The 55228-nt window shown below is 72.5% G+C and carries 54 protein-coding genes and 1 pseudogene (1 of these 55 cut by a window edge); 33 read left to right on the top strand and 22 right to left on the bottom strand.

Going from position 1 to position 55228, the window contains the following annotated elements:
* Nucleotides 1-26: the 3' portion of a hypothetical protein gene (locus ACFVST_RS10425; protein ID WP_390148862.1), read on the top strand. It extends 382 nt beyond the left edge of the window; the window shows 26 of its 408 coding nt (coding positions 383-408); its start codon lies off the left edge, out of view; its stop codon occupies nt 24-26.
* 77 nt (nt 27-103) lie between these two features.
* On the opposite strand, the gene ACFVST_RS10420 is transcribed toward ACFVST_RS10425, so the two are convergent.
* The gene (locus tag ACFVST_RS10420) at nt 104-1951 is read right to left on the bottom strand and encodes a phosphoenolpyruvate carboxykinase (GTP) (RefSeq protein WP_390149043.1); all 1848 of its coding nucleotides are present in this window, start codon (nt 1949-1951) and stop codon (nt 104-106) included.
* Nucleotides 1952-2304: 353 nt separating this feature from the next.
* Between ACFVST_RS10420 and ACFVST_RS10415 the strand changes: the two genes are divergently transcribed.
* The 3 genes from ACFVST_RS10415 (at nt 2305) to ACFVST_RS10405 (ending at nt 4543) form a co-directional block, all read left to right on the top strand.
* Complete coding sequence (locus tag ACFVST_RS10415) at nt 2305-3069, top strand: hemolysin III family protein (protein WP_390148860.1); 765 nt, start codon at nt 2305-2307, stop codon at nt 3067-3069.
* A gap of 79 nt (nt 3070-3148) precedes the next feature.
* The gene (locus ACFVST_RS10410) at nt 3149-3775 is read left to right on the top strand and encodes a TetR/AcrR family transcriptional regulator (protein ID WP_390148858.1); all 627 of its coding nucleotides are present in this window, start codon (nt 3149-3151) and stop codon (nt 3773-3775) included.
* Between the two features lie 36 nt (nt 3776-3811).
* A complete protein-coding gene (locus ACFVST_RS10405) occupies nt 3812-4543 on the top strand; it encodes a Mut7-C RNAse domain-containing protein (protein ID WP_390148856.1) in 732 nt (243 codons plus the stop codon).
* An 18-nt stretch (nt 4544-4561) separates the two neighbouring features.
* Here ACFVST_RS10405 and ACFVST_RS10400 read toward each other — a convergent pair whose 3' ends face one another.
* Nucleotides 4562-6601, bottom strand: coding sequence for a thioredoxin domain-containing protein (locus ACFVST_RS10400; protein WP_390148854.1), 2040 nt, complete (start codon nt 6599-6601; stop codon nt 4562-4564).
* A gap of 38 nt (nt 6602-6639) precedes the next feature.
* Nucleotides 6640-7905 (bottom strand): nucleotide sugar dehydrogenase, encoded by a 1266-nt coding sequence (locus ACFVST_RS10395; RefSeq protein ID WP_390148852.1) that lies wholly within the window; start codon nt 7903-7905, stop codon nt 6640-6642.
* Nucleotides 7906-8209: 304 nt separating this feature from the next.
* On the opposite strand from ACFVST_RS10395, the gene ACFVST_RS10390 reads away from it, so the two are divergent.
* Genes ACFVST_RS10390 through ACFVST_RS10370 form a run of 5 tightly spaced genes read left to right on the top strand, consistent with a single transcriptional unit; the run spans nt 8210 to nt 13646 of the window.
* A complete protein-coding gene (locus tag ACFVST_RS10390; RefSeq protein WP_390148850.1) occupies nt 8210-9349 on the top strand; it encodes a Gfo/Idh/MocA family protein in 1140 nt (379 codons plus the stop codon).
* Nucleotides 9339-10205, top strand: coding sequence for a sugar phosphate isomerase/epimerase family protein (locus ACFVST_RS10385; RefSeq protein ID WP_390148848.1), 867 nt, complete (start codon nt 9339-9341; stop codon nt 10203-10205). Before ACFVST_RS10390 ends, ACFVST_RS10385 begins: the two co-directional genes overlap by 11 nt.
* The gene (locus ACFVST_RS10380) at nt 10202-11530 is read left to right on the top strand and encodes a M20/M25/M40 family metallo-hydrolase (protein WP_390148846.1); all 1329 of its coding nucleotides are present in this window, start codon (nt 10202-10204) and stop codon (nt 11528-11530) included. The genes ACFVST_RS10385 and ACFVST_RS10380 overlap by 4 nt, the downstream gene beginning before the upstream one ends.
* A complete protein-coding gene (locus ACFVST_RS10375; protein ID WP_390148844.1) occupies nt 11527-12666 on the top strand; it encodes an Ldh family oxidoreductase in 1140 nt (379 codons plus the stop codon). Before ACFVST_RS10380 ends, ACFVST_RS10375 begins: the two co-directional genes overlap by 4 nt.
* A gap of 11 nt (nt 12667-12677) precedes the next feature.
* Nucleotides 12678-13646, top strand: a complete 969-nt coding sequence (locus ACFVST_RS10370; RefSeq protein ID WP_390148842.1) for a Gfo/Idh/MocA family protein — start codon at nt 12678-12680, stop codon at nt 13644-13646.
* A 37-nt stretch (nt 13647-13683) separates the two neighbouring features.
* Here ACFVST_RS10370 and ACFVST_RS10365 read toward each other — a convergent pair whose 3' ends face one another.
* Complete coding sequence (locus tag ACFVST_RS10365; RefSeq protein ID WP_390149041.1) at nt 13684-14568, bottom strand: peptidoglycan-binding protein; 885 nt, start codon at nt 14566-14568, stop codon at nt 13684-13686.
* Between the two features lie 185 nt (nt 14569-14753).
* A complete protein-coding gene (locus ACFVST_RS10360) occupies nt 14754-15710 on the bottom strand; it encodes a peptidoglycan-binding protein (protein ID WP_390149039.1) in 957 nt (318 codons plus the stop codon).
* A 342-nt stretch (nt 15711-16052) separates the two neighbouring features.
* Between ACFVST_RS10360 and ACFVST_RS10355 the strand changes: the two genes are divergently transcribed.
* The 4 genes from ACFVST_RS10355 (at nt 16053) to ACFVST_RS10340 (ending at nt 22300) form a co-directional block, all read left to right on the top strand.
* On the top strand, nt 16053-17111 hold the full coding sequence (locus tag ACFVST_RS10355; RefSeq protein WP_390148840.1) for a sensor histidine kinase: 1059 nt from the start codon (nt 16053-16055) through the stop codon (nt 17109-17111).
* Nucleotides 17104-18201, top strand: a complete 1098-nt coding sequence (locus tag ACFVST_RS10350; RefSeq protein ID WP_390148838.1) for a hypothetical protein — start codon at nt 17104-17106, stop codon at nt 18199-18201. The genes ACFVST_RS10355 and ACFVST_RS10350 overlap by 8 nt, the downstream gene beginning before the upstream one ends.
* The gene (locus ACFVST_RS10345; protein WP_390148836.1) at nt 18180-18836 is read left to right on the top strand and encodes a response regulator; all 657 of its coding nucleotides are present in this window, start codon (nt 18180-18182) and stop codon (nt 18834-18836) included. Before ACFVST_RS10350 ends, ACFVST_RS10345 begins: the two co-directional genes overlap by 22 nt.
* A gap of 233 nt (nt 18837-19069) precedes the next feature.
* Nucleotides 19070-22300 (top strand): tetratricopeptide repeat protein, encoded by a 3231-nt coding sequence (locus tag ACFVST_RS10340; RefSeq protein ID WP_390148835.1) that lies wholly within the window; start codon nt 19070-19072, stop codon nt 22298-22300.
* 73 nt (nt 22301-22373) lie between these two features.
* Here the strand turns inward: ACFVST_RS10340 and ACFVST_RS10335 are convergent, their stop codons facing one another.
* Together ACFVST_RS10335 and mca are read right to left on the bottom strand one after the other, a co-directional pair.
* Nucleotides 22374-22631 carry a hypothetical protein gene (locus tag ACFVST_RS10335; RefSeq protein WP_390148833.1) on the bottom strand — a complete coding sequence of 86 codons (258 nt, stop codon included), beginning with the start codon at nt 22629-22631 and terminating at the stop codon, nt 22374-22376.
* A complete protein-coding gene (gene mca / locus ACFVST_RS10330; RefSeq protein ID WP_390148831.1) occupies nt 22624-23505 on the bottom strand; it encodes a mycothiol conjugate amidase Mca in 882 nt (293 codons plus the stop codon). Before mca ends, ACFVST_RS10335 begins: the two co-directional genes overlap by 8 nt.
* A gap of 169 nt (nt 23506-23674) precedes the next feature.
* Between mca and ACFVST_RS10325 the strand changes: the two genes are divergently transcribed.
* Nucleotides 23675-24100 (top strand): DUF4307 domain-containing protein, encoded by a 426-nt coding sequence (locus ACFVST_RS10325; protein ID WP_390148829.1) that lies wholly within the window; start codon nt 23675-23677, stop codon nt 24098-24100.
* 211 nt (nt 24101-24311) lie between these two features.
* Entirely contained in the window at nt 24312-24809 is a 498-nt protein-coding gene (gene greA / locus ACFVST_RS10320) for a transcription elongation factor GreA (protein ID WP_390148827.1), read from the top strand.
* Between the two features lie 101 nt (nt 24810-24910).
* Here greA and ACFVST_RS10315 read toward each other — a convergent pair whose 3' ends face one another.
* The 3 genes from ACFVST_RS10315 to ilvA all read right to left on the bottom strand — a co-directional run bounded on the left by ACFVST_RS10315 (nt 24911) and on the right by ilvA (nt 28223).
* Nucleotides 24911-25762, bottom strand: coding sequence for an ABC transporter permease (locus ACFVST_RS10315; protein ID WP_390148825.1), 852 nt, complete (start codon nt 25760-25762; stop codon nt 24911-24913).
* Nucleotides 25759-26802, bottom strand: coding sequence for an ATP-binding cassette domain-containing protein (locus ACFVST_RS10310; RefSeq protein ID WP_390148824.1), 1044 nt, complete (start codon nt 26800-26802; stop codon nt 25759-25761). Before ACFVST_RS10310 ends, ACFVST_RS10315 begins: the two co-directional genes overlap by 4 nt.
* A 191-nt stretch (nt 26803-26993) precedes the next feature.
* Nucleotides 26994-28223 (bottom strand): threonine ammonia-lyase, encoded by a 1230-nt coding sequence (gene ilvA / locus ACFVST_RS10305; RefSeq protein ID WP_390148822.1) that lies wholly within the window; start codon nt 28221-28223, stop codon nt 26994-26996.
* Between the two features lie 163 nt (nt 28224-28386).
* Between ilvA and ACFVST_RS10300 the strand changes: the two genes are divergently transcribed.
* From ACFVST_RS10300 to ACFVST_RS10290, 3 genes are all read left to right on the top strand, one after another.
* A complete protein-coding gene (locus ACFVST_RS10300; RefSeq protein WP_390149038.1) occupies nt 28387-28896 on the top strand; it encodes a MarR family winged helix-turn-helix transcriptional regulator in 510 nt (169 codons plus the stop codon).
* Nucleotides 28897-29012: 116 nt separating this feature from the next.
* Nucleotides 29013-29612 carry a sigma factor-like helix-turn-helix DNA-binding protein gene (locus ACFVST_RS10295; protein ID WP_390148821.1) on the top strand — a complete coding sequence of 200 codons (600 nt, stop codon included), beginning with the start codon at nt 29013-29015 and terminating at the stop codon, nt 29610-29612.
* Nucleotides 29609-29860 (top strand): hypothetical protein, encoded by a 252-nt coding sequence (locus ACFVST_RS10290; RefSeq protein WP_390148819.1) that lies wholly within the window; start codon nt 29609-29611, stop codon nt 29858-29860. The genes ACFVST_RS10295 and ACFVST_RS10290 overlap by 4 nt, the downstream gene beginning before the upstream one ends.
* Before the next feature lie 236 nt (nt 29861-30096).
* Here the strand turns inward: ACFVST_RS10290 and ACFVST_RS10285 are convergent, their stop codons facing one another.
* Nucleotides 30097-31251 (bottom strand): cystathionine gamma-synthase, encoded by a 1155-nt coding sequence (locus ACFVST_RS10285; protein ID WP_390148817.1) that lies wholly within the window; start codon nt 31249-31251, stop codon nt 30097-30099.
* A gap of 99 nt (nt 31252-31350) precedes the next feature.
* On the opposite strand from ACFVST_RS10285, the gene ACFVST_RS10280 reads away from it, so the two are divergent.
* The 6 genes from ACFVST_RS10280 (at nt 31351) to ACFVST_RS10255 (ending at nt 35834) form a co-directional block, all read left to right on the top strand.
* On the top strand, nt 31351-32469 hold the full coding sequence (locus ACFVST_RS10280) for a hypothetical protein (RefSeq protein ID WP_390148815.1): 1119 nt from the start codon (nt 31351-31353) through the stop codon (nt 32467-32469).
* A gap of 187 nt (nt 32470-32656) precedes the next feature.
* Nucleotides 32657-33319 carry a peptide-methionine (S)-S-oxide reductase MsrA gene (msrA, locus tag ACFVST_RS10275; protein WP_390148813.1) on the top strand — a complete coding sequence of 221 codons (663 nt, stop codon included), beginning with the start codon at nt 32657-32659 and terminating at the stop codon, nt 33317-33319.
* A 60-nt stretch (nt 33320-33379) separates the two neighbouring features.
* Entirely contained in the window at nt 33380-33988 is a 609-nt protein-coding gene (locus tag ACFVST_RS10270) for a hypothetical protein (RefSeq protein ID WP_390148812.1), read from the top strand.
* A gap of 144 nt (nt 33989-34132) precedes the next feature.
* A complete protein-coding gene (locus tag ACFVST_RS10265) occupies nt 34133-34366 on the top strand; it encodes a DUF397 domain-containing protein (RefSeq protein ID WP_390148810.1) in 234 nt (77 codons plus the stop codon).
* A 178-nt stretch (nt 34367-34544) separates the two neighbouring features.
* The gene (locus tag ACFVST_RS10260; protein WP_390148808.1) at nt 34545-35219 is read left to right on the top strand and encodes an ATP-dependent Clp protease proteolytic subunit; all 675 of its coding nucleotides are present in this window, start codon (nt 34545-34547) and stop codon (nt 35217-35219) included.
* 3 nt (nt 35220-35222) lie between these two features.
* The gene (locus tag ACFVST_RS10255) at nt 35223-35834 is read left to right on the top strand and encodes a ClpP family protease (protein ID WP_390148806.1); all 612 of its coding nucleotides are present in this window, start codon (nt 35223-35225) and stop codon (nt 35832-35834) included.
* 43 nt (nt 35835-35877) lie between these two features.
* Here the strand turns inward: ACFVST_RS10255 and ACFVST_RS10250 are convergent, their stop codons facing one another.
* The 4 genes and pseudogenes from ACFVST_RS10250 to ACFVST_RS10235 form a co-directional block, all read right to left on the bottom strand.
* Entirely contained in the window at nt 35878-36486 is a 609-nt protein-coding gene (locus ACFVST_RS10250) for a maleylpyruvate isomerase N-terminal domain-containing protein (RefSeq protein WP_390148804.1), read from the bottom strand.
* A gap of 386 nt (nt 36487-36872) precedes the next feature.
* Nucleotides 36873-37184 (bottom strand): annotated as a pseudogene (locus tag ACFVST_RS10245) (helix-turn-helix domain-containing protein); the annotation flags it as partial.
* A 309-nt stretch (nt 37185-37493) separates the two neighbouring features.
* The gene (locus tag ACFVST_RS10240; protein ID WP_390148802.1) at nt 37494-38759 is read right to left on the bottom strand and encodes an Ig-like domain-containing protein; all 1266 of its coding nucleotides are present in this window, start codon (nt 38757-38759) and stop codon (nt 37494-37496) included.
* A gap of 205 nt (nt 38760-38964) precedes the next feature.
* On the bottom strand, nt 38965-39330 hold the full coding sequence (locus ACFVST_RS10235) for a hypothetical protein (RefSeq protein WP_390148800.1): 366 nt from the start codon (nt 39328-39330) through the stop codon (nt 38965-38967).
* 109 nt (nt 39331-39439) lie between these two features.
* Here ACFVST_RS10235 and ACFVST_RS10230 point away from each other — a divergent pair, with 109 nt between their 5' ends.
* Nucleotides 39440-39715: a hypothetical protein gene (locus tag ACFVST_RS10230; protein WP_390148798.1), complete on the top strand. Its 276-nt coding sequence runs from the start codon at nt 39440-39442 to the stop codon at nt 39713-39715.
* Nucleotides 39716-39737: 22 nt separating this feature from the next.
* On the opposite strand, the gene ACFVST_RS10225 is transcribed toward ACFVST_RS10230, so the two are convergent.
* The 4 genes from ACFVST_RS10225 to ACFVST_RS10210 form a co-directional block, all read right to left on the bottom strand.
* A complete protein-coding gene (locus ACFVST_RS10225; protein ID WP_390148796.1) occupies nt 39738-40886 on the bottom strand; it encodes a diguanylate cyclase domain-containing protein in 1149 nt (382 codons plus the stop codon).
* A 203-nt stretch (nt 40887-41089) separates the two neighbouring features.
* A complete protein-coding gene (locus ACFVST_RS10220; RefSeq protein WP_390148794.1) occupies nt 41090-41884 on the bottom strand; it encodes an enoyl-CoA hydratase/isomerase family protein in 795 nt (264 codons plus the stop codon).
* Between the two features lie 111 nt (nt 41885-41995).
* Nucleotides 41996-43210 carry an adenylate/guanylate cyclase domain-containing protein gene (locus tag ACFVST_RS10215; protein ID WP_390148793.1) on the bottom strand — a complete coding sequence of 405 codons (1215 nt, stop codon included), beginning with the start codon at nt 43208-43210 and terminating at the stop codon, nt 41996-41998.
* Nucleotides 43211-43338: 128 nt separating this feature from the next.
* Nucleotides 43339-44223, bottom strand: a complete 885-nt coding sequence (locus ACFVST_RS10210; RefSeq protein ID WP_390148792.1) for a biotin--[acetyl-CoA-carboxylase] ligase — start codon at nt 44221-44223, stop codon at nt 43339-43341.
* Nucleotides 44224-44445: 222 nt separating this feature from the next.
* Between ACFVST_RS10210 and ACFVST_RS10205 the strand changes: the two genes are divergently transcribed.
* From ACFVST_RS10205 to ACFVST_RS10190, 4 genes are all read left to right on the top strand, one after another.
* Complete coding sequence (locus ACFVST_RS10205; RefSeq protein ID WP_390148791.1) at nt 44446-46059, top strand: acyl-CoA carboxylase subunit beta; 1614 nt, start codon at nt 44446-44448, stop codon at nt 46057-46059.
* 8 nt (nt 46060-46067) lie between these two features.
* Entirely contained in the window at nt 46068-46277 is a 210-nt protein-coding gene (locus ACFVST_RS10200; RefSeq protein WP_390148790.1) for an acyl-CoA carboxylase epsilon subunit, read from the top strand.
* A 295-nt stretch (nt 46278-46572) separates the two neighbouring features.
* Nucleotides 46573-46701 (top strand): morphogenic membrane protein MmpB, encoded by a 129-nt coding sequence (gene mmpB, locus ACFVST_RS10195; protein WP_390148789.1) that lies wholly within the window; start codon nt 46573-46575, stop codon nt 46699-46701.
* 86 nt (nt 46702-46787) lie between these two features.
* Nucleotides 46788-47399 (top strand): Maf family protein, encoded by a 612-nt coding sequence (locus ACFVST_RS10190; protein ID WP_390148788.1) that lies wholly within the window; start codon nt 46788-46790, stop codon nt 47397-47399.
* 28 nt (nt 47400-47427) lie between these two features.
* On the opposite strand, the gene ACFVST_RS10185 is transcribed toward ACFVST_RS10190, so the two are convergent.
* A complete protein-coding gene (locus ACFVST_RS10185) occupies nt 47428-47892 on the bottom strand; it encodes a hypothetical protein (protein WP_390148787.1) in 465 nt (154 codons plus the stop codon).
* A 486-nt stretch (nt 47893-48378) separates the two neighbouring features.
* On the opposite strand from ACFVST_RS10185, the gene ACFVST_RS10180 reads away from it, so the two are divergent.
* Both ACFVST_RS10180 and ACFVST_RS10175 read left to right on the top strand, forming a co-directional pair.
* Complete coding sequence (locus tag ACFVST_RS10180) at nt 48379-50151, top strand: acetyl/propionyl/methylcrotonyl-CoA carboxylase subunit alpha (RefSeq protein ID WP_390148785.1); 1773 nt, start codon at nt 48379-48381, stop codon at nt 50149-50151.
* A gap of 279 nt (nt 50152-50430) precedes the next feature.
* Nucleotides 50431-51015 carry a TetR/AcrR family transcriptional regulator gene (locus ACFVST_RS10175; protein ID WP_390148783.1) on the top strand — a complete coding sequence of 195 codons (585 nt, stop codon included), beginning with the start codon at nt 50431-50433 and terminating at the stop codon, nt 51013-51015.
* Nucleotides 51016-51092: 77 nt separating this feature from the next.
* On the opposite strand, the gene ACFVST_RS10170 is transcribed toward ACFVST_RS10175, so the two are convergent.
* Complete coding sequence (locus tag ACFVST_RS10170) at nt 51093-52037, bottom strand: DeoR/GlpR family DNA-binding transcription regulator (RefSeq protein ID WP_390148782.1); 945 nt, start codon at nt 52035-52037, stop codon at nt 51093-51095.
* A 96-nt stretch (nt 52038-52133) separates the two neighbouring features.
* The gene (locus ACFVST_RS10165; protein ID WP_390148780.1) at nt 52134-53582 is read right to left on the bottom strand and encodes an NAD(P)H-quinone dehydrogenase; all 1449 of its coding nucleotides are present in this window, start codon (nt 53580-53582) and stop codon (nt 52134-52136) included.
* Between the two features lie 64 nt (nt 53583-53646).
* Here ACFVST_RS10165 and ACFVST_RS10160 point away from each other — a divergent pair, with 64 nt between their 5' ends.
* Both ACFVST_RS10160 and ACFVST_RS10155 read left to right on the top strand, forming a co-directional pair.
* The gene (locus ACFVST_RS10160) at nt 53647-54084 is read left to right on the top strand and encodes a gamma-glutamylcyclotransferase (protein WP_390148778.1); all 438 of its coding nucleotides are present in this window, start codon (nt 53647-53649) and stop codon (nt 54082-54084) included.
* Between the two features lie 86 nt (nt 54085-54170).
* Nucleotides 54171-54992, top strand: coding sequence for a purine-nucleoside phosphorylase (locus tag ACFVST_RS10155; protein ID WP_390148776.1), 822 nt, complete (start codon nt 54171-54173; stop codon nt 54990-54992).
* Nucleotides 54993-55228 lie beyond the last annotated feature (236 nt).

The following is a 55228-nucleotide window of genomic DNA, read 5'->3' as shown; positions in this document are numbered from 1 at the left end:
CCGCCGGACGCCCGGTAGCCGCCTGACCGGCCCGGCAGAGCCCCCGGCACCACACATGAATCGAGCCCCGCACGCCGTTGTGCGGGGCTCGATCCGGTCCCGGTCAGCCGAGGCGCCGCACCAGCTTGCGGTACTCGTCCCACAGCTCCGTCGGGGTGTGCTCGCCGAAGGTGTTGAAGTGCTCCGGCACCAGCGCGGCCTCCTCGCGCCAGACCTCCTTGTCGACGGTCAGCAGGAAGTCCAGGTCGGCGTCGGCCAGTTCGAGGCCCTCGGTGTCCAGGGACTCCTTGGCCGGAAGGATGCCGATCGGGGTCTCGACCCCGTCCGCCCGTCCGTCGAGCCGGTCCACGATCCACTTCAGCACCCGGGAGTTCTCACCGAACCCGGGCCAGACGAAGCGGCCGTCCGCGTCCTTGCGGAACCAGTTCACGTAGTAGATCTTCGGCAGCTTCGACTGGTCCCTGTCCTTGGCGACGTCGATCCAGTGGCCCATGTAGTCGCCCATGTTGTAGCCGCAGAACGGCAGCATGGCGAACGGGTCGCGGCGCAGCTCGCCGACCTTGCCCTCGGCGGCGGCGGTCTTCTCGGAGGCCACGTTGGCGCCGAGGAAGACGCCGTGGTTCCAGTCGAAGGACTCGGTGACCAGCGGCACCGCGCTGGCCCGGCGGCCGCCGAAGAGGATCGCCGAGATCGGCACGCCCTTCGGGTCCTCCCACTCCGGCGCGATGATCGGGCACTGGGCGGCGGGGGTGGTGAAGCGGGCGTTGGGGTGGGCGGCCGGCGTACCCGACTCGGGGGTCCAGTCGTTGCCCTTCCAATCGGTGAGGTGGGCCGGGGTGTCCTCGGTCATGCCCTCCCACCAGACGTCGCCGTCGTCGGTGAGCGCCACATTGGTGAAGACGGAGTTGCCCCAGAGGGTCTTCATCGCGTTGGCGTTGGTGTGCTCGCCGGTGCCGGGGGCGACGCCGAAGAAGCCGGCCTCCGGGTTGATCGCGTAGAGCCGGCCGTCCTCACCGAAGCGCATCCACGCGATGTCGTCGCCGATGGTCTCCACCGTCCAGCCGGGGACGGTCGGCTCCAGCATGGCCAGATTGGTCTTCCCACAGGCCGAGGGGAAGGCGGCCGCCACGTACTTGGCCTCCCCTCGCGGCGGCGTCAGCTTGAGGATCAGCATGTGCTCGGCGAGCCAGCCCTCGTCGCGGGCCATCACGGAGGCGATGCGCAGCGCGTAGCACTTCTTGCCGAGCAGGGCGTTGCCGCCGTAGCCGGAGCCGTAGGACCAGATCTCGCGGTCCTCGGGGAAGTGCGAGATGTACTTGGTGGTGTTGCAGGGCCACGGGACGTCGACCTCGCCCTCCTGGAGGGGGGCGCCCACGGTGTGCACGGCCTTCACGAAGAAGCCGTCGGAACCCAGCTCGTCCAGGACCGGCTGCCCCATCCGCGTCATGGTCCGCATGGAGGCCGCGACATACGCGGAGTCGGTGATCTCCACCCCGATCGCGGACAGCGGCGACCCGAGCGGGCCCATGCAGAACGGCACCACATACATGGTCCGCCCGCGCATCGAGCCCCGGAACACCCCTCCGTCCCCGTCCCTGCCCACGAAGATCTCCCGCATCTCGGCGGGGTCCTTCCAGTGGTTGGTGGGGCCGGCGTCCTCCTCGCGGGCGGAGCAGATGAAGGTGCGGTCCTCGACGCGCGCGACGTCGGTCGGGTCGGAGGCGGCGTAGTACGAGTTCGGGCGCTTGACCGGGTCGAGTTTCACAAAGGTGCCCTTGGCGACCAGTTCCTCGGCGAGGCGGTCGTACTCGGCCTCGGAGCCGTCGCACCAGACGATCCGGTCGGGCTGGGTGAGGTCCGCGATCCGGTCGACCCAGGCGATGAGTTCGCGGTGGTCGGTCGGGGCGGTGGAGGGAGCCTGCTGGGTGCGGGGGCTCCCCGCGGAGAGCACAGCGTCGCGCGCCACGATTGCTCCTAAAAGAGGGGTTTTTGAAGTTCGGCCCCTTGGGGGCTGCGACCCGGACGCCGCGTTACCGCTCATCCGGTGCCGTCCGCACTCATCTGATCATCCGCCGTCCGCGCCCATCTGTCCAGAAGGCGTCACACCTGAGCGGAGTGAGGATCACCACTCCCACCGCGACCGCCCGTCCACCCCCTTCACCAGCCGCTTCCGACCCGTACCACCGCCCGTACCACCCGCCGGCCCGCCGCCCCTCCGACCGCGCGCCCGGCCGACCAGCGCCCCGCCCACTGCTCCGTCCGGCATACGGCCGCCTACCCGGACCCGGCCCCCCGCTGGGTACGATGCCGCTCATGACTGCGCCCGCTCCCGACGCCTCCTCCGGACCCCGGATCGCACCGGCCGACCCGGCGCCGTCCCCGGCCGCCGCGACCGCCGCGAGCCTCCCGCAGCAGGCGCCCGGCCTGCCCCAGCAGATGAAGCCCAAGCTCCGCGGCTGGCTGCACGCCGGGATGTTCCCCGCGGTGCTGATCTCCGGCCTGGTCCTCACCGCCCTCGCCGACTCCAGCCGCGGCCGCGTCGCCTGCGGCATCTACGTCCTCACGGCCTGCCTGCTGTTCGGGGTGAGCGCGCTCTACCACCGGGGGAACTGGGGGCCGCGGGCCGGCGGGGTGCTGCGCCGCCTCGACCACGCCAACATCTTCCTGATCATCGCCGGCACCTACACCCCGCTCACCATGCTGCTGCTGCCGGGCGCCAAGGGGCAGTGGCTGCTGTGGGGCATATGGGCCGCGGCGCTGGCCGGTATCGCCTTCCGGGTCTTCTGGGTGGGCGCGCCCCGCTGGCTGTACACCCCGTGCTACATCGCCATGGGCTGGGCCGCGGTCTTCTTCCTGCCGGACTTCATGCACACCGGCGGCATCGCCGTACTGGTCTGCGTCATCGTCGGCGGCCTCCTCTACAGCGCGGGCGGCGTCATCTACGGCATCAAGCGCCCGAACCCGTCCCCCCGCTGGTTCGGCTTCCACGAGGTCTTCCACTCGCTGACGCTGGCCGCCTTCGTCGTCCACTACGTGGGCATCTCCCTGGTCGCCTACACCCACGCCTGACCCGCCCCCGGCAGCCGCGCCCCGGCCCCCCCCTTGCACGACCATGGCCGGGGCGCCGACGGTGGCCGACAATGAGCCCATGACGGCCGCACCGCACCCCGTCCCCGAGTCCGGCGCCCGCCCCACGCCCGGCCTGCGGGAACGCAAGAAGGCAAAGACCCGCACCGCGATCCGCGAGGCCACCTTCCGCCTGGTCCGCACCCAGGGCTACGAGGCCACCACCGTCGAGCAGATCGCGGACGCCGCCGAGGTCTCCCCCAGCACCGTCTTCCGGTACTTCCCCGTCAAGGAGGACATCGTCCTCACCGACGAGTACGGCCGGGTCCTGGAGGACGCGCTGCGCGACCGGCCCGCCGGTGAGCCGCTGCTGGACTCGCTGCGCACCGTCCTGCACGGCCCGCTCGCCGCCGCGCTGCGCGCGGACGACGACCTCACCCGGCTCCGCACCCGGCTGATGGTGGACGTGCCCGCGGTGCGCTCCCGGATGATGCAGAGCATGTCGGTCACCGGCCGGATGCTCTGCCGCGTCCTCGCCGACCGCACCGGGCGGCACCCCGACGACCTGGACGTCCGGATCCTCGCCATGGGCATCGCCGGCGCCCTGCTGGAGGTCAGCCTCTACTGGGCCGAGCGCGACTACCGCGACGATCTCACCGCCCTCCTCGACCGCGCCCTCACCGCCCTCGCCCGCGGCCTCGACGGCTGACCTCCGCCGGGACGCCGGGCATGTCATCCTGGCGCCGTGAACGGACCGCAGATCCAGCTCGAACTCGCCCCAGAACTGGGCCTGTTCGTCGCCCCGGCACGCCGCACCGGCAGCACCGCGCTCACCACCGACGGCGCCTCCTCCCTCGGCCATGTCGTCGAGTCCCTGGGCGTGCCCCGTACCGAGGTCGGTGAGCTCCTGGTGGACGGGCGGCCGGTGGACGCCGCCCATGTGCCGACCGCCGGGGAACGGGTGCGGGTCGGCGCCGTGCCCCGGCCGCAGCCGCTGCCCGGCCCGATCCGCTTCCTGCTCGATGTGCACCTCGGCACCCTCGCCCGGCGGCTGCGGCTGCTCGGCGTGGACACCGCCTACGACTCCGCGGACCCGGGCGACGCCGCCCTCGCCGCCCGCTCCGCCGCCGAGGAGCGCGCCCTGCTCAGCCGCGACCGGGGTCTGCTGCACCGGCGCGAACTGTGGGCCGGGGCCTATGTGTACAGCGACCGGCCGGACGAGCAACTGCGCGACGTCCTGGGCCGGTTCCGCCCCGCGCTGCGGCCGTGGACCCGGTGCACCGCCTGCAACGGCCGCCTCGCCCCCGCCAGCAAGGAGGAGGTCGCCGGGCAACTGGAGGGCGGCACCCGCCGCAGCTACGACCTCTTCGCCCGCTGCACGGACTGCGGCCGCGTCTACTGGCGCGGCGCCCACCACGACCAACTGGACCGCATCGTCACCGAAGCCGTCACCGAGTTCGGCACCGCGCCCAAGTAGCGGTACCGGTACGGCAGTTCAGGCGCGGGCGCCCAGTTCGCGGCGCAGGGCCTCCGGGTCGGTCGTCGGGGCCTCGCAGGTGAAGTGGCGGCAGACGTACGCCGCGGGCCGGCCGTCCACCAGCGGGCGGTCCGCCAGCAGGGGCAGTTCCTCCGAGCCGGGCTCCCCCACCGCCAGCACCGCGCCCGGCGCCGTCCCCAGCAGGGCCGCCCGCCGCAGCCCGGTGGTGGCCTCCTCGCCGGCGGCGCCCACCACCGCCACCTCCCGCGGCCCGTCCACCGCGGCCTCCGCCACGGCCAGGCCCCAGCCCACGAACCGCGGCACCCGCGGCCCCAGCGCCGCCACCACCCCGAGCGCCCGCTCCGCCGCCGCACGGTGGGGCTCCGACCCGGTGTGCGCGGCGTACGAGAGCAGCGCCCCGGCCGCCGCCGACCAGCCCGAGGGCGCCGCGTTGTCCGTCGGGTCCTGCGGCCGCCGGATCAGCCGCTCCGCGTCGGACGCCGTGTCGTACAGCTGGCCCTCCGCACCGGTGAAACGCGCCCGTACCTGCTCCAGCAGCAGCCCGGCGAGCTCCAGCCACACGCCCTCCCCGGTCACCGAGGCCAGCGCCAGGAAGCCCTCCGCGACATCCGCGTAGTCCTCCAGCACGCCCGCACTGCCACCGGCCAGGCCGTCCTTGGAGGTGCGGGCGAGGTGTGCCCGCTCGTCCAGGTGGACCCGCACCAGCAGATCACCGGCGGCGACCGCGGCGTCCACCAGATCGGGCCGCTCGAAGCAGGCGCCGGCCTCCGCGAGCGCGGCGATCGCCAGCCCGTTCCACGCCGCCACCACCTTGTCGTCCCGGCCCGGCCGCGGCCGCCGCTCCCGCGCCGCCCGCAGCCGCTCCCGTACCGAGGCCAGCCGCTCCGCGTCGAACACGCCCTCCGACTGCGGGAGTTGAAGCACCGAGGCGCCCTCCTCGAAGGTGCCCTCGGCGGTCACCCCGAAGTGCTCGGCGGCCAGTTCCGCGTCCCGCTCACCCAGCACCTCGCGCAGTTGCGCGGGAGTCCACACGTAGTACGCGCCCTCCACATGCCGGCCCGGCCGCCCCTCCGGCTCGCTGTCCGCGTCCAGCGCGGAGGCGAACCCGCCCTCGGCGGTGCCCAGTTCACCCACCATGAAGTCCGCGGTCTCCAGCGCCACCCGCCGCGCCAGGGCCGACCCGGTGGCCCGCCACAGCGCGGTGTACGCCCGGCACAGCAGCGCGTTGTCGTACAGCATCTTCTCGAAGTGCGGCACCACCCAGCCGCGGTCCACCGAGTACCGCGCGAAGCCGCCGCCCAACTGGTCGTAGATCCCGCCCCGCGCCATCCGCTCACAGGTGTCCGCCGCCATCTGCAACGCGCCCTCGGCCCCGGTACGGGCGTGGTGCCGCAGCAGGAACATCACGGCCATGGACGGCGGGAACTTGGGCGCCCCGCCGAATCCGCCGTGCACCGCGTCGTACTCCCGGGTCAGTCCCAGCAGCGCCTGCGCCAACTCCGGTTCACCCGGCAGCCGTGCCTCCGCCCCGGCGCCCAACTCCCGCCCGGCCAGGTCCCGCACGATGTTCCCCGCGACCTCGGCGACCTCGTCCCGCCGCTCCGCCCACGCCTGCCGGACCCCTTGCAGCACCTGCCGGAACCCGGGCATCCCCTGCCGCGGCTCGGGCGGGAAGTACGTCCCGAAGTAGAACGGCTCGCCCTCCGGCGTGAGGAAGACCGTCATCGGCCACCCGCCCCGCCCCGTCGCCGCCTGCACCGCCTCCATATAGACGGCATCCACATCGGGCCGCTCCTCGCGATCCACCTTGACGTTCACAAAGTGCTCGTTCATCACCTCGGCCGTCCCGGCGTCCGCGAAGGACTCAGCGGCCATCACATGGCACCAGTGGCAGGACGCGTACCCCACGCTCAGCAGGATCGGCACATCGCGCCGGGCGGCTTCCTCCATCGCCTCTCGTCCCCAGGGCCACCAGTCGACCGGGTTGGAGGCGTGCTGGAGCAGGTACGGGGACTGCTCTTCGGCCAGTCGGTTCATGCCGCCATCGTCGCACGGGGGCGATGGGGCCCGGCGGTTCACAGGGCCTCGACGCCGGCGCCGGATGGGAGTCGGTGGCGGCAGTCCAGGACGAACCGGGCGTGGGTGCGGACGAGGGTGTAGTCGAAGTCGTCGTGGTCGGTGAGGAGGACCACCGCGTCGGCCGCGGTGAGTTCGTCGCGGGAGAGGTCGCAGCGGACCAGCTTGCTGTCGACGGTGACCTCCTCCACCACGTACGGGTCGGTGGCGCGGACGTCGGCGCCCAGCTCCAGGAGGAGTTCGGCGACGCGCAGGGCGGGGGACTCGCGGGTGTCGCCGGTGTTGGGCTTGTAGGCGAGGCCGAGGAGCAGGACGCGGGAGCCGGCCAGTGATCTGCGGCGGGAGTTGAAGGCGAGCAGCAGGCGCTGGACCACGTGGTCGGGCATCTGTCCGTTGATGTGGTTGGCCAGTTCGACGAACCGGAAGCTGCGGCCGAGGGTGCGCCGTACCCGCCAGGACAGGTACTCCGGGTCGACCGGGAGGCAGTGGCCGCCGACGCCGGGGCCGGGGGTGAAGCGCATGAAGCCGAAGGGTTTGGAGGCGGCGGCGTCCAGCGCCTCCCAGACGTCGACTCCCAGTTCACGGGCGTACATCGCGATCTCGTTGACCAGGGCGATGTTGACGTGCCGGAAGGTGTTCTCGATGAGTTTGGAGAGTTCGGCGATCTCGGTGGTGCGGACGGGGACGGTGGTGGCGGTGAGGGTGCGGTAGAAGGACTGGACGGCGTCCAGGGAGGCCGGGTCGATGCCGGAGACCACCTTGGGGGTGTTCTCCAGGCGCCAGAGGGGGTTGCCGGGGTCGATGCGCTCCGGGCTGTAGCCGACGTGGAAGTCCGCTCCGGCGGTGAGGCCGGAGCCCTGTTCCAGGAGCGGGACGAGGAGTTCGACGGTGGTGCCCGGGTAGGTCGTGGACTCCAGGACCACGGTGGCGCCGGGGCGGAGCCGCTCGGCCAGGGTCGCGGCGGCCGACTCGATATGGCTCAGGTCCGGGGCGCCCTCCCGGAGCGGGGTCGGGACGGTGATGACGGCGATGTCGAAACCGTCGAGGTCGGCGGGGTCGGTGGTGGGCAGATAGCTGCCGTCCTGGAGGAGGGCGGCCAACTCCTCGTCGTGGACGTCCTCGACATAGGAATCGCCCTTGTCCAGGCGCCGGACGCGTTCAGCGTCCACGTCGTATCCGATGACCGTGTGCCCGGCTCTGGCGGCGCGGACGGCGACCGGCAGACCCACGTACCCCTGGCCGACAACGACAACCTTGGTGTTCACGGTGTCACTGTCGCAAGGAAGTCGGCCGGCTCCCGCGAGGGACGCGGCGGGTGGTGCGGATTCCGTTCGGCCGTGCGCGGTGCTCCGATATACGTGCGAAATGCGTGCGAAAAGAATTCGTGCGGCGTCGCTGGGCTCCGGGTGCGGGGCGGTCAACTGCTCACCCAACCGGAGGAGTTGGGGCGCCGCGACATGTCAGGCGCCGCTGTGACCGGGGTGGACGTGATCTTCTGGGCGCCGTCGGTCCCGGGCAGGGCAGCCGCTTCGCGGGACCGGTCGTCCCGCCGAGCACAGGAGCACGCCGATGACCGCCCCACCCGCCGGCTCTCCCCCGGAGCGAAAGAGCGCCATGCTGAACACGTTCATCGTCGGCGGCGGCCGAGCCGGCCTCGGGCTGCACTGGCAAGTGCTGCGCAGACTGCGTGAGCGGCCCGAAACGGCCGGTCTGTGGGCGCCCGAGCGGCCCGTGGTCTGGGATGTGCGGGACATCTCGGCCCGGGCCCGCGCCGAGGGCCTGCGCGCGGCACGGTCGCTGGAGCACGCCGCCGCCCTGGCGGACCCGGCGGACACCGTCGTCCATCTGTGCACCCCGCCCTTCGGCCGCTTCGAGATGCTGCGTGCGCTGGCCGACCTCGGCTACACGCGGTTCGTCGTGGAGAAGCCGATGACGGTGGGGGTGGCCGGGCTCGACGCGATCGACACCCTCGCCCGGGTGCGGGGGCTGCGGCTGCGGGTGGTGTCGCCGTGGCTGGCGAGCGCGCTCACCCAGGAGCTGACCGCGCAGGTGCGCCGGGGCGGCCTCGGGGCGCTGCGCTCGCTGTCCTTCACCCAGTCCAAGCCCCGCTGGTCGCGCACCCTGCGCTCGCACGACCACGGCACCGCCCTCGACGTGGAACTGCCGCACTCGATCGGGGTCGCCCTCCAACTCGCCGGGGACGCACGGGTGTTGGCCGCGAGCGTCACCGATATGCGGGTCGGGGACCGCGTCGTCCCCCGTATGGGCACGGCCAGCCTGACGCTCCGTCACCAGGGCGGCATGACCAGCGAGTTCCACTCCGACCTCACCTCGCCGATCCGGGAACGCCGTATCGGGCTCCGCTTCGACGCCGGTGAGGCCGTCGGGCACTACCCGATCAGCGAGGTCGACCACCACGCCAGCCTGACCCTGCGGAGGAGCGAGGAGGCCGCGCCCGCCGCGCCCCGGCTCCTCTTCGACGACGCGCTCACCCGGTATGTCGAGCAGGTCTACCGGGACTTCGCGGCGGACGGCACCCCGGTCTCCGACGGCACCCCGGTCTACGACGACTACGCGATCGCCCGGCGGGTGGTCCAACTCCTTCAGGACGCACGGCTGTTGGCCGCCGTACCGCCTGCGGACGAGGGCGCTCCCCCGCTGACCGGGGCCGCCGCCGCACCAGCGAACGGAGCCGCCGATGAGGGCTGACCGCATCCGTCTCAGCGGTATCGGCGACGAGGCCGCGCCCGGTATCGACCGTCAGATCGCGGCGGTCACCCGGCTCGGCTGGGACAGTGTGGAGCTGCGCTCGGTCGACGGCACCGCCCTCGCTGACCTGGACGAGGCCGCCTTCGCCGCCGTCGCGGACCGGCTCGCCGCCGCCGGGCTCGGGGTCTGCTGCGTCGACTCCCGGATCGGCAACTGGGCCGGCACCGTCCGCGACCCCTTCGAGGACGACCTCGCCGAACTCGACCGCCTCGCCGAGCGCTGCGCCACCCTGGGCACCCGCCTGGTACGGATCATGTCGTACCCCAACTCCGGTCTGTCCGAGGAGAGTTGGGAGCGGGAGGTGTTGGGCCGGGTGGAGCGGCTGGCGCGCCGTGCCGAGCGGGCCGGGCTGGTCCTGGTGCACGAGAACTGCGCGGGCTGGGCCGCGAGCGACCCGGCGCGCATGGTGCGCCTGGTCGAGGCCGGCGGCCCCGCGCTGCGCCTGCTCCTCGACGTGGGCAACGGCATCGCCCACGGCTACCGGGCCCACGACCTGCTCCCGCGCATCGCCCCGTATGTGGCCCATGTGCACATCAAGGACGGCACGGGAGACTCCGAGGAGCAGCGCTACTCGCTGCCCGGCGAGGGGGACTGCCGGGTCGCGGACTGCCTGCGGTATCTGCTGGAGCGGGGCTACCGCGGCACCGTCTCCATCGAGCCGCACCTCGACATCCGCCCGCACGAGGGCTGGGCCGACCCGTCCGGGGACTACGTGGAGCAGTTCGTGGCGTACGGGCGGCGGCTGGAGGAGCTGGTCGGCGCGCTGGACACCGCCGTTAACGGGGCGGCGACATGAGCCGTACGCGCGAATCGACCGCCACCGGGTCCGCCGCGCTCGGCGAGGCGGATCGTGAACTGCTGCTGCGGCTACTCGCGTTGAGCACCGCGGGCCCCCTGGAGACCGGCGGCCGGGAGCCGGTGGAGCTGTGGGAGGCGCAGCGTGCCTACGCCGAGGCGGCGGCGGAGCTGGGCTTCCGGGTCGTCCACCACGCGCCCGCGGGACCGGAGGCGCTGACCGGGGACGAGGTGCCGCTGGTGGTGCGGGAGGCGGTGCGTACCGTGCCCGGCTTCCTCGACTGCCAGCCGAACATGGTGCTGCGGCTGGGACCGGACACCCTGCCGCGGGCGGCCACCGTGATGTTCAACGTCCATCTGGACACCGTCGCGGGCGGCGGCGCCGTCTCCTTCGACGGTCGCCGCTTCCACGGCCGCGGCGCCATCGACGCCAAGGGGCCCGCCGTCGCCCTGCTCGCCGGTCTGCGCGCCGCACTGGAGAGCGTGCCGGGACTGGGCACCGGGACCGGGGTGCTCATCCAGCTCGTCGCCGGTGAAGAGGGCGGCGCGATGGGCGTGTTCGGCACCCGGGTCCTCGTCGGGCAGGGGTACCTCGGCCGCCTCAACGTCTTCTGCGAGCCGACCGGTTGCCGGGTACTGCCCCGGGCGACCGCCGCCATGACCGCCCGGCTGCGCGTGTCGGGCCGCGACGGTATCGACGACGCGCCCGGCGCCGGGCACAACGCGACCGTCCTGCTCGGCCATCTCGCCCAGCACCTCGCCCTCGCCCTGCCGCCGCACGCCGTCGACGGCCAGGTCTGCATCGCCGGGCTGCACACCGGTGAACTGCACAACAAGGTCTACGGCACAGGGCAGTTGCTGCTCAATCTGTCCTACGGCTCCCGGGCGAGCGGGCAGGCCATGGAACGGGCGCTCACCGAGGCGGTGCGCACCGGGCTGGCCGGGTTCCGCTCCCACTTCGCCGACCAGCCGCTGTTCGCCGCCACCGCCCGGGACGCCGACCGGCTCACCACACTGGAGTGGCTGAAACGCGGACTGCCCGCCCTCGGCGGCCGGGACACCTGGGCCGAGGAACTGCTGCTCGACCGCGCCGGGCTCGACCCCTGGCCCGCCGATCAGCCCGCCTTCACCTGCGACGCCATCTGGCTCGCCCAGGTCCCCGGCACCTCGACCGTGGTCTTCGGCCCCGGCGACCTCGGTGCCAACCAGGCCCACGCGGAAGGGGAGTTCGCCGAGCTGGCGGAACTCGACCGCTACTCCGCCGCGGTCACCCGCCTACTCACCGCCTTCGCACACCACCGGCCGGACCAGGGAACTGAACGATGACCACGACGAGCACCACGCCCGCCACGCCCGGCACCGCCACCCGGCGGGTCGCCGTCGGCGCGCTGCTGGACTTCACCGCCGCCGTCTTCCGGCACCACGGGGTGCCGCGGAACCGGGCCGGCACCGCGGCGCGCGCCCTGGTCCACGGCGACCTGACCGGCGTCACCTCGCACGGCCTGACCAACCTCACCCGCCTCTATCTGAAGCTCTTCGCGGACGGCCGCTGCGACCCGGCCGCCGAACCCGAAGTCCTCGCCGACCGGGGCGCCGCCGTCCTGCTCGACTCCCACCGGGCACTCGGCCTGTGGGCGGCGAGCGAAACGGTGGACCTGGCGGCCGAGCGGGCCCTGGAGTACGGCGTCGGCCTGGTGACGGTACGCGGGGCCACCCATCTGGGCTGTGCGGGCGTGCACGCCCGGCGGGCCGCCGACCGCGGCATGATCTGCCTGCTGGTGTCCAACTGCGGGCAGCAGCGCATCATCCGGCCCCCCGGCGGCCGGTCCGCGCTGCTCGGCACCAACCCGCTGGCCTTCGCCGCCCCCGCCGGTCCCCGGGCGCCCTTCGTCCTCGACATGAGCACCACCGTGGTACCGACCGGCCGGGTACGCGCCGCCGCCAGGGCCGGGACGGACATCCCGCCCGGCTGGCTGGAGGACGCCGAGGGCCGGCCCGTCACCGACCCGCGCGCCCTCGACCGCGGCGACGGCTACCTCAAGTGGCTCGGCGGCGACCCCGAGACCGGGGCGTTCAAGGGCTACGGGCTCGGCCTGCTGGTGGAGGCCCTGGGCGCGCTGCTGCCGGGCGCCGGACTCGGCCCGGACCCCGCGGCCTGGTCCGGCAGCGGCAGCCCCAGCGGACGGGACGACGACATCGGCTTCACCGCCCTGGTGATCGCCCCGGCCCGACTGCGCCGCGAGGACGAGTTCCAGACGCAGGCGACCGCCCTCTTCGACGCCCTCACCGGCTCCCCCACACTCCACCAGGACCACCCGGTGCGCTACCCCGGCTGGTACGAGGCCGAACGCGCCGCCGAGTACGGGAAGTCCGGAGTCCCGCTCCCCGCCGCCCTGTTCACGGAATTGCAGCAGGTGGCCGCGGACCTCGGCCTCCCCGCCCCCGCCGCACTCGCCGACTGACGGGACCCGCCATGACGGACAAGGAGAGGAAACCCCTGCGGATCGGCATGGTGGGACTCGGGGTGATCTCCCGCTTCTACCTCGACGCCTTCCCCGGCTCGGCCGACGCCGACCTCGTCGCCGTCTGCGATCTGCGCGAGGAAGCGCTCCTCCCGCACCGCGCCGCCGGCCTCCCCTGCTACCGCGACCACGGCCGGCTGCTGGCCGAGGCGGACCTCGACGCGATCGTGGTCAACGTGCCCAACGACGCGCACCAGGCGGTGTGCCGGGACGCCCTGGAGGCGGGCGTCGCGGTCTGTGTGGAGAAACCGCTGACCCTGGACCTCGCCGAGGGCCGCGCCCTCACCCGACTCGCCCTCGACCGCGGCACGGTGCTCTTCACCGCCTTCCACCGCCGCTACAACGGCAACGTCCTCGCCCTGCGCGCCGGTCTGTCCAAGGACGCGGCCGTGGAACACCTGACGGTGCGCTATCTGGAGCGGATCGAGGAACACGTCGGCCGGGACCGCTGGTACCTCGACCCCGAGCGCTGCGGCGGCGGTTGCGTCGCCGACAACGGCCCCAACGCCTTCGACCTGGCCCGCCTCTTCCTCGGTGAACTCACCGTGGAATCCGCCCAGTTGACCCACGACACCACAGGCGTCGACCGCCAGGCCACGGTACGGCTGCGCTCCGCGCACGGAGTCCCCGCCACCGTCGAACTGGACTGGTCCTACCCGCACGGCGAAGCCAAGGACATCACCCTCCACCTCAAGAACGGCACCACCCACCGAGCCGACCTCCTCACCGGCCACCCCGAGTTCAAAAGCTCCCTGAAGCACGAGTACGTCGGCGTCCTGACCGACTTCACCACCACGGTGCACACCGGGGCCGACGTCACCCGGCCCGGGCTGGCGATGCTGGAACTGGTGGACGCCGTCTACCGGATGTCCCCCGCGATCGCGGCCAGGCGCCGCAACGCCCCGAGGCCCCGGCCCTGACTGGGCCGGGACCTCGGGATTAGCTGAACTACCTTGGTCAGCCCAGGAGTTGCTTGGCGCGTTCGATGAGGGCGAGGGCGGTGCCCTCTGCCTCGTCGTAGCGGTCGGGGTAGGCCGAGACCTGGACGGTCTGGGCGACCTGGCCGGCGGACAGGTCGGGGTTGTCGTCGGCGACCCTGATGGCGGGGGTGAAGAACGCGTTCGAGGCGTAGGACACGTTCATGATCTGCTCGGGGGTGCCCCAGCCCTGGGAGGGGCGCTGCTGGAAGACGCCGAGGGAGTCGCGGTCGCCGCAGTCCAGGTTGTTCATGTTGGACTCGACGATGCCCGCTTCGAAGCCGGCGAGCATCACACGGTCGCTGACGCCGAGGTCGCGGCCGGTCTGGTAGACGACCTTGAGCACCTCGTCGTCGGGGTTGCTCGGCACGCTGCAACCGCCGCCGCTGTCGCCGCCGCCCTGACCGAGGAGGTTCTGCCAGGTGTCGGGGCCGATGACGCCGTCCACCGACAGGCCCTTGTCGCCCTGGAACGAGGTGACCGCGGAGGCGGTGCCCGAGCCGAACTCGCCGTCCACGGCGAGGCCGTAGCCGAACTTGTTCAGCGCGGTCTGGGCGGCGCGGACCGCGTCGCCGGAGTCGCCCTCGCGGACCGTGGAGATCAGGCCCGGCCAGGTCTCGGCGCCGATGACGCCGTCGGCGCCGTAGCCCTTGGACTGCTGGAAGGCGACGACGGTGTTCTCGGTGGCGGGGCCGAAGTCGCTGTCGACGGATATGTCGTAGCCGTGGCCGCGCAGCAGGTACTGGGCGGTGGCGACGTTGGCGCCGGTCGAGCCGTTACTGAGCCCGGGCCAGGCCGGGGCGGCGGTGGCGGACTGTACGAGGCCCAGTGAGATCAGCAGGGCCGTGCACACCGTGGCGACCATGGCCCATACGCGGAAGGTGGCCGGTCTGGTCTTCTGCGGTCCGGTGTCGAGCATTCTGGGGTTCAGCGTTCTCGCGTTCAACCCGGGCTCCTGTGGGGTGAGTTGGGCGTGGGACGGGGGGAGTCATGCCGGGGCCCCGGCAGGCGGGTCGTCGAGACCTGCCGACCGGGGCCCCTGACCGTGCGCTATTCGATGCAGCCGCCGGTCGGCAGGTCGCCCGGTGCGGGCGGGGTGCTGCCGTCGTAGATGGCCAGCATCATGGGCTGCGGGCAGCGGTTGGCGCCGCCCGCCTCGATCTCCACATGCACATGCGGGCCGGTGGAGTTGCCGGTGTTGCCCGACAGACCGAGCTGGGTGCCCGCGTCGACCCGCTCACCGGAGCCCACGCCGTGCTCGGACATGTGGCAGAAGTAGTAGATGGCGCCGTCGTCGCCGTCCACCTCGTAGCCGATACCGCAGCGGTCGTTGTCGATCTGGCTCGCCACACCGGAGTGCACCGCGTAGATCGGGGTTCCGGTGCCCACCGGAAGGTCGAGCGCCGGGTAGTCGTGGTGCGGTGAGTCGTAGTAGTCGCGGGACAGGGCGTCGCGCGGGATGGGCAGCGAGTAACTGCCGTCTCCGCCGCCACCGCCGCCGCCACCGCCCTGGCCGAGGAGGTTCTGCCAGGTGTCGGGGCCGACGATGCCGTCCGCCGACAGACCCTTGTCACTCTGGAACGAGGTGACCGCCGAGGCGGTGCCCGAGCCGAACTCGCCGTCCACGGCGAGGCCGTAGCCGAACTTGTTCAGCGCGGACTGCGCCGCCGCGACCGCGTCGCCGCTGTCGCCCTGGCTGACCGTGACGATCAGGCCGGGCCAGGTCTCGCCGCCGATCATGCCGTCGACGCCATAGCCCTTGGACTGCTGGAAGGCGCTCACCGCGTTCTCGGTCGCCGGACCGAAGTCGCTGTCGGCCGCTATGTCGTAGCCGTGGCTACGCAGCAGGTACTGCGCCGCTGCCACGTCCGCCCCACCCGAACCCCTGCTGAGAGCAGGCCAGCCCGGAGCGGCGGTGGCCGACTGCACAAGACCGAGTGAGACCAACAGGGTCGCGCACACCGTGGCTATCACGGCCCATACACGTTTGCGTCTTGTTCCTGATATCAACCCGACTCCCAGAACCTAGGAACATTGAGCGCCGAAAATAGCAATCAGCGGTTCCGCGGGGCATCGGACGTTCGACCGACGTACGGGAACGACATATCCGCCGCGTCCCTTCTGCCCACTCCTGTACGGCGGTTCGGGCGCCCTCCGGCGGCGTATCGCGCGGTGGATCAAGCAACTCGGGCTCGACGCGGGGAGCTTGTCATACGGCTTCGGTATAGTCCCCGCGTCGTCATCGTCCCGCCCCCAGGAAGCCGGTACGACATGCCGTCGCCCCCACCGCACGGCTTGCCCCCGCCTCAGCGCAGTGTCGAGGCTCGATTTCTGACGTCCGCACGGCGGTTGGCCGCTCCGGTGCGGGGGGTCGCGCTGGTCGTCATCAGTGCCTTCGGCCTGCTCGCGGTGCCCGGTGGGGCGCTGCCGCTCGGGTGCACGCTGTTCGGGCTGGTGCTGGCGGGGGCCGCGGTGGACTGCTGGGCGGGGCTCACCGGGCGGGGCGCGGCACTCCCGCTGGTGTTCGCGGTCCTGCGGGTGGCGGCGGTGTGCGCGGCCCAGGAGTGGACCGGTGAGTCGCTGAACCTGTGGGCGCTGAACATGCTGACCACCACGGCGATCACCCTCCAGTGGGAGTGGCCCCCGGCGGTCGCCGTCCCCGTGGCGGCCGGGCTGCTCGGCGTCGAACTGGCCGTGGTGGGCACCGGGGTCGCCGGGGTCCTGGTGCCGCGCCTGGTCATGGAGTGCCTGCTGGCGCGCCTGGGCTTCGTACTGCTGCGCCGCTCGGGCCGCCGGGTGGACGAGTTGCGGGAACGGCGGTCGGCGCTGGCCCGTGCGGAGGCGGTGTCGCTGGCGCGGAAGCGGCAGGAGCGCGAGTATCTGGCGCTGCTGCACGACACCGCGGCGTCCACCTTCCTGCTGGTGACGGTGCAGGGGGAGGACATGGACCCGGAGCAGGTCGCCGAGTACGCCCGGCGCGATCTGGCGGTGCTCACGGGGGCGGCGGGCGGGGCGACCGCGGAGGACAGCCCGGTGGAGCTGTCGGCCTCGCTGCGCGCCGTGGTCACCCGCGGCGGGCTCTCCGTCGACATCCGCGCACAGGACACCTCGCTGGTCCCGGCCTCGGTGGCGCTGGCCTTCGTCCGTGCGGTGCGGGAGGCCCTGGCGAACGTGGAGCGCCATGCCGGGGTGGACCGTGCCGTCCTGAGTGTGCAGGGTGCGGACGACCGGGTGGTGGTCGTGGTGGCGGACCGCGGGGCCGGGTTCCGTCCGGAGGAGGTGGCGCGGTCGCGTCGCGGGATCCGGGGCTCGGTGGTGGAGCGGATGGCGGCGGTCGGCGGCAGCGCCGCGGTCACCTCGCGTCCGGGCGCCGGAACCACGGTGAGGCTGGTGTGGCCCGGTGAGTGAGCGGCGTGCGGCGGGTGACCATGTCTACGCGACGATGCGGATCGTGCTGGTCTGCGCGGCCGGTCTGCTGCAGTTCGGCCTGAGTCTGCCTCCGCTGCTGGTGGAGGAGTACCGCAACCGGTGGCTCGCCGTGGCCGCGTTCACCGCGCTGGCCTGTGTGACCGCGGTCTGCGGCGGATGGGTGCTGCGGCGGCGGCCACTGCCGGGGGTCCTGGTGGCGGCGGGTACGGCGGTGGTGCTGGCGGCGGCGTTCTGCGCGACGGCGGCGCTCGCCCCGGAGCACCGGTTCCAGGCGCCGGACTGGTCGTTCGGGCTGGTGGGGTGGCATCTGCTGGTGCTGCTGCTGGACCGGGTGCGCGTCCTGGTGACGGTGCTGGCCGTGCATCTGGTGGCGAGCCTCGGGCTGTTCCTGTCGGCGGGTGTGCCGGACCGTGCGGCGCTGGGGGCGGCGGGCGCGGTCGCGTTCAGCGCGGTCAATGTCCAACTGGCGGTCATCGTGATCACCCGGGTGCTGCGCCGGCAGACCCAGGAGGCCGACGAGGCCGCGGAGGAACGGGACCGGCTGATCACCCGGGTACTGCTGGCGCAGCAGTGGGAGGAAGGCCAACGCAGCGCTGTGGCAGGGCAGTTGGGCTCCACCCTGCCGCTGCTCGCGGGGCTGGCGGACGGCGAGCTCGATCCGCGGGACGGCGACACCCGGCGGCGGTGCGCACTGGCCGCGACCCAGTTGCGGCGGCTGTTCGCCGAGAACGACGAGGTGCCCGACCCGCTGGTGCACGAGGTCACCGCCTGTGTGGACGAGGCCGAGCGGCGGGGCGTGGACGTGTCGTTCGCCATCAGCGGCGCGGCGGTACCGGTGCCCTCGCAGGTCCGCCATGAGCTGACCGGACCGGTGGTGGCGGCATTGTCGGCGGCGCGGAGTCATGCCAGGGTGAGCGTGCTGCGTACCGACGCTGAGGTACGTATAGCGGTGCTGGCCGACGCTTCGACCGACGTGGTCACCGCCGCCACCGGCCGGGTCGGGGTCGAGTACGGCGTCTACGGGGATTACCTGCGGCTGGAGGCCAGATGGCGGGGGAAACAGAGCTGAGCGCGGTCATCGTGGACGACCATCCCGCGGTACGGGCCGGGGTGGCCAGTTGGCTGACCGGCGGCAGCCCGTCGATCCGGGTCGTCGCCTCGGGTGACGACGTCCAGGTCGCGTGGACCGGGGCGGGCGCCACCGCCGATGTGGTGATCCTCGATCTGCATCTGGGCGGGCCCGCACCGGCCATGACCGAGCTGCGCCGGCTGGCCGAGGCGGGGCGGCGGGTGGTGGTCTACTCGATGCGCGCGGACGACGAGATCGCCCTGCAGTGCCTGGAGTTGGGGGCGCTGAGCTATCTGACCAAGGCCGAGGGCGCCGAACACCTGCTGGAGGCCACGGTCACCGCCGCCGCCGGCCGTGCGTACACCCCGCCGTCGCTGGCGGGCGCGCTGGCCGGTGACCGCTCGACCGGCCGCCCGACGCTGTCGGCGCGCGAGACCGAGGTACTGATCGAGTGGTTCCAGTCCGAGTCCAAGGACTTCGTGGGCCAGCGGCTGGGCATCTCACCGCGCACCGTCAACACCCATCTCGAACACATCCGGATCAAGTACGCGATGAGCGGCCGGGAGGCTCCCACCAAGGCCGCCCTGCTGGCCCGCGCCATCCAGGACGGCCTGGTCCAGATCGACGAGCTGTGACGGGCGGCCCCGGTACTTCGCCGGGCCGCCCGGCGGGGATGTCCGCTTCTGCCTCCGGGCTGCCGCTTCCTGAGCGGTGACCGCGTTCGCTTCATCGTGAACTGTCCGTACGCGGGCGCCTGTTGGCGCTGTCGGTGGCACCTCGCCTCCGCTGGGACGGTGGCCCCTCGCGCCCGAGCGGTGTACACAGCACACTTGTCGTGTCAACTGCGGGCTCTGGAGGGGGACATCACATGCGTGAGGCTCATCGGGCCGAGGCTGAGGGGCTGTTGGGGCGCGCCGTCGAGGAGGAAGTACGGCGCTCCGGCGGGCGACTCGACGGCGGGGTGCTGCTGAGCCGGGCCCGCGCCGAACTGGACCGGATGGGCGAGGCGGCCGCCCAGGAGTACGCGGCGTATGCGCGCTCCCTGGACGAAGCGGCCGCCGGGCAGCTCACCTTCGGGCAGCGGCTGGCCCGGGAGCGGCCGGGTACGGCGCTGGTGGCGGCGGGCGCGGGCGGGGCGGCGGCCTGTGTGCTCGATCTGGCGCTGGGCACCGGCGGCGGGGCGGCCGTCGGAGTGGGCGCCGCGGTCGTGGTGGCGGGCGCGGCGGCCGTGGTGGCGAAGACGACCGCGGCCCATCTGCCGGCCGCGAGCCGCCACGCGGGCGCCCTGGGCCAGCCCGGCGGACCCGAACAACTGCGGCTCCAGTGGCTGACCGCACTTGAAGTGCGCGGTATCCGCCCCTTCCTGGACCAGCAGCGGATGCTGGCCGCGAACTCCGGCAGCGCCAGGAAACCCGCACCCCGGCTGCGCCGTACGGACAAGAGCGCGGCGGCCAAGCGGCGCTCCGTACTGGAGCGGTCCTTCGGCCAACTGCCCGCGCCCGAGGGTCCGTTCGCGGGGCGGCGGGCGGATCTGGGGCGGATCGCGCAGTGGGTGCGGGCGGCCCGCGCCAGCACCGAGACCCGGCCCACCGTGGTGGTGCTGCACGGGCCGCCCGGCTCCGGACGCACCACCCTGGCGCTGCGGGCGGCGGCCGAACTGCGGGACCAGTTCCGCGGGGCGTGCGTGGTGGACCTGCGCGGGGACAGCCCGGACGCGCCGCCGCTGTCCACCCGGGACGCCCTGCTGCATCTGCTGAACCGGCTCGGCGCGCCCCGCGAGCAGTTGCTCTTCCGCGAGCAGGCCGCCCGCGAACAGCAGGACCAGCAGGTGCGGCGGCTCGCCGAGCTGTACCACCGGCATCTGACCGGCCTCGCGGTGACGGTGCTGCTGGACGACGCCAGCGACCCGGAGCAGGTACGGATCCTGGTGCCCGAACGCTCCGACAGCCTGGTCCTGGTGACCGCCCGCGGACCGCTGGACCTGCCCGCCGACCTGCCGGCCTGGGTGCACCGGCTGCCGGTCGCCGCACTGGACGAGGCGGCCGCCGAGGAGGTCCTGCGCCAGTCCGCGGAGGACGACGCCGGGCCGTACGACGCGCAGGCCGCGGACCGCGTCCGGGAGCTGTGCGGCGGGCTGCCGCTGGCGCTGCGCATCGCCGGTTCCGCCCTCGGCACCCGCACCCCGCTCCAACTCGCCGCGGATCTCGACGCGTTGGGACCGCTGGAGCCGACGGAGCGGGTGCTGCGGCTGCGGTACTCCGACCTGCCCGAACCGGGGCGGCGGCTGCTGCGGCGGCTGGCGCTCGCGGGGCGCGCCTCGCTGGGGGTGGCGGCCGCGGCGGCCCTGCTGGGCACCGACGAGGCCGCGGCCGCACGGGAGTTGACCGCGCTGGCCGGGGCCGGCCTGGTCACCCCGGTCCGCGGCACTCGCTACAAACTGCACGACGCGGTGCGGTCCTTCGCCCAGGCCCGGCTGCTGGACGAGGAGGAACCCGCGGAGCGCACCGCGGCCCAGGAGCGGCTCATCGTCAACTACGCGGAGCTGGCCGACTCGGTGATCCGCCTCGTCGACGGCAAGACCTCGACCCGCGCCGACAGCGCCTTCCACGCCGGGCAGGTCGGCCCGCACGGCTTCACCTCCCTCGACGCGGCGCTGCGCTGGCTGGACGACGAGTCGAGCTTCATCACCGCGGCCCTGCGGCACGCGGAGGGCGTCGACCAGGCCGCCGTACTGAACCTGCTGGGCGCCCTCTGCGACTACTGCCTGCTCCGCGGCGACCTGTACCGGCTCGGCGAGATCAACGAGCTGACCCAGGCCGTGGACCAGGGGCTGCTGGTGCGCAGCGTGCAGTGGCGTACCGGGATCGCGGCGCGGCAGCTCGGCGAGCTGGACAAGGCGCAGGCCACCCTGGCGTCCGTGGTCGACCTGTACTTCGAGGCGCACCATGACGCGGGTGCCGCCCGCGCCCTCACCTCGCTCGGCATCACCCTGCACCACCAGGGCGATCTGAACGGCGCCGCCGCCAAACTGCGGGAGGCCCTGGAACTCCAGGCGGCACCGGAGCTGGCCGCGGACCGCGCCTGGACCCAGCACGCCCTGGCCGCGGTGGAACGGGACCGGGCCCGGCTCGCCGAGGCGCTTCAACTACTGCGTTCCGCACTGGAGTTGCACCGGGCGGGCGAGTCGGTGCACGGCGAGGCCTGGACCCACTACCAGTTGGGGCAGACCCTGCTGCGCCGCGGTGATGTGCCGGGCGCGGAACACGAGTTGCGCGAGGCCCTGGAGCTGTACGGCCGCACCCGGGACCCGCGCGGCGAGGCCTGGGCGATGACCCAACTGGCGCGCGCCATGCTGCTCGACGGGGAGGCCGCGGGGGCCGCCGACGCACTGCGGCAGGCGGCGGCCCGGCACCGGGAGAACGAGGACGCCCGCGGTGAGGCCTGGACCGGCTACTACCTGGGCCAGTCCCTGGAGGAGTCCGGCGACCTGAGCCAGGCGGTACGCGAACTGGAGCGCGCCCGCAGCCTGTTCTCCCGCATCCGCGACGTGTACGGGCTGGCCTGCGCCCGGCACCACTCGGCGCGCGCCACCCGGGACCAGCGCGCCGCGCAGACCGGTTCGCTGCGCAACAGCGGTTTCGCCCGGCAGTTGCTGGTGGACGCCCGCGCCGACTTCCAGCGGATCGGCGTGGCCCACGGCGAGGCCTGGACCTGTCTGGAGCTGGCCGTGGTCGACGCCGGCAACGTCCGCACCGGCCAGGCACTCGCCCTGTGCGACGAGGCGGCCGCCCTCTTCGCCTCCTACGGCGACCGGCGCGGCGGCGACTGGGCCCGCTTCCTGCGCTGCACCCTGCTCCCGTACGCCTCGCCCGGCGGGGTGGAGATCGGCACCGCGGTCGCCCGGGAGGAGCTGGCCCAACTGCTCGCCGAACCGCACCCGTCCCGCGATCCCAAGCTGGACGACTACGGGCAGGCCTACCTGCTGATGCTGGAGCGCGGTGTAGACCTGGACACCGGCTGGCAGGCCTGGCACCTGGGGATGGTGCCGAGCCGGCACGCCCGGGACATCATGGGCGTGCCGGTGCCGGAGGGAGCCTGACCGGCAACCGGGTGCTCCCGGCGGCGGTCAGCTCTCGGCGGTCAGTTCCCGGCGATCAGTTTCCCGGCGGAGGTCAGCCCTTGGCGGAGGCCGGCTTCTGGCTCTCGTCCTTCTGCCCTTCGGCGGCCTCGGGCTCCTCGGGGGCCTCCTTGAAGTCGACCTTGCCCATATGGCGGTTCATCGACTTCATCAACCCCCACACACCCAGCGCCATCACCGCGAAGACGATGAATCCGAGGACGCCGGGGGTGACCTTGTTCTCGTCCACCTCCTTGGCGAGGGGGGCGAGATGCGTCATTGCCAGGCTCAGGCTTGCGCTCATATCAGGCATTGTCGCGGATGCCCGCGAAGAGGTCGTCCTCGGGGAGAGCGGAATCCACCAGGGACTTCGCCAACTCGTACTCCTCGGTGGGCCAGACCTCCTTCTGGATCTCCATCGGCACCCGGAACCAGCCGCCCTCGGGGTCGATCTGGGTGGCGTGCGCGATCAGCGCCCGGTCCCGCGTCTCGAAGAAGTCCGCGCACGGCACATGCGTGGTCAGCGTCCGCTCCACCCGCTCGAACTGGTCCCACCGCTTCAGCCACTCCCCGTACGGCGACTCCACACCGCGGGCCAGCAGCGCCTCGTGCAGCGCCTCCGTCCGGGGCCGGTTGAAGCCCTGGTTGTAGTAGAGCTTCAACGGCTGGAAGACCGGCCCGTACTCGGCCTCGGGGTACTTCTCCGCGTCCGCGGCGCCCTCGAAGGCCACCATGGTGATCTTGTGGGTCATGATGTGGTCGGGGTGCGGGTAGCCGCCGTTCTCGTCGTAGGTCGTGATGACCTGCGGGCGGAAGGCGCGGATGGAGCGGACCAGACGGCCGGCGGCCTTGTCGAGGTCCTCCAGCGCGAAGCAGCCCTCGGGCAGTGGCGGCAGCGGATTGCCCTCCGGCAGCCCGGAGTCCACAAAGCCCAGCCACTTCTGCCGCACGCCGAGGATGGCGCGGGCCTCGTCCATCTCCTTGCGGCGCACCTCGTGGATGTTCTCCTCGATGGCGGCGTCGCCCTTGAGTTTCGGGTTGAGGATGGAGCCGCGCTCGCCGCCCGTGCAGGTCACGACCAGCACGTCCACCCCCTCGGACACATACTTCGCCATCGTCGCCGCACCCTTGCTCGACTCGTCGTCGGGGTGGGCGTGGACGGCCATCAGTCGTAGCTGCTCAGTCAAGACTCGATCCTCGGTGATGTCGTCGATGCCATCGGTGTCATCGGTGTCGCGCCCCGCACCCGGCGGGGACTCCGGTGCCGGGCGGCGTTCCGGCGGCTTCTATAGTGACCGAATCGGGGGAGGAATAATTCCGGGACTGCCGTCCCTCACCCCGCCCGGGAGGACGATCATGACTGCGGTGCGCGCCGGCGACACCAGCGGCCCGGCCGCACCCGCCCCCGCCGACCGGTACGGCCGCACCCGGGACCAGCGCACCGACCGCACCCTGCGCCGCATCGGCGCCGTCCTGGGCGTACTGCTGATCGGCGCCGTGGCGTGGTTCGGCTACGGCTACATCACCGGGACGAAGATCAGCGCCGAGGTGATCAAGTTCAAGGCGGTCTCCGACTCCGCGGTCGAGGCACATCTTGAGGTCCACAAGGACGCCGGCACCGGCGGCTACTGCACCCTTCGGTCACTGGCCGCGGACGGCAGTGAGGTCGGCCGGGCCGACTTCCGCTTCGGCCAGCACCGGTCCCGGATCGACACGGTGGTGACCTTGCGCACCACGGCCCGCGGCACCAGCGCCGAGCTGGTCGGCTGCCAGGCCGGCTGAGCGGACCGCCGCCGCGGCCCGCGAGGGCGCTCGCGGCACTGCCGGGCACCGCCCGATGACCGGGCCTGACCTGCGTTGACTGCTTGCTGACGGCTTATGTCCTCCCCCTTTCCCGCCGGAATTGTTAGGCTCGTGGTTTCGCCCACCTGAGAAGGAACATCCTTCTGGGTAGGGCGATGCTTTGTATTCCCAGTACCTACGAGGAGCACCTGTGACCCAGACCAGCGAGAACGTCACCTGGCTGACCCAGGAGGCGTACAACCAGCTCAAGGCCGAGCTGGAGCACCTGTCTGGTCCCGCGCGCGTCGAGATCGCCAAGAAGATCGAGGCGGCGCGCGAGGAGGGGGACCTGCGCGAGAACGGCGGGTACCACGCGGCCAAGGAAGAGCAGGGCAAGCAGGAGCTCCGAGTGCGCCAGCTCACCCAGCTGCTGGAGCAGGCCAAGGTGGGCGAGCCCCCCGCCGACGACGGGATCGTCGAGCCGGGCATGGTCGTGACCATCGCCTTCGACGGCGACGATGACGACACCCTGACCTTCCTGATGGCCTCCCGCGAGTACGCCAGCGCCGACATCGAGACGTACTCCCCGCAGTCGCCCCTGGGCACCGGGGTCAACGGCAAGAAGGTCGGTGACGATGCCCAGTACGAGCTGCCGAACGGCAAGTTCGCCTCAGTACGCATCCTGGCCGCCAAGCCCTACACCGGCTGACGGCCACGGCATCACCCCGCCCCCGGCCCCTCCGCACGGACGGACCGGGGGCGGTCCCGTACCCGGACCCGGCGAGCGGGCGGGGACCGCGGGGGCGGCCGTCAGCCGGTGGCATTGCGGTACTTGCGGACGGCGAGGGTGCGGAAGACCGCGACGATCACCGCCGACCAGATCAGCGAGGCCCACACGGGATGCTGCATGGGCCAGGCCGGGGAGTCCACCACACCGGGATTGCCGAAGAGCTTCCGGGCCGCCTGCACCGTGGCGCTGAACGGATTCCACTCCGCGATGTGCCGCAGCCAGGGCGTCATATTGGTCGTGGGGACAAAGGCGTTGGAGACGAAGGTGACCGGGAAGAGCCAGACCAGCCCGCCCGAGGTCGCCGCCTCCGGAGTGCGCACCGAGAGCCCGATGAGCGCGCCGATCCAGGTGAACGCGTACCCCAGCAGAAGCAGCAGGGCGAAGGCGGCGAGGACCTGGCCGGCGTCGGTGTGGGTACGCCAGCCGACCAGCACCGCGACGACCGCCAGCACCATCAGCGTGAGCGCCGTCTGCACCAGATCGGCCAGGGTGCGGCCGGTGAGGACCGCGCCGCGTGCCATGGGCAGTGAGCGGAAGCGGTCGATAAGGCCCTTCTGCATGTCGTCGGCGATACCGGCGCTGGCGCCCGCGGTGGCGAAGGTGACGGTCTGCGCGAAGATGCCCGCCATCAGGAACTCGCGGTAGGTCTGGGCGTTGGTGGAGCCCCCGATGCTCAGCGAGCCGCCGAAGACATAGCTGAACAGCACCACGAACATGATCGGCTGGATCAGTCCGAAGATGACGACTTCGGGGATGCGGGTCATACGGATGAGGTTGCGCCGGGCCACGACCAGCGAGTCGCGCACGGACCGGCCGAAGCCACCCGCGCCTCTCGGGGCCGGGCCGGGCACGGTGTCGGTGACGGCGGTCATGCCTGCGGCTCCTTCTTGCTGCGCTTCGACCGGCCGCGGCCGCCCTGGCCCCGGCCGTCCTGCTCCTGCTGGTCGTGCCGCTCCCCGTTCTCCGCCTCGACCTCGGCCGCGTGGCCGGTGAGGGAGATGAACACGTCGTCGAGGGTGGGGCGGCGCAGACCGATGTCGTCGATCTCGATACCTCTGGCGTCCAGTTCGCGGATGATCTCGGCGAGCAGCTTGGCGCCGCCGGTGACCGGCACCGTCAGCTTGCGGGTGTGCTCGTCCACCGAGGTCTCGCCCTTGCCGAAACCGCGGAGGATGCCGTCGGCGACGGCGATGTGCTCCCGCTCGTGGACCACCACCTCGACGCGCTCCCCGCCGGTGCGCGCCTTGAGCTGGTCGGAGGTGCCGCGGGCGATGACCTGGCCGTGGTCGATGACGCAGATGTCGTGCGCCAGCCGGTCGGCCTCCTCCAGGTACTGGGTGGTGAGCAGGAGGGTGGTGCCGCCGGCCACCAGCTCCTGGATGACCTCCCACAGGGCCTGGCGGTTCCTGGGGTCGAGGCCCGTGGTCGGCTCGTCCATGAACATCACCGGTGGGGAGACGACCAGGGCGGCCGCCAGGTCGAGCCGGCGGCGCATCCCGCCGGAGTAGGTCTTGGTGGTGCGGTCGGCGGCGTCGGCGAGACCGAAGCGCTCCAGCAGTTCCGAGGCGCGCGCCTTGGCCTGCTTGGACCGCATCTGGTACAGCTCGGCGACCATCCGGAGGTTCTCCCGGCCGGTGAGGTACTCGTCCACGGCGGCGAACTGGCCGGACAGGCCGATGGAGCGCCGTACGTCGTCGGGTCTGCTGAGCACGTCGATACCGGCCACGAGCGCCTTGCCGCTGTCGGGGCGCAGCAAGGTGGTGAGACAGCGGACGGCGGTGGTCTTGCCCGCGCCGTTGGGCCCGAGAAGGCCCAGCACGGTGCCCTCGGGGACATCGATATCGACGCCGTCCAGAGCCCTTACGTCACCGAAGGTCTTCACCAGCCCCTCGGCGTAGATGGCGCCTGGCATGGATTCCTCCCCTGTTCACTCACCGCCCAGGACAGGGCGGAAAGATGGATATATGTCGGGTATGGCGCGCGCTGAGCCTAGACCCGAGCGACGCCGACCGCCACACCATAACGCGATACATCGCGTCATTCAACAGGCTTCCGTACCGGCATCGACCAGTACGAGCCGGCGGGTCCGAACCCGCCAGGGCCTCAGTCGATGACGCGATAGCCCGCCTTCCGCAGCGCCCGGTCCACCTCGGCGCAGTGCTCCGGGCCCTTCGTCTCCAGGTGCAGCTCCACCTCCGCCTCCGTGAGCCCGAGCCGCGGATCGGTCCGTACGTGGCTCACGTCCAACACATTGGCATCCGCCACTGACAACACCCCCAGGAGCGTGGCCAGCGCGCCCGGCCGGTCCAGCAGCCGCAGCCGCACCGCCAGATAGCGGCCCGCCGCCGACATTCCGTGCCGCAGAATGCGCTGGAGCAGCAGCGGGTCCACGTTCCCACCGGACAGCAGCGCCACCACCGGGCCCTCGAACGACTCCGGATCGCTCAGCAGCGCCGCCACCGGGCTCGCCCCCGCCGGCTCCACCACCAGCTTCGCCCGCTCCAGGCAGTGCAGCAGCGCCCGCGACAACTCGTCCTCGGTCACCGTGCGCAGCTCGTCCAGGCGGTCCGCCAGCAGGCCGAACGGCACATCGCCGGGACGCCCCACCTTGATCCCGTCGGCCATGGTGGCCCACGGCTCGACCGTCACCGGCCGGCCCGCGGCGAGCGAGGGCGGATAGGCCGCCGCGGCCGCCGCCTGCACCCCCACCAGCCGCACATCCGGCCGCAGCGACTTCACCGCCACCGCGATCCCCGCCGCCAGACCGCCCCCGCCCACCCCCACCACGATGGTCCGCACCTCCGGGCACTGCTCCAGGATCTCCAGGCCCACGGTGCCCTGCCCCGCCACGACGTCCGGGTGGTCGAAGGGGTGGATGAAGACGGCGCCCGTCCTGGCGGCGTACTCCTCCGCCGCGGCCAGCGTCTCGTCCACCACCTGCCCCTCCAGCCGCACCTGCGCCCCGTACTCCCTGGTCGCGGCGACCTTCGGCAGCGGGGCGCCGACCGGCATGAAGACCGTGGCGGCGACGCCGAGCAGTGCGGAGGCCTGGGCGACGCCCTGCGCGTGGTTGCCGGCACTGGCCGCGACCACCCCCGCCGCCCGCTGCTCCGGCAGCAGCCCAGCGATCCGCACATAGGCGCCGCGCAGCTTGAACGAACCGGTGCGCTGGAGGTTCTCGCACTTGAACCGGACGGGCGCGCCCACCAGTTGGGACAGATGGCGGCTGCCCTCCACGGCCGTCACGCGGGACACCCCCGACAGCATCTTCTGCGCGCCCCGCACATCGTCCAGGGTCACGGTCCGCGCGGGGTCAGCCTTGCCGTAGCTCATATCGGCAAGTCTCGCAGCTCATCGAGGGCGCCTCGCGCCGAGCGGAGTGCCCTCATCCTGTTTTCGCCGCACGGGTACCGGTCGCACCCCGGCCGCGTACTCTGTCCCCCAGCCCGCCAGTCCCGCACGAAGTGAGCCCCCGGCCATGCCCACAACACCGGAAATGTCGATGGACATGACGACAGCCGGCGATACCGGCCTTCTCGAACTGATGCAGCACCAGGTGGCGTTGTTCGCCCGCCGGGCCGAGCAGACGCGGCTCGGCGGCACCGGGCAGCACCGCAACTCCATGGACCGCGCCGCCTATCTGCTGCTCAACCGCCTCGACCACGAAGGCCCGATGGGCGTCAAGGCACTCGCCGCCGGTATGGGCATCGACTCCTCCACCGTCACCCGGCAGGTGGCGCCGCTGGTCGACAGCGGGCTGGTCAAGCGGACCTCGCACCCGGACGACGGGCGCGCGGTCGTCCTGGAGCTGTCGCCGCGCGGCCACGCCAGACTGACCCAGGTCCGCGCCTCCCGCCGCACCCTCATGGCCGAACTCACCGAGGACTGGGACGAGTCCGAGCGTGAGCAGTTCTGCACCCTGCTCACCCGCTTCAACACCGCCCTCTCCAGCCGCCAGCACACCACGGGCCCCGGCGGTACACCGGACGCGAACGGCGAGGGATAGCACCTCCGCAGCACCTCTCCCTGCCCCTTGACCCCGGCCCCCGGCTGGACTCAGATGGGGACGGGACGCGGGGCCGGTGAAGGTCCCGCGGGCGCTCTGGCAGGCGGGAGGCGCACGTGCACCACCGGCACACGGCGCACGAGGCCCGCCGGGCGCGGGAGTTCGAGGCGTTCGTCGCGGGCGCGGGCAGCCGGCTGCTGCACGCCGCGACCCTGCTCACCGCGGAGTCGCCCGAGGAGAACCCGCGCGCCCGCCGGCTGCTGACCGCGGCCCTGGCCCACACCTACGCCGTCTGGGACCGGCTGCACGGCGAGGACCCGTACGCCTGCACCCGCCAGCAGCTCGCCCTGCGCTTCGCCCGCACCGCCTGGCACCAGTACGGCAGCGCGCCCCGGCCCACCGCCGTCCCGAAACCGCGCGCACATCTGCCGCATCCGCATCTGCCGCAGGCCCTCCGGACCCGCCTGCGGCGGTCCCCACGCCGCCCGGAACGCCCCGGTCCGCGCGGCGTACTCCGTCGACTCGGCCCGCAGGAACGCCTGATCCTCGTCCTGCGCCTGTACGAAGGGGTCGCCGAGGAGCAGACCGCGGCGCTGCTCGGACTGCCTCCGGAACGGGTGCGGGCCCTCTGCGCCCGGGCCGTCTCCACCCTTCTCCACCCTCCGGCCGAGGCCCCCTCGGCCCTCGCCGGACCGGCCGGACCGAGGCCGTCATGAGCCGCTACGACCGCCGCGAGGCCGCGGTGCGCGAACTGCTGGAGAGCGGCCACACCCCGCTCCCGCCCGGTCTCTGCGCGGCCTCGGTACGGCGTGGCCGGCGACTGGCCCGGCGGCGGGCGGTGGCCCGGCGGGTGCTGTGGGCACTGGTCTTCGCGGCGGTGGTCGCGTTCACGGTCTGGGCTGCCGTGGCCCGCCCCTGGGTGGAGCCGCCTTCGGAGATCACTCCACCCCTCACCGGTTGGTGACTCCACCCGGGATCCACCCCTCGCCCGATGGTGACTCCACCCGGGTTGAGCGCAGAGTGCCACTCATGCACAACGATCAACTCGACCAACGATCAGCCCGACGTCGACCGGACCCGGTCGATCGGCTCCCCGTCGATCGGCTCCCCGTCGATCAACTCCACGAGAACCGGCTCCACGACGATCGGCGGCGGAGCCGGGCGCCCGGCGCGGGGCGGCCCGGCTCGGCTGCGGGTGCCTCAGCCCAGGGCCTGCTTCAGGTCCGCCACCAGGTCGTCGCCCGACTCGATGCCCACCGAGAGCCGTACCAAGTCCCCCGGCACCTCAAGTGCTGACCCGGCCGCCGAAGCGTGCGTCATCCGGCCCGGGTGCTCAAGCAGCGACTCCACACCGCCCAGCGACTCCCCCAGGGTGAAGAGCTCGGCCCGGTTGCACACCTCGACCGCCGCCTCCTCCCCGCCCCGTACCCGGAAGGACACCATGCCCCCGAACGACCGCATCTGCTTGGCCGCGATCTCATGACCAGGGTGCTCCGCGAGCCCCGGGTAGAGCACCTGGCTCACCTTCGGGTGCCGGGACAGCATCTCCGCCACCCGGGCCGCGTTCTCACCGTGCCGGTCCATGCGCACCGCCAGCGTCTTGATGCCGCGCAGCACCAGCCAGGCGTCGAACGGGCCGGCCACCGCGCCCATCGCGTTCTGGTGGAACGCCAGCTCCTCACCGAGTTGTTCGTCCCCGGTGACGAGCGCACCGCCCACCACATCCGAGTGGCCGCCCATGTACTTCGTCGTGGAGTGCACCACCACATCTGCGCCCAGCGCCAGCGGCTGCTGGAGGTAGGGGCTGGCGAAGGTGTTGTCCACCACCAGACGCACCCCGGCGGATCGCGCCACCTCGGCCACCGCGGCGATGTCGGTGATGCCGAGCAGCGGGTTCGACGGGGTCTCCACCCACACCAGCTTGGTCTGCGGGGTGATCGCCGCGCGGACCGCCGCCGGATCGGCGGTGTCCGCCACCGACCACTCCACACCCCAGCGGGAGACGACCTTGGCGAACAGCCGGAAGGTGCCGCCGTAGGCGTCGTCCGGGATCACCACATGGTCACCGGGGGACAGCAGGGTCCGCAGCAGGCAGTCCTCCGCGGCCAGCCCGGAGGCGAAGGCCAGCCCGCGGCGGCCGCCCTCCAGCGCGGCGAGGTTCTCCTCCAGCGCGGTCCGCGTCGGGTTGGCGCTGCGGCTGTACTCGTAGCCGCCGCGCAGCCCGCCCACACCGTCCTGCTTGTACGTGGAGACCTGGTAGATCGGCGGCACCACGGCCCCGGTCTGCGGGTCGGCGGTGTTGCCCGCGTGGATCGCCACGGTCTCGAAGTTCTGCCTGTCGCGCGAGTCGTTCATGGGGCGAGGGTAATGCGGCGGCGCGACCGACGAGGCCCCTTGTGCAAGCCCGCGGGGACGGGTTCGCCAATCGCCCCCGCGTTCTGGTTCGCTGGTGCCATGGCGATTCTCTGGGTCCTCATCGCGATGGGGCTGTTCGCGGCCGCCCTCGGCCCCTTCGTACTGCGCAGGCGGGGCGGGCTCCGACTGGTCAGCCCGTCCGCACCGGACGCGGCGGACCCGTCCGACTACGGTTTCGTGCGCCAGGAAGACCTGGACATCCGGATGCCGGGCCCCGACCAGGACCTGACGGACGTCCTCGACATGGTGCAGCGCACCCAGGACTGGCGGGCCGCGGCGCAGCTCCTGGCCGGCACCGAGATGGAGGGCGAGCTGCGCTGGCAGCGGGTGCAGGCCTTCGCGGGTGCCGGCGCACTGGAGCTCCAGCAGCGGCCCGGCGGGGTGAGCGAGAGCCCGGGCGGGCAGTGGCTGCGGGTGTGGCGGACGGAGTCGCCCAAGGACGCGGGCGGCGCGGCGGTGCACGCGGAGTTCCTGGTGCAGCAGGCGTGGCGCACCTCGACGGCAGGCACCGACGAGTTCCGCATCATCCTCGAAGAGGCCCGGGAGGCCTGCGCGCAGGCCGCGCTGCTCTCCCCCGGCGACCCGGTGCCGTACATCATCGAGTTGTCCATCGCGCGTGGACTGGCCTATCCGCAGGCCGAGTTCGAGCAGCTCTGGCTGAAGATCCTGGACCGGGCACCGTCCCATATGGGCGCGCATCTGGCGGCGCTGCACTACTGGTGCGAGAAGTGGCACGGCTCCCGCGCCGAGGCGTACTCCTTCGCGGAGGCCGCCGCGGCCCGCGCTCCCGGCGGCTCCCTGCTGTCGGCGATGCCGCTGTTCGCTGTGTACGAGCATCTGCCGGAGGTCAATCTGGTGCGCGGCTTCCATCAGAGCGAGGTCGTCACCAAGGCCGTGCAGGGCGCCCAGTTCGCCGTGCACTCGGCCCGCCCGGACGACCCGATGACCGCACACGTTTGCCATCTGCTGCTGTTCTTCCTGGTGCAGGGCGAACGCTGGGGCGAGGCCATGGACCAGTTGATACACGTCGACGGCCATGTCGGTGCCCTGCCCTGGACCCTCGCCGCCGACCCGGCCGCGGACTACGCGATCTTCCGCGCCCTCGCCGTGGCCGGCTACGAGGCCAACGGTGGCAGCCCGGCCACCCTGCCGCAGTGACACCGCCCCGGGGAGCCGGGTGGGGAATCCGCGGTGCCCGTTCTTCGTTGTCCCTTTACGGATTGCCGTAGTGGTCTGCGGACGAGCGGTCCGCGGACGATCGTCCTCGCGGTCCCAGGACGGTCGCGCCGCCCGCCGCTGATCGCCCGTCGTCCGCTGGTCCCCGCCCCGAGGAGAGCGAACAGAAATGATCTTCGGTCGTACGCCCGTGCTGCCCACCCCGGACCAGGCCCTCCGCGGCCGCCCGGAACCGGCCTTCGCGGTCCCCGAACGCCACACCGTCCTCGGCAACCCGCTGCTCGGCCCCTACCCGGCGGGCCTGGCGGTGGCGGACTTCGGCCTGGGCTGCTTCTGGGGCGCCGAACGGAAGTTCTGGGAGACCGACGGCGTGTGGACCACCCTCGTCGGCTACCAGGGCGGCCACACGCCGAACCCGACCTATGAGGAGGTCTGCTCGGGCCGCACCGGGCACACCGAAGCCGTCCGCGTGGTGTACGACCCGGCGCGGATCAGCTACGAGCAACTGCTGAAGGTGTTCTGGGAGGCGCACAACCCGACCCAGGGCTTCCGCCAGGGCAACGACGTCGGCACCCAGTACCGCTCCGCGATCTACCCGCACACCCCGGAGCAGGGCGCCGCCGCCGAGTCCTCCCGCACGGCCTACCAGCAGGTCCTCACCGGCTCCGGCCACGGCAACATCACCACCGAGATCCTGCCCGCCGACGATCGCCCGTTCTACCCGGCCGAGCCGTACCACCAGCAGTACCTGGACAAGAACCCGGCCGGATACTGCGGCATCGGCGGGACGGGGGTCTCCTGCCCGATCGGGGTGGCGCCCGCCGAGGGCTGAGGGGGAGCTGAGCTGCCCCAACTGCCCCCGTATGCAGGGGAGTCGGGGTAGTTTGAGGGCATGGGTTCCTCCGTCGTCGCGCTGACCGTGGCCGTTGTGGGTGTGGTCGGGACACTCCTGTCGGGAGTGCTGGCGCACCGGAGCGCGCTGCGGGCCAAGTCGCTGGAGCTGGACCATGCGCAGCGCGAGCGGGAGGCCGAGCGGGCGGCGGCCGAGCACCGGGAGACGGTGCAGGAACGGCGGGCGGCGTACACCGCGTTCAACCATCGGCTGCGGCAGTTCCACTACACGGTGTCCAAGCACCTCGGGGTGCTGCGGGCGGGCCCGGCTCCGGCAGGACAGACAGAGGAGCGCGAGGCGGCACGCCAGGCGCTGCGCGAGGCGTACGCCGAGGCGCAGATGGTGGTCCCGGACGATGTGCTGCTGGCGAGCAGCAGTGTCGTGCAGCAGTTGTACCGGGTGCACTACCTGCTGGGTGAGCACGAGGGACAGGTCTCGGCACCCGATACGGAGTCGGGGTCGGCATCGGCATCGGCGTCTCTCGATGACATCCAGGCACGAATAGAGCACGCTTCGGAGGGCCTGTACGCGGTTCGGCAGACCATGCGCCGCGACCTCGGCATCACCGAGCTGGCCATACCCCGCCCGGACAACCACCGGATCAACTGACCAGCCTGTCACCAGACCCACCGGCCACCGCCCCGGCCTCGGCGCCACGAAATCACCGCGCCACAGCTGTGACCGTCAAGTTCTCCACCTCACGACGTCACCGCGTCACCGCGTCACCGCGTCACCGAGCTTGAGGAGATGAGAGTGTCCGCAACCACCTGGCAGGTTTCCAGTCACTGCGACTCGATGGGGCCGGCCTGCGTCGAGGTCGCTCTCGGGGCGGCCGAAACGTCTGCGGCCGGTGGGCGGGTCCGGGTACGGGACGGCAAGGACCGGCTCCGGCGGGGTCTCGCGCTGCACCCGGCGTCCTGGACGTCCTTCGTCCAAGCCACCCCCTCGCTGACCACCCCGGGCACCCCGCCCACCGCCACCTCCTGAGTCTCCCCCCGGCCTAGCGCTCCAGAGGGCAGGGCGCCGTCCGGTTGCTCTGCTGTCGGCGGATCTGCCACGGGCCGAGCGGGCTTCTCCGGCGGGGGTCGGACGGGGAGTGTGGAGGCAGCGCGGCTTTTGCAGCTCGGCCGGTCAGAGGGCCGACGGCCGCGCGCCGGGAGGACCCATGACCACAGCATCCCCAGCGCACGCCCACAGCGCCCGGGCCTCGGCCCGTCCGCCCCGCGCGGCGGACGGTGACACCTCCGCCACCCCGCTGGACGACCACCTGGCCGCCCAACTCCTCAACCAGCGCATCGTGTTGCTCGGCACCCAGGTGGACGAGGTGTCCGCGAACCGGGTCTGCTCCCAGTTGCTGATCCTCTCCGCGGAGGACCCCAAGGCCGACATCACCCTCTGCATCAACAGCCCCGGCGGCGCAGTGTCCGCGGGCCTCGCCATCTACGACACGATGCAGTTGATCCCGAACGACGTGTCCACGCTGGCGATGGGGTTCGCCGCCAGCATGGGGCAGTTCCTGCTGAGCGTCGGCACCCGCGGCAAGCGGTACGCGCTGCCCCATGCGCGGATCATGATGCACCAGCCGTCGGGCGGTGTCGGCGGTACCACCGCGGACATCACGATCCAGGCGGAGAACCTGGAGTTCACCAAGCGGACCATCGAGCGGATCACCGCGGAGCACACCGGCCAGAGCGAGGAGACCGTCTCCCGCGACGGGGACCGGGACCGCTGGTTCACCGCCGAGCAGGCCAGGGAGTACGGGATGGTCGACCGGGTGGTCAGCACGCTCGCCGAGGTGCGGCCGTCCGGCCCGCGCCGCCAGATCGGACTGGGGGTCTGAGCCATGGGGCAGTACACGATTCCGCATGTCGTGGAGCGCACCCCGCAGGGCGAGCGGTCCTATGACGTCTTCAGTCGCCTGCTCAACGAGCGGATCATCTTCGTCGGCACCGAGATCGACGACGGTGTGGCCAATGTGGTGATCGCCCAGCTTCTCCACCTGGAGTCCGCAGCTCCGGACCGGGAGATCTCGATCTACCTCAACTCCCCCGGCGGCTCGGTCACTTCGCTGATGGCCATCTACGACACCATGTCCTATGTGCGGGCACCGATCTCCACCTTCTGTGTGGGGGAGGCCGCGTCGACGGCGACGGTGCTGCTGGCCGGGGGCGATCCGGGGCGGCGCTTCGTACTGGAACATGCGCGGGTCCTGTTGGGGCAGCCGGCGAGCGGCGGGCAGCAGGGCACAGTGTCCGATCTGGCGCTACAGGCGAAGGAGATGGTCCGGATCCGCGCCCAGATCGAGGAGGTCCTTTCCCGGCACACCGGCCACGAGGTGGCGACGCTCAGAGCGGACACCGACCGGGACAAGGTCTTCACCGCGGAGGAGGCAGTGGCATACGGCCTGGCCGACGAGGTCCTCACCCCACGCCGCCTCCCGACCGCCGCCGCCTGACCATCCACCCCGCCACCGCGGAACGCTCACCGGTAACGCCCAACTAGCGCTGTGTCGGGCGCAGTTCGCCGGTAAGGGCCTGCTCAGTCCGATCGTGCGGCTTCCCACCTCCAGGAGGTTCGGCGAGGGAGGCCGTCGAGTTCGCCGCGGCCGGTGCACCAGAGAAGTACCTGTGTGGGTCTCCGGCCGGAGCGTCGGGGAAGAGCCGGTCGAGTACGGCTGCGCTCAGCGGTGCTGGTGGCAGCCAGTCCACGGACAGTCCCCGCGTGATGTCGTGGGTGTGGAGCAGGGTTTCGGCCACGCCCATCGCCGCGAATCCCCCGGGGTCGCACGGGCCCCAGTGCCAGGCCCGCAGGGTCGGACTGGCGGTGGCCAACGCGCTGCTCAGCAACCCACCGCAGGCGGCGACGGCCAGGAGTACCTCGGCCGGTGAGGCGGAGGGGTGGATCTTCAGGTCGAAGGGGAGGTAGGCGTCGACGGGCTGTGCTGTCAACTGCCCTGCGTAGGCCAGCAGATCGTGTCCGATGTGCGCTGCCGTCTGCCGGCAGGTCCACTCAAGCGGTCCCGCCGGAACCGTCCAGTCCTCGGTGGTGAAGGGGCTGAGCACCCGCAGCATCTCTGCCACGGCGGAATCGACGTCCCGATGGTCCACGCGGAGCTCCTCGCGGTCGTCCTGTGCGACTTGGCGGTGCCAGTCGCACTGCGGATGCGGGCGCGCCCAAGGCCCCATCCGGCGCCGCGCCCGCCCGGGTCGTGTCCGGCCTATGCCACGAGGCGGAGGTCAGGGCGGTGCAGGCGCGTGGTGCCGGGGCGGATCAGGCCGGCGGCGGTGCGGGCGGTGACGGCCACGGTCCTGGTGCGGGGCTCGGTACGGCGTTCGGGGCGGGTCGAGACCGCCGGCTCCGGGGCCGCGTCGGCCTCTGCGGGGAGTTGGGCGGCCGCGGCCGAGGGCTCCGTACCGGGGCCGCGGCGGGGGCCGGTGCCGCGGGGTACCGGACGCGGCACCGGGTCGGACGCCGGTCGGCAGGCCTCGGCCGCGCGGAGCAACTCGCCGTGGACCAGGGCCAGTAGATCGGCCAGGCCCAGTCCGAGGGCGTGCGCGGCGGCGGCCAGCACCTCGGAGGATGCCTCCTTGCGGCCGCGTTCCACCTCGGAGAGGTACGGCATGGAGATCCGGGCGGCCTGCGCCACCTCCTTGAGGGTGCGCTGCTGGTCGAGACGGCGGCGCCGCAGGACGTCGCCGACGAGGTTCCGCCAGAGCGGTTCCCGGGCGCCGGATGGGGCGGCGGGGGCGGTGGTGGCCGGGTAGTGGGGGAGGACGCGGGCTCGGTTCGGCGCGTGGCTGCTCACCTCCCCAGGGTAGGAGCCCGGGCCACACCGGGCACCGCCACGACGTTCCGCCCGACGCGAACGGTGGTGGCCGAGCCGGTGGTGCCGGAGCCGGCGGGCACGGGAACCGGTCGTGCCGGAACCGGTGCCGGCGGGGGGCATGGCAACGGTCTCCCCAGGGCGTACATGCGTCGGCCCGCACCCCTGGAAGCGCCCCACGGGATGCGGGCCATCGGCACGGGTACGGGACGGAGAGCCCCGTACCCCGCCTGACCGGTCACGGCCGGACGGCGGTGACCGGACAGCGGTGACCGGACAGCGGTCGGAGGATCAGGCGGCGGAGCCGGCCTTCCACTGGGACCAGTCGAGGTTCCAGCCGTTGAGGCCGTTGTCCGGCTGGACGGTCTTGTCGCCGGTGTTCTTCACGACGACGACATCGCCGATGAGGGAGTTGTTGTAGAACCAAGCGCCCGGCGTCTTGGGGTCGTTGGCGCCCTTCTTGTCCTGGAGGCCGACGCAGCCGTGGCTGGTGTTGGCGTTGCCGAAGACGCCGGGGCCGCCCCAGTAGTTGCCGTGGATGAAGGTGCCGGAGCTGGAGAGGCGCATGGCGTGCGGTACGTCCTTGATGTCGTACTCGCCCTTGCCGTCGTCGTCGGTGAAGCCGACGGTGGCGCCGTTCATCCGGGTCTCCTTGAACTTCTCGGAGATCACCATCTGGCCTTCGTAGGTCTTGTTGTCCGGGGAGCCGGCGGAGATCGGGATGGTCTTGACGACCCTGCCGTCCCGGGTGATCTTCATGGTCTTCGACTTGGCGTCGACCACGGAGACCTGGTTGCGGCCGATCTTGAAGGAGACGGTCTTCTGCTGCACGCCGTAGACGCCGTTGGCGCCCTCGACGCCGTCGAGGTTCAGCTTGAGGGTGACGGTGGAGCCCCCCTGCCAGTACTTCTCGGGGCGGAAGTCGAGGCGGTTGCCGTTGAACCAGTGGCCGACGACTTCCTGGCCGCTGGTGGTGGAGACGGTGATGCCCTTCTGCACGGCGCTCTTGTTGGTGATGGCCTTGTCGAAGTTGATCGACACGGGCATCCCGACGCCGACGGTGGCGCCGTTCTCGGGGGTGAAGTTCCCGATGAAGCTGTTGGCCGGGGAGACGGTGGTGAAGGAGGCGTTCTCGTGGGCGACGCGACCCTCGGAGTCAGCGGCGGCGACGGTGACCTTGTAGGTGGTGGCGCGGGCGAGCGCACCGGTCGGCGTCCAGGTCTTCTTGTCCGCCGATATCCGGCCGTCGACCGCGGTGCCGTCCTTGCCGGTCATGGTGACCTTGCTGAGCGTGCCCTTGCTGACGGTGACCTTGGCATCGTTGTTGATGCTGGCGTTGTCCGAGCCGTCCTTCGGGGAGATCTTGATCCGGGCTTCGGAGGTCTTCTTCGCGGCGGCCTCGTCGACCTGCTGCTGCTTCTTGCCCCCGCCCGAGTCGGCGCCGCTGCTGCCGCCCGAGTCGTTGCAGGCGGAGAGCACCATCACACCGCCGAGCAGGGCGGACGCGGCCATGAGACCCCTGCGCCGCCTACGGTCCGTCATCACACGCTTCTCCATCGTCGCCGAATCCCGGTCTCCGCCCGCCGAGGGCACACGGATCCCCGTAGTCACCTACAACGCCCTGCCCGGTTCATCCCGTTCCAATGACGCCCGGAGTGTGGGACATCCCACGTCCCACGCGGGCGGCCGTACGGCAGTGCAACGGGTGAGACGAGTGGAGGCGGGGTGACGGTTGCCGGCCGGGACTGTGACCTCGGCGACCTCAGTCGCGGCCCGGAGTTCCCCCGCCGCGTACCGTGTCCTGCCCGTCTTCGTCCCCGTCCGGCGCCCAAGGGGGCGCGTCCGGATCGTAGTCGATGTCCTCGCTGCTCCACGAGGCCTGGACCAGATCCGTTCCCGGGACGTCACCTACGAGGTCGAAGGGATCGACGAGGTAGGCCAGCGCCGCCGCCTCGTCCTGCTGCACCGCGTCCTCGCTGAGCGTCCGCTCGTCCTCGGTCTCGTTCTCGTCGGCCGCCCGGTCCGCGATCCGCTGGAGGGCGGCTCCGGTCACCGCGTCCGGGTCGGTGATCTCGACCACCAGGTCGACCTGGAGGCGGACATACCGTGACGTCTCAGGATTGCTCATACCCGGAGCGTACGGCGGCGGTCTCCGGCGGCTTTCCCCCGACCCGCGGCTTTCACTAGCATCGGAGTACGGGGCCAACTCACCTGCGCCACAAGGGGATCGATATTCCGTGTCCGCCGCACGCCGATCGTTGCTGACCGCCACCGCCGCGGGCACTGTGCTGTGCGCCCTCTGGTTCATCCCGTCCGCGAACGCGGTACCGACGGCGGAGGAGCGCCCCCGGACCGCGGCTGCCGAGGACCCCGTGGGCGCCCCGGAAGGCCGCCTCGCGGACACCGGCGGCGTGGACACCACGCCCTATCTGGTGGGCGGCACCGTGTTCCTGGGCGTCGGCGCCGGTTTCGTCGCGTACTCGATGCGGGGGCGCACCGTAGCGGCGGAGTAAGTCGCCCTGGTCCGGGGGGAGTTCAGGGGCGGCGGCCGCGGATGCTGCGGCGTTCCCCGGCGGGTGGCGCGGAGGCGTCGGCGAGGCGGACCACCGGGTCGTCCGGGCCGTCCCGCCCGGCGACCACCGGCCGGTCCGCGCGGGCCGCCTTGGCCCGGTACTGGGCGGCGTCCGCGAGCCGGAAGAGGCGGCGGGCGGAGCGCAGCGCACCGATCGGGTCCCCGGTGGACGCCACCCCGCAGGCCACCCCCTCCCCGATGCGCAACTCCTCGGCGCGGCGGCAGAGTTCACCGGCGACCCGCACCACCTCGTCCGCCTCGGGCCCGACCGCCAGCAGGCAGAACTCGTCGCCGCCGAGCCGCGCGGCGAGCGTGCCGGGCAGCATCGCGCCGCACAACGACAATACGGAGGCGAAGCGTTCGAGCAGCCGGTCGCCGACCGCGTGCCCCTGGGTGTCGTTGACGTGCTTGAGGCCGTTGACGTCGCAGACCACGAGGCTGACCACGGTGCCCTCGACGCGGTGGAGTTCGACCGCCTCGTCGAGCCGCATATCGACGGCGCGGCGGTTGGCGACGCCGGTGAGGGCGTCGGTGAAGGCGAGTTGGCGTGCCTCCTCCAGGCGTTCGCTCTGGGCGAGTCCGGCGGCGACGACGCTGGCGAGGACGGTGGCGAAGTCCGCGTCCTCGGTGTCGAAGACGGCGGCGCCCGGTGGCCGCGCCACATACAACTCGCCCCAGGCCCGCCCGTGCAGCACGATCGGGGCGACGACGCAGCAGCCCCGGCCGCGGCGGGCCAGGGCGGCGGCGCGGCCCCGGCGGACGACGGGCGCGGTGGGGCCGGCGGTGGGGGCGGCGGCGGTCTCCACCCAGGCGCTGGGCCCGTCCCCGCCGGCCCAGCGGTCGTGCAGGAACTCCGCGATCTCCGGGAACTGGTGCACCGGGTACGACTCGTCCTCGGGGAACTCCTCCTCGTCCGGGGCGCGTTCACCGGCGTTGACCAGTACCCGCAGCCGTCCGCGGCCGCGTTCCCAGACCGACAGCGCGGCGAAGGCGGCGGTCAGCCCACGCCGGGCGCCGTCCGCGGCCGCGTGCCAGGACTCGCGCGGAGTGTGCGCCGCCGCCATCCCCTGAGCCAGGTCCACCACGGCCCGCAGCCGCACATCCTCTGCCATCACTCCAGGCTAGGGAGGTTTGCCGCATTTTGGGACATTGATACGGCGAACAGGGGTTTGCACCGGCCACCCGGCCTACCACCGTCACCCGGCCCCGGCCGTCACCCACCCGCGCACCACCAACCCCACCCGCACCAGCCGCCGACCGACGGCCGCCGCTCACCCTCCGCTCACCCCCCGTTCACCCCCCCACTCATCCGCCGTCACTCACCGGGCCACCGCGGACTGCGCTTCTCGTTGAACGCCCGTACGCCCTCGGCGCGGTCGCCGGAGAAGGCGGTGCCGCGCCAGGCCGCGTCCTCCACCTCCAGGCCGGCCCGCAGATCGAGGCCGTGGCCGAGGCGCAGCGCACGCTTGGCGGCGCGCAGTCCGACCGGCGAGTTGGCGGCGATCCGGGTGGCCAGCGCCCGTGCCTCCGCGCCGTCCCGGCCCTCGTCCACCAGCTCGTCCACCAGCCCCAGCCCGTGCGCCTCCTCGGCCGGCACCCGCCGTGCGGTGAAGACGAGTTCGGCGGCGCGCGCCGCACCCACCCGGCGCGGCAGCAACTGGGTGCCGCCGCCGCCCGGGATGACCCCGACGGACACCTCCGGCAGGCCGACCACGGCGGTGCGGTCGGCCACGATCAGGTCGCAGGACAGGGCGAGTTCGAAGCCGCCGCCGAGGGCGTAGCCGTGTACGGCGGCGACGGTGGGCACCGGGAGTTCGAGTACCGCGGTGTAGGCGGCGCGGGCCACCGGGCGCTGGCGCATCAGGTCGGCGTCGGTGAAGGAGTCGCGCTCCTTGAGGTCGGCGCCGACGCAGAAGGCCCGTTCATGGGTGGAGGCGAGCACCACGGCCCGTACCTCGCGGTCGTCCGCGAGCGCCGCGCAGGCCTCGGTGAGGGCGCGGGCCATCTCGGTGGAGACGGCGTTCATCGCCTTGGGGCGGTCCAGGGCGAGTTCCGCGACGTGGTCGTGGCGGCGCACCTCCACCAGGTCGCGGTAGCGCTGTGCGGTCATGGCTGTCTCCCCTGCCGAGCTTGTCAACGACCGTTACCGGAGCGGATCATGCCACCCGCGCCCGCCCCACGGAACGGGACGACCGGGTCAGCGGTGACTGGGAGGGTGCGCCTAGCGGCGGGTCAGCAGCCAGGGCTCGACCACGCCGAGGCCGCGCACCGGGCGCTGGTACACCGGCTGGAGCGCGAAGCGGTACACCGGGGGCGCCTCGCCCTCCTTCTCGGCGGCCGCGGCGGCCTGCGCGGCGTCCGCCTCGGAGGCCGGGGCGTCGCCGAGCCGGGTCAGCTCCTCCGCGAAGGCGCCGTCCACCAGGACCGCGTCCTTCGGCGCGATGGAGGTGAGCCGGCTGGCAAGGTTGACGGTGGTGCCGAAGACGTCTCCCATGCGGGTGGTGACGGTGCCGAAGGCGATCCCGACGCGCAGCTCCGGCATGGTCTCGTCGTTGGCCATGGTCTCTATCAGCAGCAGCGCGATCTCCGCGGCCACCGAGGCGTCGTCCGCCGCGTAGAGGACCTCGTCGCCGAGGGTCTTGATGAGCCGGCCGCCGCGGGCGGCGACCAGATCCGCCGCCGTGGTCTCGAACGCCTCGACCAGCTCGCCGAGTTCCTCCTCCTCCATCCGGCGGGTGAGCCGGGTGAAGCCGACCAGGTCCGCGAAGCCGACGGCCAGCCGCCGGTCCACCATCTCCTCGTCGTCCGCGGCCTGCACCACCCGCCCGGTGGCCGCGGCCAACTGCCGCCGCCACACATAGACCAGGAACTCCTCCAGCTCCGGCAGCAGCAGCTCCACCAGCGGATAGGTGACCTCGGTACGGGTCATCCCGGGCTCCGGGGGCTCGGTGAGGCCCTCCAGGAAGGAGTCGATCTGCCACTCGGCGAGCCGGGCCGTGGTCTGGCCGGTGGAGCGGGCCACCTGCACCGCCATCGCCTCACTGAGCAGGCCCGCCTCCACCAGACCCGCGAGCCGGCGCAGCGCCAGTACGTCCGCCTCGGTGAGCGCCTTGGCCTGGCCGATGTCCGCGAAGCCCATCGCACGCCAGAAGCGGGAGGCCAGCTCCATGGAGACGCCGGCGCTGCGGGCCGCCTGGAAGGGGGTGTAGCGGCGTTCCGCGCCGAGGATGAGGCCCTCCAGGCGCAGCGCCAGCGGATCGTCCTCCTCGCCGGGCTCCGCGACGAGGTCCGGGTCGGGCGGCTCGCCCGGCGCGGGGGCCGGGTCCCGGGACTCGTCGGGCTCCGCGGCGGCCGCACCGGGCGGGCGGCCCGGCGGCCCGTCCTCCGGGCGGCCGCCCGAGGCCCCCGTACCGGAGCCCGAGTCGTCGACGGTCACGCCTGCTGCCCTTCCGATCTGCCGCGGTCAGGTGCGAACAGGTCCCCACTCTACTGAGCCCGGCCGCACCCCGGCGGTGTCGTTCGCTTCGCCGCCCGGGGCACACAGTACGACAGCGGGGGTCAGGCTCACCGCCCCGCAGAAGGGCCGGCCGGCCGCAGATGGACGATGTCACCTGCACCGACGGGCTGCTGCACACCGTCCTCGGTGGCGATCACCAGCCGCCCGTCCCCGTCCACGGCGACCGCCTCGCCGGTGAGGAACCGGTCGCCCGGCAGCTCGGCGCGCACCCGGCGGCCGAGGGTGGCGCAGCCCGCGGCGTAGGTGTCCAGCAGTCCGCAGGCGGCCGGATCGCCGTCCGCCGTCCGCCACTTCCCGTACCAGCTCTCCAGGGAGCGCAGGATGGCGCGGAGCAGCGGGTCGCGGTCGGTGAGGGCGGCGCCGGCCAGGGCGAGGGAGGCGGCGGTGGGCACCGGGAGTTCCTCGGCGCGCAGGCTGACGTTGAGGCCGATACCGAGGACGACGGCGGCCCGCTCGCCGTGCCCGGCGCGCTCGGCGAGGATGCCGGCGGCCTTGCGCTCCTGGCCGTCGACGGTGACCAGGAGGTCGTTGGGCCACTTGAGTGCGGTGTCCACGCCGGCGGTACGGGACAGCGCGGTGGCGGTGGCGACCCCGGCCAGCAGCGGCAGCCAGCCGAGCCGCTCCACGGGCACCGCGGGCCGCAGCAGTACGGAGAAGAAGATGCCGGAGCGGGGCGGGGCGCTCCAGCCCCGGTCGAGGCGGCCGCGTCCGCTGGTCTGCTCCTCGGCGACGAGTACGGCGCCCTCTTCCAGGGTGTCCGCGCGGGCCGCCAGGTCGGAATTGGTGGATCCGGTCTGGGCGGTCACCTCCAGGGAGGTCCAGAGCCGGCCGGGCCGGACCAGGGCGCGGCGCAGCGCGGCCGCCCGCAGCGGCGGCCGCTCCAGATCGGACCAGCGGCCGGCGTTGTCGTCGTGTGCGTCGGACGGCGTCATGCCGGCAACCCTATTGCCGTGGCAATAGCTGGCCGGGCGAGGTGACCGGCTGCCGTCCAGCGCCCGGCGGTGTGGCAAACGACGCACTGCGCCGCCGTATCCGCGCCGATACGCTACGAGTCGGTAGCCGGTCGCGGCCCCGGTCCGAGTACCGGAACGCGGCCCGGCTGCCGTACGCACCCCGTCGCACGCACCGATGAGCAGCCAGGGAGCCACGTCCCGATGTCCGAGCCGGAAGAGCGCCAGGTCGATCAGCAGGGCGAGATCGACATCCACACCACCGCCGGCAAGCTGGCGGATCTCCAGCACAGGATCGAGGAGGCGACGCACGCCGGGTCGGCCCGCGCGGTCGAGAAGCAGCACGCCAAGGGCAAGCTGACGGCGCGTGAGCGGATCCAACTCCTGCTGGACGAGGGCTCGTTCGTGGAGCTGGACGAGTTCGCCCAGCACCGCTCCACGGACTTCGGCATGGAGAAGAACCGCCCCTACGGCGACGGCGTCGTCACCGGCTACGGCACCGTCGACGGCCGCCCGGTGGCCGTCTTCTCGCAGGACTTCACCGTCTTCGGCGGCGCCCTCGGCGAGGTCTTCGGCCAGAAGATCAGCAAGGTGATGGACTTCGCGCTGAAGACCGGCTGCCCCGTCATCGGCATCAACGACTCCGGCGGCGCCCGTATCCAGGAGGGCGTCAGCGCGCTCGGCATGTACGGCGAGATCTTCCGCCGCAACACCCATGCCTCCGGCGTCATCCCGCAGATCAGCCTGATCGTCGGCCCCTGCGCGGGCGGCGCGGTCTACTCGCCGGCCATCACCGACTTCACCGTCATGGTCGACCAGACGTCCCACATGTTCATCACCGGTCCCGACGTCATCAAGACCGTCACCGGTGAGGACGTCGGGATGGAGGAGCTGGGCGGCGCCCGCACCCACAACACGGCCTCCGGCGTCGCGCACCACATGGCGGGCGACGAGAAGGACGCGGTCGAATACGTCAAGTCCCTGCTCTCGTACCTGCCTTCGAACAATCTGAGCGAGCCGCCCGCCTTCCCGCAGGAGGCCGATCTGGCGGTCAGCGACGACGACCGCGAGCTGGACACCATCGTCCCGGACAGCGCCAACCAGCCGTACGACATCCGCAATGTGGTCGAACACGTCCTGGACGACCAGGAGTTCTTCGAGACGCAGCCGATGTTCGCGCCGAACATCACCACCGGGTTCGGCCGGGTCGAGGGGCATCCGGTGGGGATCGTCGCCAACCAGCCGATGCAGTTCGCCGGTTGCCTGGACATCGGCGCCAGCGAGAAGGCCGCCCGCTTCGTGCGCACCTGCGACGCCTTCAACGTGCCGGTGCTCACCTTCGTCGACGTGCCCGGCTTCCTGCCCGGCGTCGACCAGGAGCACACCGGCATCATCCGCCGCGGCGCCAAGCTGATCTTCGCGTACGCCGAGGCCACCGTCCCGCTGATCACCGTCATCACCCGCAAGGCCTTCGGCGGCGCCTACGACGTGATGGGCTCCAAGCACCTCGGCGCCGACCTCAACCTGGCCTGGCCCACCGCCCAGATCGCCGTGATGGGCGCCCAGGGCGCCGTCAACATCCTGCACCGCCGCACCATCGCCGCCGCCCCCGAGGTGGAGCAGGCCGCCCTGCGCGAGAAGCTCATCCAGGAGTACGAGGACACCCTCCTCAACCCGTATGCGGCGGCCGAGCGCGGGTATATCGACGCCGTGATCATGCCGTCCGAGACCCGCCGCCATATCGTTCGCGGGCTGCGCCAGTTGCGCACCAAGCGGGAGAACCTCCCGCCCAAGAAGCACGGCAACATCCCGCTCTAGGAGCCCAGATGATCAAGGTCGTACGGGGCAATCCGACCCCGGAAGAGCTGGCCGCGGCGCTCGCCGTGGTCCGCGCCCGGGCCGCCGCACTGGCCACCGGCGCCACCGGGGAGGCGCCCCCGCCCGGCTCCGCCTGGTCGGACCCGGCCCGCGTCGCCCACGCCAACCTCCCCTCCCCCGGCCCCCGTTCCTGGGTCCGCACCTACTGGCCGGTGTGAGGGCCGGCAGGTTAGGCCGTGTCGTTTGGATCTCCGTGGAGGAAGGAGCGGGTCCATGGGGGTGCCCCCTGCTCGAACGGAGTTGAGAGCTTGGGGGAGCGTGCTCTCGGTGTGCCGGCCGGACTCCCTCGTACTGGACGTACTTGGGTGTTCGGCCGGTGCAGCGAGTGGGGGCACCTCCCAGCGGTAGCTGGGGGAGCGTGCCAGGACCCGCGACGCCACGGAGATCCAAACGACACGGCCTGAGTACGGGTACTCAGGCGCGGGGGCGGCCCGGGGCCCGAGGATCGAGGGCATGTTGTGGTCCGATCCGGAGAACGAGCCGCCCGAGGAGATGCGCGACACCCAGGCGATGCTGCGCCGCGCGGGCCTGTTACTGGCCCTGGCCATGGTGCTGGCCATGATCGTCCTGGGCGTCCGCTGACCCGGACCGTGCCCGGTGGCCGCGTCCCGAGCGCCCCGGCTGCCCGGTGGCGGCGGGGCATGGCCGGCGCCGATACGCTGGCCGCCATGAGTGATCAACGCCGCCTGGTACTCGCCTCGAAGTCCCCCGCCCGGCTCGCCCTGCTCCGGCAGGCCGGGCTGGCCCCGGACGTCGTCGTCAGCGGAGTCGACGAGGAGGCGATCAGCGCGCCCACCCCGGCCGAGCTGGCCCTGGCGCTGGCTCAGGCGAAGGCCTCGGTGGTCGCCGCCCGCCCGGACGTGGTGCGCAGCGGCGCCCTGGTGGTGGGCTGCGACTCGGTGCTCGATCTGGACGGCCACGCCCTCGGCAAGCCCGCCGACGCCGCCGAGGCCACCGCCCGCTGGCAGGCCATGCGCGGCCGCAGCGGCACCCTCCAGACCGGGCACTGCGTCTACGACACCGTGACCGGCCACCACGCCAAGGCGACCGCGTCCACCGTGGTCCGGTTCGGCGAGCCCAGCGACGCGGAGATCGCCGCCTATGTGGCGACCGGTGAACCGCTGTATGTGGCGGGCGCGTTCACCCTGGACGGCCGGTCGGGACCGTTCATCGAGGGTATCGACGGCGACCACGGTAACGTACTGGGCCTCTCGCTGCCGCTGCTGCGCCGGCTGCTGGCCGAACTGGGCGTGGGCATCACGGAGTTGTGGGCGCCCTGAGCGCCCGTCGGGCCAACTGCCGCCCGTCTCAGGCGAGTTGCGGAGCCCCACCGTCCGCGGGGCCGCCGTCCTTGCCGGCGGGGGCCGGGGCGGGCGCGCGGTCGAAGGCGACCAGGCTGAGCACGATCAGCCCCAGGACCACCATCATCAGCAGGAACGCCAGCCAGCCCACCAGGCCGATGCTGAACGCGCCCAGCATCCCGTGCACCACCGCCGCGCTGATCAGCAGGATCCGCCCGAAGCCGCCCGGCGCCCGGTCCCGTGCCGAGGCGATCAGCAGGACCGCCCCGTTGAGCGCCAGATAGAGGCCGAAGGCCAGGCCGGCGATCCAGGTGGAGACGGACATGGTGCGCGGATCGAGCCCGGCCAGCGACATGTCCTGCCGGTCCACCACCAGACTCAGGAACCAGTTCAGCAGCGCGACGCCGAACGCCTCCACGAAGAGCACCACCGCGGCCACCAGCGCCACCGGTCTGCGTGCCACCCCACCCACCCCACCTTCGGTTACCCCAAGTACGAACGACCCCGCACGCTACTAACGGGTAAAGCGCGGCGACAAGGGGGTGCGCAGCCACTGTCCACACCCGCCACCGGACCCTGCCGGACGGAGGCGCCGCGCCGCAAAGAAACTTTCCACCACTAGTAGGGATTCCACAAAAAATCGGGTGCCACCAACGGGGCCAACGGACAGAGACCCTGACCGCACGTCGGGGTTAAGGTGACCGCAGGACGGTCCGAGACACCCCGTCCGGCCTCGGAGACACCAGGGTTCGAGCCTTTCGACCAGAACTCGCCTCACGCTCCGTGCAGGGAAGGTCACTCTCAAGTGCGGGTCCTGAGCCCGTGTCGGCATTCCCTAAACTCGGCGTGTTGCAGCGAAGTCTTCGGCACGATGATCAGCGGGGGCCCCGCTCGGGTACATCCGGCCGGGGGTCCGGGGGTGCATTCCGCCGGATGAACAAGCAGGGAAGGAGCCATCGTGCGCAAGGTGCTCATCGCCAACCGCGGCGAGATCGCTGTCCGAGTGGCCCGGGCGTGCCGGGACGCGGGCATCGCAAGCGTTGCCGTATACGCGGAACCGGACCGGGACTCGGTGCATGTACGGGCCGCGGACGAGGCGTTCGCACTGGGAGGTGACACCCCGGCGACGAGCTACCTGGACATGGCGAAGGTCCTCCAGGCCGCGGCCGACTCGGGTGCGGACGCGGTCCACCCGGGCTACGGATTCCTCTCCGAGAACGCCGAGTTCGCCCAGGCCGTCCTCGACGCGGGCCTGACCTGGATCGGCCCGCCGCCGCACGCCATCCGCGACCTGGGCGACAAGGTCGCCGCCCGGCACATCGCGCAGCGGGCCGGCGCGCCCCTGGTCGCCGGCACCCCGGATCCGGTCGGCGGCGCCGACGAGGTCGTCGCGTTCGCCGAGGAGCACGGGCTGCCCATCGCCATCAAGGCGGCGTTCGGCGGCGGCGGCCGCGGCCTCAAGGTCGCCCGCACCCTCGAAGAGGTCCCCGAGCTGTACGAGTCGGCGGTGCGCGAGGCGGTCGCCGCCTTCGGCCGCGGCGAGTGCTTCGTGGAGCGCTACCTGGACCGCCCGCGTCACGTCGAGACCCAGTGCCTCGCCGACAAGCACGGGAACGTCGTGGTGGTCTCCACCCGCGACTGCTCCCTCCAGCGCCGCCACCAGAAGCTGGTGGAGGAGGCGCCCGCGCCGTTCCTCTCCGCCGAGCAGAACGCCGAGCTGTACCGCGCCTCCAAGGCCATCCTCAAGGAGGCCGGCTACGAGGGCGCCGGCACCTGCGAGTTCCTCGTCGGCCAGGACGGCACCATCTCCTTCCTTGAGGTCAACACCCGCCTCCAGGTGGAGCACCCGGTCACCGAGGAGGTCACCGGCCTCGACCTGGTCCGCGAGATGTTCCGCATCGCCGACGGCGAGGAGCTGGGCTACGACGACCCGGCGGTACGCGGCCACTCCTTCGAGTTCCGCATCAACGGCGAGGACCCGGGCCGCGGCTTCCTGCCCGCCCCCGGCACCGTCAGCCTCTTCGCCCCGCCGTCCGGCCCCGGTGTGCGCCTGGACGCCGGAGTGGAGTCCGGCTCGGTCATCGGCCCCGCCTGGGACTCGCTGCTCGCCAAGCTCGTCGTCACCGGCGCCACCCGTGAGCAGGCCCTCCAGCGCGCCTCCCGGGCGCTGGAGGAGTTCACCGTGGAGGGCATGGCCACCGCGATCCCGTTCCACCGCACCGTGGTGCGGGATGCGGCCTTCGCTCCCGAACTCACCGGCTCCGCCGAGCCGTTCACCGTCCACACCCGGTGGATCGAGACCGAGTTCGAGAACGACATCAAGCCGTTCGCGGCCCCCGCCGAGAGCGAGTCCGAGGACGAGCCCGGCCGGGAGACCGTGGTGGTCGAGGTCGGCGGGAAGCGCCTGGAGGTCTCGCTGCCGTCGTCGCTCGGGATGTCGCTGGCCCGCAGCGGTCTGGCCGCGGGCGCCAAGCCCAAGCGCCGCGCCGTCAGGAAGTCCGGCCCCGCCGCCTCCGGTGACACCCTCGCCTCCCCGATGCAGGGCACCATCGTCAAGATCGCGGTGGAGGAGGGCCAGGAGGTCAAGGAGGGCGACCTGATCGTCGTCCTGGAGGCCATGAAGATGGAGCAGCCTCTAAACGCGCACCGCTCCGGCATCGTCAAGGGCCTCACCGCCGAGGTCGGCGCCTCCCTCACCTCCGGCGCCGCCATCTGCGAGATCAAGGACTGAGGCAGCCCCCGTCGGGGGGGGCGCGCCCCCCGGGGCCACCCCGGGGGGGGCCCCCGCGGGGGCGGGGGCGGGGGGCCGGGGCGCCCCCGGGCCCCGCGCCGGGAGGGGGGGGGGGCGGGGGGTGGGGGCCGGCCGGCCCCTTGTGCTATATCCCGGCGGGCGCCCCCCCGGGGGGGGGGCCCGGCCCCCCTGGCACCCCGGGGGCCCGCCCCCGCGGCCGTGCCGGTACCGTGGCACTGGCGCACGCAGGCCGCCGTACCGGGAAGGAGGCGGGCCGAGATGAGCGAGCAGACCGTCCCCGACACCCGCAGGCGCCGCGCCGACGCCCGGCGCAACCACGCCCGCCTGCTGGCCGAGGCCCGGGCCGCCTTCGCCGAGCACGGCACCGGCACCTCCCTGGAGGACGTGGCCCGCCGCGCCGGAGTCGGCATCGGCACCCTCTACCGGCACTTCCCCACCCGGCACGCCCTGATGAGCGCCGTCTTCGAGGACGCGGTCCGCGATCTGCTGGACCGCTCCCGGGCCCTGCTGGACGCCCCCGCCCCCTGCGAGGCGCTGGTCACCTGGCTACGGGCGCTGATAGCGCACGCGGGTGCGTACCGCGGTCTGTCCCGCGCCCTCATGTCGGCCTCGCAGGACGAGAGTTCGGCCCTGGCGCGGTGCAGCGCCCCGATGCGGGAGGCGGGCGGCGCCCTCCTGGCCCGCGCCCAGCGGGCCGGAGCCGTCCGCGAGGACGTGGCCATCGCGGACCTGCTGCAACTGACCAACGCCATCGCCCTGGCCGCCGAGGAGACCCCCGACGACCCGCTGCTGGCGGACCGCCTGCTCACCCTCACCCTGCGCGGCCTGGCCGCCGCCCACTGACCCGCCGCACGGGACCCGCCGCCGAACTCCCTCCCACCGGACGGAAGTTCAACGACCACCGGCGTCCCGTCGGCGGCTCACCGGCGTCTGAGGTCCGCGACCCGAGTCCGATCCGCAGACGACTGCTCGTTGCCCAGGACCGCCGCTCCACGCATCGGGGCGCTGCCCGAGACCTGGCGGCGGGGACCCGGCAGCGGCATCTCACGGCGCGGTCTGCGGGGCTGCTCGGCGGCCGCCGCCGACTCCCCCGCCACCGCGATCTCCACGCCCTGGTCGGCCAGGGCCTGGAGTTCGGCGGCGGCCCGTTCGTCGTGCGCGGGCGGCTCGTCGGTCACCAGGCGGGTGATGACATCGGTGGGCACCGTCTGGAACATGGTGTCGGTGCCGAGCTTGCCGTGGTCGGCGAGGACCACCACCTCGGCCGCCGCCTGCACCAGCGCCCGATCGACGCTGGCGGAGAGCATGTTGGAGGTGGAGAGGCCGCGCTCCGCGGTCAGCCCGCTGCCCGACAGGAAGGCACGGGAGACCCGCAGCCCCTGGAGGGACTGCTCCGCTCCGCTGCCCACCAGCGCGTAGTTGGAGCCGCGCAGGGTGCCGCCGGTCATCACCACCTCCACGCGGTTGGCATGGGCCAACGCCTGGGCGACCAGCAGGGAGTTGGTGACGACGGTCAGGCCGGGCACTCTCGCCAGCCGGCGGGCCAGTTCCTGGGTGGTGGTACCCGCGCCCACCACGACCGCCTCGCCCTCCTGCACGAGGCCCGCGGCGAGATCGGCGATGGCGGTCTTCTCCGCCGTGGCCAGATGGGATTTCTGCGGGAAGCCGGATTCGCGGGTGAATCCGCCCGGTAGTACCGCACCGCCGTGCCGGCGGTCGAGGAGCCCTTCCGCCTCCAGCGCGCGCACGTCCCGCCGTACGGTCACTTCTGAGGTCTGGACGACGCGGGCGAGCTCACGGAGCGAAACCGCCCCGTTGGCCCGCACCATTTCGAGGATCAATTGACGACGTTCTGCAGCGAACACAGAACAGACAGTAACGCGGGCGACCGACTGCGTTCAGCTCTTTGCACCGGATAACCGATATTGTCCGCACCCGCCCCCGTGAAGTGGTATACGGGGTCAACTGCCGTCGTTCGTCTTGCGGGTGTGCAGTTGCCGCGCCACCTCCGCGATGGAACCGGAGAGCGACGGATAGACCGTGAAGGCGTTGGCGATCTGCTCCACGGTGAGGTTGTTGTCCACCGCCAGCGAGATCGGGTGGATCAGCTCGGAGGCGCGCGGCGAGACCACCACACCGCCGACCACGATCCCGGTACCGGGCCGGCAGAAGATCTTGACGAAGCCGTCCCGGATGCCCTGCATCTTGGCCCGCGGATTGCGCAGCAAGGGCAGCTTCACCACCCGGGCGTCGATCTTCCCGCCGTCCACATCGGCCTGGCTGTAGCCGACGGTGGCGATCTCCGGGTCGGTGAAGACGTTCGAGGACACCGTCTTCAGATTCAGCGGCGCCACCGCGTCACCCAGGAAGTGGTACATCGCGATCCGGCCCTGCATCGCCGCCACCGAGGCCAGCGCGAAGATCCCGGTGACATCGCCGGCCGCGTACACCCCGGGCGCCGAGGTGCGCGAGACCTTGTCCGTCCGGACGTGCCCGGAGTCCTGCAACCGCACCCCGGCCTCCTCCAGGCCCATCCCGGAGGTGTTGGGGATGGCGCCGACCGCCATCAGGCAGTGCGTGCCGCTGATGACCCGCCCGTCCGACAGGGTCACCTCCACCCGGTCCCCGACGCGCTTCGCGGACTGCGCCCTGGTCCGGGACATCACGTTCATCCCGCGGCGCCGGAAGACGTCCTCCAGTACGGCCGCCGCGTCCGGGTCCTCGCCCGGCAGCACCCGCTCCCGGCTGGAGACCAGCGTCACCCGCGAGCCCAACGCCTGGTAGGCGCCCGCGAATTCGGCACCGGTGACACCGGAGCCGACCACGATCAGCTCCCGCGGCAGCTCGTCCAGGTCGTACACCTGGGTCCAGTTGAGGATGCGCTCGCCGTCCGGCCGGGCGTCCGGCAGCTCCCTCGGGTGGGCGCCGGTGGCGATCAGCACCGCGTCCGCGGTCAGCGTCTCCTCGCTGCCGTCGGCCGCGGTCACCACCACCGTCCGCGACCCGTCCGCCGCCTGGCGCCCGCTCAGCCGGCCGCGGCCCCGCCGCACCCGCGCCCCGGCCCGGGTCACCGAGGCCGCGATGTCGTGCGACTGGGCCAGCGCGAGGCGCTTCACCCGCCGGTTCACCTTGCCCAGATCCACCCCGACGACCCGGGCGGCCTGCTCCAGCGGCGGGGTGTCATCGGCCACGATGATCCCCAACTCCTCGTAGGAGGAGTCGAAAGTCGTCATCACCTCGGCCGTCGCGATGAGCGTCTTCGACGGCACGCAGTCGGTAAGCACCGACGCACCGCCCAGACCGTCGCAGTCCACGACGGTCACCTCCGCGCCCAACTGGGCCGCCACCAGGGCCGCCTCGTATCCGCCGGGTCCACCACCGATGATCACGATCCGAGTCACGTACTCCATTGTCCCGCACCCTTCACCCTGGTTCGCCCCGGGGGTTCCCCGTCCCTGCCGTACCCTCGAACCCATGTCGCTCTACGCCGCGTACGCCGGCAATCTCGACGCGCGGCTCATGTCCCGCCGCGCACCGCACTCGCCGCTGCGCGCCACCGGCTGGCTGAGCGGCTGGCGCCTCACCTTCGGCGGCGAGCACATGGGCTGGGAAGGCTCCCTCGCCACCATCGCCGAAGCCCCGCGCTCCCAGGTCTTCGTCGCGCTGTACGACATAGCGCCCCTGGACGAGGACTCCATGGACCGCTGGGAGGGCGTCGGCCTCGACATCTACCGCCGGATGCGGGTGCGGGTCCACACCCTCGAAGGCGACGAACCAGCCTGGGCCTACGTCCTCAACGGCTACGAGGGCGGCCTGCCCTCCGCGCGCTACCTCGGCGAGATCGCCGACGCCGCCGAATCCGCGGGCGCTCCGCACGACTATGTGACAGAACTCCGCAAGCGCCCCCGCTGATCTGTCGGAAACGACAACACAACGATCGCAATCCCGTTCCCTCCGTCATCTACGCGCGTAGGCAAAGAGCGGCTACTCTCACCCGGGTGAACGCATCTCTACTTCCGGACAACCAGGGCGACCCGTACGCCGCCGCAGCCGACGCCGCCGTCCGCCTGCGCGAGCTGACCGGCGCCGACACCCACGATGTCGCGCTGGTCATGGGCTCCGGCTGGGCCCCCGCGGTCGACGCCCTAGGCGCCCCCGAGCACGAGTTCGCCGTCACCGAACTCCCCGGCTTCCCGCCGCCCGCCGTCGAGGGCCACGGCGGTCGGATCCGCTCGTACCGCCTGGGCGAGAAGCGCGCACTGGTCTTCCTCGGCCGCACCCACTACTACGAGGGCCGCGGCGTCGCCTCCGTGGCCCACGGCGTCCGCACCGCGGCCGCCGCCGGCGTGAAGACCGTCGTCCTCACCAACGGCTGCGGCGGCCTCCGCGAGGGGATGCGCCCCGGCCAGCCCGTCCTCATCAGCGACCACCTCAACCTCACCGGCGCCTCCCCCATCGTCGGCGCCAACTTCGTGGACCTCACCGACCTGTACTCCCCGCGGCTGCGCACCCTCTGCCGGGAAACCGACGCCACCCTCGAAGAGGGCGTCTACGCACAGTTCCCCGGCCCGCACTACGAGACGCCCGCGGAGATCCGCATGGCCCGCACCCTCGGCGCGGACCTCGTCGGCATGTCCACCGTCCTGGAGGCGATCGCCGCCCGCGAGGCCGGCCTGGAGATCCTGGGCATCTCCCTGGTGACCAACCTCGCCGCCGGCATGACCGGCGCCCCCCTCAACCACGAGGAAGTCCTCCAAGCAGGCCGCGACTCCGCCACCCGCATGGGCACCCTCCTCACCCGAGTACTCCCCCGCATCTAGCCCCGCCCCAAAAGGGCGCACCCGAGCACGGGAAAGCCGAAAACGCACCGGAGGGGGTGTGGGGGGATGTGCGCCCGCAGGAGCCGGTGCAAGTTCCGCGTACCGGACGTCCAACGTTCACGTACCGGCTCCGAGGACGGACATCCCCCCACACCCCCGGCCCCCGCCACCGGGGGGCCGGGCGGGGCGGGGGGGGGGCCGCCCCCGGCCCCGCCCCCGCACGCGGCCCCCCGCCC

Origin of the sequence: Streptomyces sp. NPDC058045 (genome assembly GCF_042885635.1) — a bacterium.
Taxonomy (GTDB): domain Bacteria; phylum Actinomycetota; class Actinomycetes; order Streptomycetales; family Streptomycetaceae; genus Streptomyces.
The sequence above is the reverse complement of the archived record's forward strand: the minus strand, read 5'-3'. Positions and strand labels throughout refer to the sequence as shown.

Excerpts from the sequence above, each read along its gene's own strand:
- ACFVST_RS10290 (WP_390148819.1), top strand. The coding sequence starts at position 29,609 with ATGAGCCGCTACGACCGCCGCGAGGCCGCGGTGCGCGAACTGCTGGAG.
- ACFVST_RS10325 (WP_390148829.1), top strand. The coding sequence starts at position 23,675 with ATGACTGCGGTGCGCGCCGGCGACACCAGCGGCCCGGCCGCACCCGCC.
- ACFVST_RS10310 (WP_390148824.1), bottom strand. The coding sequence starts at position 26,802 with ATGCCAGGCGCCATCTACGCCGAGGGGCTGGTGAAGACCTTCGGTGAC.
- ACFVST_RS10300 (WP_390149038.1), top strand. The coding sequence starts at position 28,387 with ATGTCGATGGACATGACGACAGCCGGCGATACCGGCCTTCTCGAACTG.
- ACFVST_RS10260 (WP_390148808.1), top strand. The coding sequence starts at position 34,545 with ATGACCACAGCATCCCCAGCGCACGCCCACAGCGCCCGGGCCTCGGCC.
- ACFVST_RS10210 (WP_390148792.1), bottom strand. The coding sequence starts at position 44,223 with ATGACGCCGTCCGACGCACACGACGACAACGCCGGCCGCTGGTCCGAT.
- ACFVST_RS10270 (WP_390148812.1), top strand. The coding sequence starts at position 33,380 with ATGGGTTCCTCCGTCGTCGCGCTGACCGTGGCCGTTGTGGGTGTGGTC.
- ACFVST_RS10255 (WP_390148806.1), top strand. The coding sequence starts at position 35,223 with ATGGGGCAGTACACGATTCCGCATGTCGTGGAGCGCACCCCGCAGGGC.
- ACFVST_RS10370 (WP_390148842.1), top strand. The coding sequence starts at position 12,678 with ATGACGGACAAGGAGAGGAAACCCCTGCGGATCGGCATGGTGGGACTC.
- ACFVST_RS10390 (WP_390148850.1), top strand. The coding sequence starts at position 8,210 with ATGACCGCCCCACCCGCCGGCTCTCCCCCGGAGCGAAAGAGCGCCATG.
- ACFVST_RS10240 (WP_390148802.1), bottom strand. The coding sequence starts at position 38,759 with ATGGAGAAGCGTGTGATGACGGACCGTAGGCGGCGCAGGGGTCTCATG.
- ACFVST_RS10225 (WP_390148796.1), bottom strand. The coding sequence starts at position 40,886 with ATGGCAGAGGATGTGCGGCTGCGGGCCGTGGTGGACCTGGCTCAGGGG.
- ACFVST_RS10175 (WP_390148783.1), top strand. The coding sequence starts at position 50,431 with ATGAGCGAGCAGACCGTCCCCGACACCCGCAGGCGCCGCGCCGACGCC.
- ACFVST_RS10335 (WP_390148833.1), bottom strand. The coding sequence starts at position 22,631 with ATGCCTGATATGAGCGCAAGCCTGAGCCTGGCAATGACGCATCTCGCC.
- ACFVST_RS10415 (WP_390148860.1), top strand. The coding sequence starts at position 2,305 with ATGCCGCTCATGACTGCGCCCGCTCCCGACGCCTCCTCCGGACCCCGG.
- ACFVST_RS10165 (WP_390148780.1), bottom strand. The coding sequence starts at position 53,582 with ATGGAGTACGTGACTCGGATCGTGATCATCGGTGGTGGACCCGGCGGA.
- ACFVST_RS10220 (WP_390148794.1), bottom strand. The coding sequence starts at position 41,884 with ATGACCGCACAGCGCTACCGCGACCTGGTGGAGGTGCGCCGCCACGAC.
- ilvA (WP_390148822.1), bottom strand. The coding sequence starts at position 28,223 with ATGAGCTACGGCAAGGCTGACCCCGCGCGGACCGTGACCCTGGACGAT.
- ACFVST_RS10385 (WP_390148848.1), top strand. The coding sequence starts at position 9,339 with ATGAGGGCTGACCGCATCCGTCTCAGCGGTATCGGCGACGAGGCCGCG.
- ACFVST_RS10235 (WP_390148800.1), bottom strand. The coding sequence starts at position 39,330 with ATGAGCAATCCTGAGACGTCACGGTATGTCCGCCTCCAGGTCGACCTG.
- ACFVST_RS10190 (WP_390148788.1), top strand. The coding sequence starts at position 46,788 with ATGAGTGATCAACGCCGCCTGGTACTCGCCTCGAAGTCCCCCGCCCGG.
- ACFVST_RS10285 (WP_390148817.1), bottom strand. The coding sequence starts at position 31,251 with ATGAACGACTCGCGCGACAGGCAGAACTTCGAGACCGTGGCGATCCAC.
- mmpB (WP_390148789.1), top strand. The coding sequence starts at position 46,573 with ATGTTGTGGTCCGATCCGGAGAACGAGCCGCCCGAGGAGATGCGCGAC.
- ACFVST_RS10375 (WP_390148844.1), top strand. The coding sequence starts at position 11,527 with ATGACCACGACGAGCACCACGCCCGCCACGCCCGGCACCGCCACCCGG.
- ACFVST_RS10345 (WP_390148836.1), top strand. The coding sequence starts at position 18,180 with ATGGCGGGGGAAACAGAGCTGAGCGCGGTCATCGTGGACGACCATCCC.
- ACFVST_RS10365 (WP_390149041.1), bottom strand. The coding sequence starts at position 14,568 with ATGGTCGCCACGGTGTGCACGGCCCTGCTGATCTCACTGGGCCTCGTA.
- ACFVST_RS10160 (WP_390148778.1), top strand. The coding sequence starts at position 53,647 with ATGTCGCTCTACGCCGCGTACGCCGGCAATCTCGACGCGCGGCTCATG.
- ACFVST_RS10200 (WP_390148790.1), top strand. The coding sequence starts at position 46,068 with ATGATCAAGGTCGTACGGGGCAATCCGACCCCGGAAGAGCTGGCCGCG.
- ACFVST_RS10410 (WP_390148858.1), top strand. The coding sequence starts at position 3,149 with ATGACGGCCGCACCGCACCCCGTCCCCGAGTCCGGCGCCCGCCCCACG.
- ACFVST_RS10280 (WP_390148815.1), top strand. The coding sequence starts at position 31,351 with ATGGCGATTCTCTGGGTCCTCATCGCGATGGGGCTGTTCGCGGCCGCC.
- msrA (WP_390148813.1), top strand. The coding sequence starts at position 32,657 with ATGATCTTCGGTCGTACGCCCGTGCTGCCCACCCCGGACCAGGCCCTC.
- ACFVST_RS10380 (WP_390148846.1), top strand. The coding sequence starts at position 10,202 with ATGAGCCGTACGCGCGAATCGACCGCCACCGGGTCCGCCGCGCTCGGC.
- ACFVST_RS10315 (WP_390148825.1), bottom strand. The coding sequence starts at position 25,762 with ATGACCGCCGTCACCGACACCGTGCCCGGCCCGGCCCCGAGAGGCGCG.
- ACFVST_RS10400 (WP_390148854.1), bottom strand. The coding sequence starts at position 6,601 with ATGAACCGACTGGCCGAAGAGCAGTCCCCGTACCTGCTCCAGCACGCC.
- ACFVST_RS10340 (WP_390148835.1), top strand. The coding sequence starts at position 19,070 with ATGCGTGAGGCTCATCGGGCCGAGGCTGAGGGGCTGTTGGGGCGCGCC.
- ACFVST_RS10205 (WP_390148791.1), top strand. The coding sequence starts at position 44,446 with ATGTCCGAGCCGGAAGAGCGCCAGGTCGATCAGCAGGGCGAGATCGAC.